This is a genomic window from Prochlorococcus sp. MIT 0701 (genome assembly GCF_000760295.1).
In the GTDB taxonomy this organism is placed as follows: Bacteria; Cyanobacteriota; Cyanobacteriia; order PCC-6307; family Cyanobiaceae; genus Prochlorococcus.
Window position 1 is genome coordinate 1 of record NZ_JNBA01000002.1, and the last position, 57,671, is coordinate 57,671.

Annotated in this window: 51 protein-coding genes, 2 tRNA genes, 1 rRNA gene and 1 pseudogene; 32 read left to right on the plus strand and 23 right to left on the minus strand. The window is 50.8% G+C overall.

Features of this window, described 5'->3' with window-relative positions; genetic code table 11:
* Window positions 1-76: 76 nt before the first annotated feature.
* A 5S ribosomal RNA gene (gene rrf, locus EV12_RS00260) occupies window positions 77-193 on the plus strand.
* 107 nt (window positions 194-300) lie between these two features.
* Here rrf and mtnC read toward each other — a convergent pair.
* From mtnC to EV12_RS00280, 4 genes are read right to left on the minus strand one after another with little or no spacing between them, the layout of a single operon-like run.
* On the minus strand, window positions 301-1,023 hold the full coding sequence (gene mtnC, locus EV12_RS00265) for an acireductone synthase (protein ID WP_241466629.1): 723 nt from the start codon (window positions 1,021-1,023) through the stop codon (window positions 301-303).
* An 11-nt stretch (window positions 1,024-1,034) separates the two neighbouring features.
* Window positions 1,035-1,658 carry a methylthioribulose 1-phosphate dehydratase gene (gene mtnB, locus EV12_RS00270; RefSeq protein ID WP_036910649.1) on the minus strand — a complete coding sequence of 208 codons (624 nt, stop codon included), beginning with the start codon at window positions 1,656-1,658 and terminating at the stop codon, window positions 1,035-1,037.
* 12 nt (window positions 1,659-1,670) lie between these two features.
* Window positions 1,671-2,546, minus strand: a complete 876-nt coding sequence (locus tag EV12_RS00275; RefSeq protein WP_036910651.1) for a DNA-formamidopyrimidine glycosylase — start codon at window positions 2,544-2,546, stop codon at window positions 1,671-1,673.
* Between the two features lie 5 nt (window positions 2,547-2,551).
* Window positions 2,552-2,758, minus strand: a complete 207-nt coding sequence (locus tag EV12_RS00280; RefSeq protein WP_011129566.1) for a photosystem I reaction center subunit IV — start codon at window positions 2,756-2,758, stop codon at window positions 2,552-2,554.
* A 130-nt stretch (window positions 2,759-2,888) separates the two neighbouring features.
* Here EV12_RS00280 and EV12_RS00285 point away from each other — a divergent pair, with 130 nt between their 5' ends.
* Both EV12_RS00285 and EV12_RS00290 read left to right on the plus strand, forming a co-directional pair.
* Window positions 2,889-3,929: a hypothetical protein gene (locus tag EV12_RS00285; protein WP_036910745.1), complete on the plus strand. Its 1,041-nt coding sequence runs from the start codon at window positions 2,889-2,891 to the stop codon at window positions 3,927-3,929.
* 62 nt (window positions 3,930-3,991) lie between these two features.
* Window positions 3,992-5,485, plus strand: a complete 1,494-nt coding sequence (locus EV12_RS00290) for a RecQ family ATP-dependent DNA helicase (RefSeq protein ID WP_052039614.1) — start codon at window positions 3,992-3,994, stop codon at window positions 5,483-5,485.
* 18 nt (window positions 5,486-5,503) lie between these two features.
* Here EV12_RS00290 and EV12_RS00295 read toward each other — a convergent pair whose 3' ends face one another.
* From EV12_RS00295 to EV12_RS13820, 3 genes are all read right to left on the minus strand, one after another.
* Window positions 5,504-6,949 carry a LysM peptidoglycan-binding domain-containing protein gene (locus tag EV12_RS00295; protein ID WP_036910653.1) on the minus strand — a complete coding sequence of 482 codons (1,446 nt, stop codon included), beginning with the start codon at window positions 6,947-6,949 and terminating at the stop codon, window positions 5,504-5,506.
* 100 nt (window positions 6,950-7,049) lie between these two features.
* Window positions 7,050-8,429: an aldehyde dehydrogenase family protein gene (locus EV12_RS00300; protein ID WP_036910655.1), complete on the minus strand. Its 1,380-nt coding sequence runs from the start codon at window positions 8,427-8,429 to the stop codon at window positions 7,050-7,052.
* A gap of 25 nt (window positions 8,430-8,454) precedes the next feature.
* Window positions 8,455-8,595: a hypothetical protein gene (locus EV12_RS13820; RefSeq protein ID WP_193742093.1), complete on the minus strand. Its 141-nt coding sequence runs from the start codon at window positions 8,593-8,595 to the stop codon at window positions 8,455-8,457.
* A gap of 52 nt (window positions 8,596-8,647) precedes the next feature.
* Here EV12_RS13820 and EV12_RS00305 point away from each other — a divergent pair, with 52 nt between their 5' ends.
* Window positions 8,648-10,087: a glycoside hydrolase family 13 protein gene (locus EV12_RS00305; RefSeq protein WP_036910657.1), complete on the plus strand. Its 1,440-nt coding sequence runs from the start codon at window positions 8,648-8,650 to the stop codon at window positions 10,085-10,087.
* A gap of 18 nt (window positions 10,088-10,105) precedes the next feature.
* Here the strand turns inward: EV12_RS00305 and EV12_RS00310 are convergent, their stop codons facing one another.
* A complete protein-coding gene (locus EV12_RS00310) occupies window positions 10,106-11,434 on the minus strand; it encodes an alanine/glycine:cation symporter family protein (RefSeq protein WP_193742090.1) in 1,329 nt (442 codons plus the stop codon).
* 458 nt (window positions 11,435-11,892) lie between these two features.
* Here EV12_RS00310 and EV12_RS13825 point away from each other — a divergent pair, with 458 nt between their 5' ends.
* From EV12_RS13825 to EV12_RS00330, 3 genes are all read left to right on the plus strand, one after another.
* Complete coding sequence (locus EV12_RS13825; RefSeq protein ID WP_193742088.1) at window positions 11,893-12,045, plus strand: hypothetical protein; 153 nt, start codon at window positions 11,893-11,895, stop codon at window positions 12,043-12,045.
* Between the two features lie 977 nt (window positions 12,046-13,022).
* Entirely contained in the window at window positions 13,023-13,202 is a 180-nt protein-coding gene (locus EV12_RS00325; protein WP_036910665.1) for a hypothetical protein, read from the plus strand.
* Between the two features lie 48 nt (window positions 13,203-13,250).
* Window positions 13,251-13,520: a DUF1651 domain-containing protein gene (locus EV12_RS00330; protein ID WP_036910667.1), complete on the plus strand. Its 270-nt coding sequence runs from the start codon at window positions 13,251-13,253 to the stop codon at window positions 13,518-13,520.
* A 189-nt stretch (window positions 13,521-13,709) separates the two neighbouring features.
* On the opposite strand, the gene EV12_RS00335 is transcribed toward EV12_RS00330, so the two are convergent.
* The 3 genes from EV12_RS00335 to EV12_RS14725 form a co-directional block, all read right to left on the minus strand.
* A tRNA-Thr gene (locus EV12_RS00335) sits at window positions 13,710-13,781 on the minus strand.
* Window positions 13,782-13,791: 10 nt separating this feature from the next.
* Window positions 13,792-13,873 (minus strand) — tRNA-Tyr (locus tag EV12_RS00340).
* On the minus strand, window positions 13,836-13,958 hold the full coding sequence (locus EV12_RS14725) for a hypothetical protein (protein WP_255327626.1): 123 nt from the start codon (window positions 13,956-13,958) through the stop codon (window positions 13,836-13,838). Before EV12_RS14725 ends, EV12_RS00340 begins: the two co-directional genes overlap by 38 nt.
* Window positions 13,959-13,982: 24 nt before the next feature.
* Between EV12_RS14725 and aroQ the strand changes: the two genes are divergently transcribed.
* The 4 genes and pseudogenes from aroQ to EV12_RS00355 all read left to right on the plus strand — a co-directional run bounded on the left by aroQ (window position 13,983) and on the right by EV12_RS00355 (window position 17,633).
* Window positions 13,983-14,432, plus strand: coding sequence for a type II 3-dehydroquinate dehydratase (gene aroQ, locus EV12_RS00345; RefSeq protein ID WP_036910749.1), 450 nt, complete (start codon window positions 13,983-13,985; stop codon window positions 14,430-14,432).
* Window positions 14,429-15,043 (plus strand): tRNA-(ms[2]io[6]A)-hydroxylase, encoded by a 615-nt coding sequence (miaE, locus tag EV12_RS00350; RefSeq protein ID WP_036910668.1) that lies wholly within the window; start codon window positions 14,429-14,431, stop codon window positions 15,041-15,043. The genes aroQ and miaE overlap by 4 nt, the downstream gene beginning before the upstream one ends.
* 633 nt (window positions 15,044-15,676) lie before the next feature.
* Window positions 15,677-15,793: pseudogene (locus tag EV12_RS12960) on the plus strand (Nif11-like leader peptide family RiPP precursor); the annotation flags it as partial.
* Window positions 15,794-16,376: 583 nt separating this feature from the next.
* Window positions 16,377-17,633 carry a tryptophan 7-halogenase gene (locus EV12_RS00355; RefSeq protein ID WP_036972440.1) on the plus strand — a complete coding sequence of 419 codons (1,257 nt, stop codon included), beginning with the start codon at window positions 16,377-16,379 and terminating at the stop codon, window positions 17,631-17,633.
* Between the two features lie 1,051 nt (window positions 17,634-18,684).
* Here EV12_RS00355 and EV12_RS00365 read toward each other — a convergent pair.
* Together EV12_RS00365 and EV12_RS00370 are read right to left on the minus strand one after the other, a co-directional pair.
* Window positions 18,685-20,478, minus strand: a complete 1,794-nt coding sequence (locus EV12_RS00365; protein ID WP_036910674.1) for a hypothetical protein — start codon at window positions 20,476-20,478, stop codon at window positions 18,685-18,687.
* A gap of 82 nt (window positions 20,479-20,560) precedes the next feature.
* Complete coding sequence (locus EV12_RS00370; RefSeq protein ID WP_036910676.1) at window positions 20,561-22,312, minus strand: TolC family protein; 1,752 nt, start codon at window positions 22,310-22,312, stop codon at window positions 20,561-20,563.
* A 204-nt stretch (window positions 22,313-22,516) separates the two neighbouring features.
* Between EV12_RS00370 and EV12_RS00375 the strand changes: the two genes are divergently transcribed.
* The 4 genes from EV12_RS00375 to EV12_RS00390 are packed head-to-tail and all read left to right on the plus strand — an operon-like array spanning window position 22,517 to window position 28,597.
* Window positions 22,517-23,686 carry an HlyD family secretion protein gene (locus EV12_RS00375; protein WP_036910678.1) on the plus strand — a complete coding sequence of 390 codons (1,170 nt, stop codon included), beginning with the start codon at window positions 22,517-22,519 and terminating at the stop codon, window positions 23,684-23,686.
* A gap of 36 nt (window positions 23,687-23,722) precedes the next feature.
* Window positions 23,723-25,837: an ABC transporter transmembrane domain-containing protein gene (locus EV12_RS00380; protein ID WP_275040941.1), complete on the plus strand. Its 2,115-nt coding sequence runs from the start codon at window positions 23,723-23,725 to the stop codon at window positions 25,835-25,837.
* Between the two features lie 4 nt (window positions 25,838-25,841).
* Window positions 25,842-27,902 (plus strand): ATP-binding cassette domain-containing protein, encoded by a 2,061-nt coding sequence (locus tag EV12_RS00385; RefSeq protein WP_036910682.1) that lies wholly within the window; start codon window positions 25,842-25,844, stop codon window positions 27,900-27,902.
* A complete protein-coding gene (locus EV12_RS00390; protein ID WP_036910684.1) occupies window positions 27,899-28,597 on the plus strand; it encodes a hypothetical protein in 699 nt (232 codons plus the stop codon). Before EV12_RS00385 ends, EV12_RS00390 begins: the two co-directional genes overlap by 4 nt.
* 1,271 nt (window positions 28,598-29,868) lie before the next feature.
* Here EV12_RS00390 and EV12_RS00400 read toward each other — a convergent pair.
* Window positions 29,869-30,426 carry a 1,2-dihydroxy-3-keto-5-methylthiopentene dioxygenase gene (locus EV12_RS00400; RefSeq protein WP_036910688.1) on the minus strand — a complete coding sequence of 186 codons (558 nt, stop codon included), beginning with the start codon at window positions 30,424-30,426 and terminating at the stop codon, window positions 29,869-29,871.
* A 62-nt stretch (window positions 30,427-30,488) separates the two neighbouring features.
* Between EV12_RS00400 and cobI the strand changes: the two genes are divergently transcribed.
* Both cobI and EV12_RS00410 read left to right on the plus strand, forming a co-directional pair.
* Window positions 30,489-31,253, plus strand: coding sequence for a precorrin-2 C(20)-methyltransferase (gene cobI / locus EV12_RS00405; RefSeq protein ID WP_036910690.1), 765 nt, complete (start codon window positions 30,489-30,491; stop codon window positions 31,251-31,253).
* Window positions 31,253-31,903: a DUF4079 domain-containing protein gene (locus EV12_RS00410; RefSeq protein ID WP_036910692.1), complete on the plus strand. Its 651-nt coding sequence runs from the start codon at window positions 31,253-31,255 to the stop codon at window positions 31,901-31,903. The genes cobI and EV12_RS00410 overlap by 1 nt, the downstream gene beginning before the upstream one ends.
* Window positions 31,904-32,023: 120 nt before the next feature.
* Here the strand turns inward: EV12_RS00410 and dusB are convergent, their stop codons facing one another.
* Window positions 32,024-33,046: a tRNA dihydrouridine synthase DusB gene (dusB, locus tag EV12_RS00415; RefSeq protein ID WP_193742089.1), complete on the minus strand. Its 1,023-nt coding sequence runs from the start codon at window positions 33,044-33,046 to the stop codon at window positions 32,024-32,026.
* Window positions 33,047-33,320: 274 nt separating this feature from the next.
* A complete protein-coding gene (locus EV12_RS00425; RefSeq protein WP_152562313.1) occupies window positions 33,321-33,983 on the minus strand; it encodes a hypothetical protein in 663 nt (220 codons plus the stop codon).
* Window positions 33,984-34,341: 358 nt separating this feature from the next.
* On the opposite strand from EV12_RS00425, the gene EV12_RS00430 reads away from it, so the two are divergent.
* Window positions 34,342-34,746 (plus strand): DUF1824 family protein, encoded by a 405-nt coding sequence (locus tag EV12_RS00430; RefSeq protein ID WP_036910698.1) that lies wholly within the window; start codon window positions 34,342-34,344, stop codon window positions 34,744-34,746.
* Window positions 34,747-35,041: 295 nt separating this feature from the next.
* On the opposite strand, the gene EV12_RS00435 is transcribed toward EV12_RS00430, so the two are convergent.
* Complete coding sequence (locus EV12_RS00435; protein ID WP_036910700.1) at window positions 35,042-35,272, minus strand: Nif11-like leader peptide family natural product precursor; 231 nt, start codon at window positions 35,270-35,272, stop codon at window positions 35,042-35,044.
* A 590-nt stretch (window positions 35,273-35,862) separates the two neighbouring features.
* On the opposite strand from EV12_RS00435, the gene EV12_RS00440 reads away from it, so the two are divergent.
* The 9 genes from EV12_RS00440 (at window position 35,863) to proC (ending at window position 44,156) form a co-directional block, all read left to right on the plus strand.
* Window positions 35,863-36,057 carry a hypothetical protein gene (locus EV12_RS00440; protein WP_036910702.1) on the plus strand — a complete coding sequence of 65 codons (195 nt, stop codon included), beginning with the start codon at window positions 35,863-35,865 and terminating at the stop codon, window positions 36,055-36,057.
* 86 nt (window positions 36,058-36,143) lie between these two features.
* On the plus strand, window positions 36,144-38,711 hold the full coding sequence (locus EV12_RS13830) for a hypothetical protein (protein ID WP_036910704.1): 2,568 nt from the start codon (window positions 36,144-36,146) through the stop codon (window positions 38,709-38,711).
* A 74-nt stretch (window positions 38,712-38,785) separates the two neighbouring features.
* Window positions 38,786-39,277, plus strand: a complete 492-nt coding sequence (locus EV12_RS00450) for a DUF1823 family protein (RefSeq protein WP_241466501.1) — start codon at window positions 38,786-38,788, stop codon at window positions 39,275-39,277.
* 80 nt (window positions 39,278-39,357) lie between these two features.
* Window positions 39,358-40,725 carry a ribosome biogenesis GTPase Der gene (gene der / locus EV12_RS00455; protein WP_036910755.1) on the plus strand — a complete coding sequence of 456 codons (1,368 nt, stop codon included), beginning with the start codon at window positions 39,358-39,360 and terminating at the stop codon, window positions 40,723-40,725.
* A 3-nt stretch (window positions 40,726-40,728) separates the two neighbouring features.
* On the plus strand, window positions 40,729-41,643 hold the full coding sequence (locus tag EV12_RS00460; protein WP_036910706.1) for an energy-coupling factor transporter transmembrane component T family protein: 915 nt from the start codon (window positions 40,729-40,731) through the stop codon (window positions 41,641-41,643).
* A 17-nt stretch (window positions 41,644-41,660) separates the two neighbouring features.
* Complete coding sequence (locus EV12_RS00465) at window positions 41,661-41,927, plus strand: PipX family protein (RefSeq protein WP_036910756.1); 267 nt, start codon at window positions 41,661-41,663, stop codon at window positions 41,925-41,927.
* Window positions 41,928-41,934: 7 nt separating this feature from the next.
* A complete protein-coding gene (locus EV12_RS00470; protein WP_036910758.1) occupies window positions 41,935-42,612 on the plus strand; it encodes a YggS family pyridoxal phosphate-dependent enzyme in 678 nt (225 codons plus the stop codon).
* Between the two features lie 127 nt (window positions 42,613-42,739).
* The gene (locus EV12_RS00475; RefSeq protein ID WP_036910708.1) at window positions 42,740-43,324 is read left to right on the plus strand and encodes a cell division protein SepF; all 585 of its coding nucleotides are present in this window, start codon (window positions 42,740-42,742) and stop codon (window positions 43,322-43,324) included.
* Window positions 43,314-44,156: a pyrroline-5-carboxylate reductase gene (gene proC / locus EV12_RS00480; RefSeq protein ID WP_036910710.1), complete on the plus strand. Its 843-nt coding sequence runs from the start codon at window positions 43,314-43,316 to the stop codon at window positions 44,154-44,156. The genes EV12_RS00475 and proC overlap by 11 nt, the downstream gene beginning before the upstream one ends.
* A 1-nt stretch (window position 44,157) precedes the next feature.
* On the opposite strand, the gene EV12_RS00485 is transcribed toward proC, so the two are convergent.
* From EV12_RS00485 to hpf, 5 genes are read right to left on the minus strand one after another with little or no spacing between them, the layout of a single operon-like run.
* Window positions 44,158-45,336 (minus strand): glycosyltransferase family 4 protein, encoded by a 1,179-nt coding sequence (locus tag EV12_RS00485; protein ID WP_036910760.1) that lies wholly within the window; start codon window positions 45,334-45,336, stop codon window positions 44,158-44,160.
* Between the two features lie 30 nt (window positions 45,337-45,366).
* Window positions 45,367-46,782 (minus strand): MFS transporter, encoded by a 1,416-nt coding sequence (locus EV12_RS00490; protein ID WP_036910712.1) that lies wholly within the window; start codon window positions 46,780-46,782, stop codon window positions 45,367-45,369.
* Window positions 46,769-47,572 (minus strand): DNA repair protein RecO, encoded by an 804-nt coding sequence (gene recO / locus EV12_RS00495; protein ID WP_036910714.1) that lies wholly within the window; start codon window positions 47,570-47,572, stop codon window positions 46,769-46,771. The genes EV12_RS00490 and recO overlap by 14 nt, the downstream gene beginning before the upstream one ends.
* Window positions 47,569-48,252, minus strand: coding sequence for a deoxyribose-phosphate aldolase (gene deoC, locus EV12_RS00500; protein ID WP_036910716.1), 684 nt, complete (start codon window positions 48,250-48,252; stop codon window positions 47,569-47,571). Before deoC ends, recO begins: the two co-directional genes overlap by 4 nt.
* Before the next feature lie 14 nt (window positions 48,253-48,266).
* Window positions 48,267-48,854, minus strand: a complete 588-nt coding sequence (hpf, locus tag EV12_RS00505) for a ribosome hibernation-promoting factor, HPF/YfiA family (RefSeq protein WP_036910718.1) — start codon at window positions 48,852-48,854, stop codon at window positions 48,267-48,269.
* A gap of 12 nt (window positions 48,855-48,866) precedes the next feature.
* On the opposite strand from hpf, the gene lipB reads away from it, so the two are divergent.
* From lipB to EV12_RS00525, 4 genes are all read left to right on the plus strand, one after another.
* The gene (lipB, locus tag EV12_RS00510) at window positions 48,867-49,598 is read left to right on the plus strand and encodes a lipoyl(octanoyl) transferase LipB (protein WP_036910720.1); all 732 of its coding nucleotides are present in this window, start codon (window positions 48,867-48,869) and stop codon (window positions 49,596-49,598) included.
* A gap of 26 nt (window positions 49,599-49,624) precedes the next feature.
* Entirely contained in the window at window positions 49,625-51,619 is a 1,995-nt protein-coding gene (locus EV12_RS00515; RefSeq protein ID WP_052039464.1) for an AMP-binding protein, read from the plus strand.
* 69 nt (window positions 51,620-51,688) lie between these two features.
* Window positions 51,689-52,132: a YlqD family protein gene (locus EV12_RS00520; RefSeq protein WP_036910722.1), complete on the plus strand. Its 444-nt coding sequence runs from the start codon at window positions 51,689-51,691 to the stop codon at window positions 52,130-52,132.
* 89 nt (window positions 52,133-52,221) lie between these two features.
* Window positions 52,222-53,541 (plus strand): dihydrolipoamide acetyltransferase family protein, encoded by a 1,320-nt coding sequence (locus tag EV12_RS00525; RefSeq protein ID WP_036910724.1) that lies wholly within the window; start codon window positions 52,222-52,224, stop codon window positions 53,539-53,541.
* Between the two features lie 69 nt (window positions 53,542-53,610).
* On the opposite strand, the gene EV12_RS00530 is transcribed toward EV12_RS00525, so the two are convergent.
* Window positions 53,611-55,611 carry a Vgb family protein gene (locus EV12_RS00530; RefSeq protein ID WP_036910726.1) on the minus strand — a complete coding sequence of 667 codons (2,001 nt, stop codon included), beginning with the start codon at window positions 55,609-55,611 and terminating at the stop codon, window positions 53,611-53,613.
* A gap of 142 nt (window positions 55,612-55,753) precedes the next feature.
* Here EV12_RS00530 and EV12_RS00535 point away from each other — a divergent pair, with 142 nt between their 5' ends.
* Window positions 55,754-57,601 carry an APC family permease gene (locus EV12_RS00535; RefSeq protein WP_036910728.1) on the plus strand — a complete coding sequence of 616 codons (1,848 nt, stop codon included), beginning with the start codon at window positions 55,754-55,756 and terminating at the stop codon, window positions 57,599-57,601.
* Window positions 57,602-57,671 lie beyond the last annotated feature (70 nt).

The window sequence follows — 57,671 nt, forward strand, 5'->3', positions numbered from 1 at the left end:
ATTCAATTCAGAGCATCATTCGCAAGGATGATGACCTATGCAGTTCTCAAGGTTCACTCCTTGGGAATGATTTTATCCTGGTGTTCATGGCGATGTGGAACCACTCCGATCCATCTCGAACTCGGTTGTGAAACGCATCAGCGGCGACGATATTTTAGGGGTAGCCCTCTGAGAAAATAGCTCAATGCCAGGTAAAACATTTCCGCATGTAGATCATCAATCTCGAGAGAGAGTTGTTGATTCGCCAAGAAAAAGCCACCCCTGCGGGTGGCTTTTTTGATGGGCAAGTCAGTGTGATTTTTAAAGAAGATAATCAAATAGATACCAGAGGTCTTTGATTGCTTTGTGGTCATGTGGGTCTTGTTCTGGATTGCCTTCCCTAAGACTGAATAAAACACTCATGCCTGCTTTTTCTGCGGCATCACATTCTGCGTAGCTATCACTAACAAATATCACCTTTTCTACGGGAATGTTCATGGCTATGCAGATGTCGCTATAGCTTTTGCTCTCTTTTTTGTTGCCAGTACGAGTATCAAACCAGTGGCTAAATAGTGCTGTTTGATCTCCACCAGCCGTGTGTCTGTAGAGGAGCTTTTGAGCTGATATGCTGCCTGATGAATATACAGCAAGTATATACTCTTGTTGTTTTAGTTTGCTTAGCGCCTCGAGAGTTTCTGGGTAGAGCGAAGAGCAGAGATCACCTTTCTCATAACCCTCTCGCCAGATCCTGCCTTGCAGATCTTTTAAAGCACTAGACTTGCGATCAATTGTTATTAGATGGTGAAGGTAACTGCAGATGTTCTCGATTTCGCTGCTGTTCTTCATTAGTGCTTTGCTTAGAAGATCTTTGCTGCTCGGATCCGTATCAGCTTGCCATTCGCCCCAAGCTTCATCTATGAGAGATTGAATCTCATTGTTTTCTTTGTGTTCATTCAGGAATTCTTCTAGATGGGTATAAGCGTAAGGGAAGAGAGTGTCGCTGACAAAACTTGTAGGGCATGTGGTGCCTTCAATATCCAGCAAGATGTGAGTGATCACGATTTTTGTCTTGCTATAAGTTGTTCACGCCAGCACAGCTCTAGTAGGAACTCCAGGATTTCCACATGACGTCTTGCTTCGTTTAGGCTCTCCCCCCAAGCGTATAAGCCGTGCCCTGCGACCAGTAGTCCATAGGGTGCATCATTGACTAGCTCGCCTGCTGCTTGGCTTAATTTGGCTAGGTTTTGGTTGTTCAATAGGATTGGCAGAGTGATTGATGTGGAATGGCTATCAATCCCTTGCAGCCCTTTCAGCATTTCCCAGCCCTCAATTGTTAGTTTCCCAGTATTTTTATAGTAGTTTGATAGCCATGTTGCTGTCATTGAGTGTGTGTGCAGTACTGCCTTGGCGTTGGTCTGCTCGATGATTTTTAAATGCATATCTGTTTCAGCACTAGCTCTACCTTCCCCTTTAATCACCTTACCCGAGCTGTCAACTTCAATGAGTTCGTCTGTCTCGATATTTCTTTTCTCAATGCCGCTAGGTGCCATCAATAATCTCAATGGCGTTTTTTGTAGCACTAGGCTGAAATTACCTCCAGTCCCATCACACCAACCGCGTTGATGGAAATCGCGAATGGTGTCGCTGAGAGCTTGCCGCTGTTGCTGTGAATCGAACATTTTTGCCAGGATTCATCTTTGGCAATTGGGGCACCAGTGGGTGCCACGACCGCATAGGCTTTCACGGCGGATTGGCGTGCTGCATATCCGGCAGGCTTGGCCTCCTCTGCGATACACCCAGGCTTGACCACCGTAGTTGCCGTTAATGCCTTCAAGATCTCTGAAGTCGCTGAAGGTTGTTCCTCCAGCACCGATGCTCACTCTGAGGACCTCCGTGAGGCAGTCGCATAAGCGTTCAAGTTCGACACTCTTTAATTGACCTGATGGAGTGTGGGGACGGATTCTCGCGGCAAAAAGGCTTTCATCGGTATAGATGTTTCCTGCCCCTGCCACGATTGATTGATCCAAAAGTGCTGACTTGATTGGTCGTTTCGAACCCTTCAATCGTTGCCTTAGGTAAGAGGAATTGAAGGCGCTGCTGAATGGCTCTGGCCCAAGTTTTTGCAGCCCTGTGATGATTGTTTCCGGGGCGTTTCCAGGTGGAACCCACCACATTTGTCCGAAGCTGCGGGTGTCAACGAAGCGAAGTTCCTTACCTTTTTTGTTCCAGATGCGTACGCGTGTATGCGGGCAGGGTGAACTGATGGCCTCATGCCATTGAAATTGCCCTGTCATGCGCAGGTGAACGCCCCACCATCCACCATCAGGATCTGGTTCTGAATCAGCTGATAGCTGGGCAAAATCATGATGCAAAGACGCCATCAAGTATTTGCCGCGTCTCAACCATGAACCAACATGCATGCCGCAGAGCATCTTGATGAACTCTCCAGATCCGCCAGGGCTTGCTATCGCTCGTTCTCGGCAAACCTCAACCTGGTCGATCTGAAAATCAACGAGACGGTCTGCCAATCCGCGGCGGACCGTCTCGACTTCAGGTAATTCCGGCAAACGCCTTAGGCGCGGTCGAGTTCTGATTCAGCAAAGCTGTTGGTGAGGTTGCCGTTATCGGTACCTTGCATGCCGAAGTAGTTCGTTTTCTCGAAGCGAACAAGCACCCCATATTTGCCGGTGGTGTCGACAGAGGCCACTGTGCCCACTTCATTGTGCCAGTAACTCTCTTCGCGCCTGATGCGAACTTTGTCGCCCTTTGAGATCGCCATCGCTGCGCAGGTATTGAATTCACCCATAAGAGTATCGCTGTGAGTGTGTGAGCTGACGCATGCGTCACAGAATGTCGCCCCTTGGGGTGTAGGCCATGGCAGCATCCAGCCTTAAGTCAGGTCTGCTTTGGTGAGTTCGTCCGTTGCTCTTGATCCTCCGGCCATTGAGCTGGATCTGCCCGATCCGGAGCAGGACGACATCAGCACCATGGAGTTTCTTGCTCGACTCGAGCAAGCCTGGGCCTTGTGTGATCGCTTTGATTTGCAAACTGAGATTTGGCGGGGGCGAATCCTTAGGGCAGTGCGGGATCGTGAGAAGCGTGGTGGTGAGGGGCGTGGTGCTGGCTTTCTGCAGTGGTTGCGTGAACGGGAGATCAGTAAGACCCGTGCTTATGCCCTGATTCAGCTGGCTGATTCGGCTGAGGACTTGCTGGCAGAAGGAATGCTGGAGGAGAGCAGCGTGAATCAATTCTCCAAACGGGCCTTCATGGAAACGACGCAGGCTGTTCCAGAAGTGCAGATGATGATTTCCGAGGCAGCGAATGAAGGTCAAGAGATCACTCGCAAGCAGGTTCGCCGACTGACGGATGAGTTCACTTCTGCCACCAGCCCCCTGTTGCCGGAGGAGATCCGCCAGCGCACGCAGGAGAATCTTTTGCCTCCCAAGGTTGTGGCTCCTCTGGTAAGGGAGCTGGCCAAGCTGCCGGAGCTCCAGCAGGAGGACCTCAGGCGAGCTTTGCGGGAGGAACCGGAAATCGATCGCATTAAGGATGTGACCAGCACAGCACGCTGGATCAGTAAGACCACAGAGGCCAGCGAGGCGGTGAGGGCTTTCCAGCAAGGTGAACTCAACCTGGAGAAGGCCATGCATGAGGCTCAGCGTCTCGATGCCTTGGGTTTGCTGGCTGATGCTGTTTCTCAGGCTCAGTCTTTAGAATCCTCCGTTCTGAAGCTGCACACGGCCTGGCGAAGATTAGGGGGGTTGCAGGAACGCCTTTGGGTAGAAAGTGGCAGCAGTACCCCTTATCTCCGGGATGTTTTGGGTGCTTTGCAGAGCCTCAGCGGGGCAACCTTGAGAGTGTCGCTTGGGGAGTTGGCTGGAGGGAAACGGGTTCGCTTGCAGCTGGTGGAGGAGGCTCCTGATCAGCTAGAGCCGCCGCCGCTGCCTTGAGCTCGACAGCGTGCCATCAGGCTTGGCGCTCGTTATCTTGAGGGCGCTATTAGTGGTGTGAAGTGGATCCGCTGATCGAGGCCCTGCACCATCACTATGGCTGGGATGGTTTCAGGCCTGGTCAACGTCCTGTAGTGGAAGCGATCCTTGCGGGTCAGGATGTGCTGGCGGTGCTCCCCACCGGTGGTGGTAAATCGCTTTGTTATCAGCTGCCAGCGCTGTTACGTGATGGTCTGGTGGTGGTGATCTCTCCCTTGGTGGCTTTGATGGAGGATCAGGTCATGCAGCTGCAACGGCGGGGGATTGCCGCCGCTTGTTTGCATGCTGGCCTGGATCCGGTGCGCCGTCGGGATGCGCTGGTTCGTCTGCGAGATGAGCGCTTGCGTTTGCTCTATCTAGCTCCCGAGCGCTTGCAGGGGGAGGCCACGCGGCAATTGATCGAGGACACAGCTGCGCAGGGAAAGTTGGTGGCACTAGCTGTTGATGAGGCCCATTGCATCAGTGCTTGGGGCCATGACTTCCGGCCTGATTACCGTCGCCTTGGGCAGGTGCGCCGCCTCTGTCCAGGTGTGCCTGTGGTTGCTCTCAGTGCCACTGCAGCTCCAAGGGTGCGTGCCGACATCATTCGCCTCTTGGATCTTCGTCGGCCGCTGGTGCAGGTTTGTTCGGCTCGGCGCAATAATCTCCACTACGCGATGCGGCGGCGATCGAGAGATCCGCTGCCTGATGTGCTTGAGGCGTTAGGGAAATCAAGAGGGGCGAGTTTGATCTATGCCCGAACACGTCGCTCTGTGGAGCAATGGGCAGAGCGGTTGCAGGCGGCTGATATTGCGGCTACCCCTTATCACGCCGGGCTTGACCCCGAGGTGCGCCAGCAGGCGCTGGCTGATTTCCTAGATCAAGACCAGCCTGTGTTGGTGGCCACAGTGGCCTTTGGCATGGGTGTTGATCGCAGCGATGTGGGATTGGTTCTGCATTTGAATCTGCCTGCAACGCCGGAGGGCTATTTGCAGGAGTCTGGTCGGGCCGGGCGTGATGGTCTGCCGGCCGATTGCTTGGTGTTGTTCTCTCCTGGTGATCGCACCAGCCTTGGTTGGGCGATGCAGGCTTCAGCTCGCCGTTGCGCTGATGAGAAAGCTACGCAGGAGATACAGATGCGGTTGGAGCTGGCGCAGCAACAGTTGCGGCGTATCGAGGCGGTAGCAGAAGGGGAGTTTTGCCTGGAACAAGGGCTCTTGCTTGCCGTTGGTGAATTGGTGCCGCCCTGTGGTCGCTGCGATCGCTGCCAGCAGACTGCCCGCCGCCGTGATTGGTCTGAGCAAGCCTTTGCTGTGCTTGAGGTGCTGGAAGATAGCAAGGGCATGAATCTTCGCAGTCTCAGTGAAAGCCTTTCGTCCACTACAAGCCGCAAGCAAGAACGTTGGGGTTGGTTGGCTCGCAGATTGGTGCAGGAAGAGCTGATTACGGAGAGTAATGATGGTGTCCAGCGGCTCTATTTACGTGAGAGTGGTCGCCGCTTTTTACGCCAACCCTGGCCGCTGCACTATGCGGCCTGAGTGCAGCCCTTGATGCCCTTAGCCGCCTTTGGCTTTGCAGAGATCCTTGACGAGATCATGCTCAAAGCGCTGCTGTGGAGCACCCCAAGTTTTCCAAGATCCATTCGTGCCGGTGGTATTGAGCTTGCGCGCCGGGCAGTTCACAGCCAGATAAAGGGCTTTGCCATCTTTGTTGAGGGTTGGGGCCACGTAGCTTCCTCCCATAAACTTCCAATTGGCCCAGTCCACTTGAAGTGACCCATAAGTGCGCCATTGCGTTTGCGAAGGCTTGACAGCAACTTGCTGGGTGGATTTGGGCTTGGATTGTGGTTTTACAGCAGGCTTGGTGGTGGATTTAACAGTTGGTTTAACGGTGGTTTTTGCAGTCGGTTTGATGGCAACTTGAGTGGTGGATTTGGGCTTGGATTGTGGTTTTACAGCAGGCTTGGTGGTGGATTTAACAGTTGGTTTAACGGTTGGTTTAACGGTGGTTTGTGTAGTCGGTTTGATGGCAACTGCCGTGGTGGATTTTGGCTTGGTTGTTGTTAATGGTTTGACCTGTAGTGCGAGATTGCTGCCGACTAATAACTTGTTGGGATTGTTGATCCCATTGATCTTGATCAGGGTTGCTACAGGGATTTGATATGCCCCAGCGATTTGGTTCAATGTTTGCCCTCGAGCCACGGTGTGGGAGGTGGCATTTGGATTTGCCTTAATGGCTACAGGTTTGCGCTTTGCTGCTGCTTTGGGTTTGGGAACGACAGCCCCCTGGGGCAGTTTCAGGGTTTGGCCACGTTCGACATGGTTGGCATTGGCAAGGCCATTGAGGGCGACGAGATCCTGTTGGCGAACTCGGTAGCGGCTAGCAATGATGCTGAGAGTTTCGCCACTTCGTACCGTGTGGCGATTGGCGCCAGCTCTGACTGTGCCTGATGAGCTGCCTGGCAGTTTGAGGGTCTGGCCGATGAATAAGGTATCGGCATTGGCAAGGCCATTGAGGGCGATGAGATCCTGTTGGCGAACTCGGTAGCGGGTAGCAATGATGCTGAGGGTTTCGCCACTTCGTACCGTGTGACGACTGGCTCCAGCTCTGATTCCCCCGGAAGCACCTCCCGGTAATTTCAACGTTTGGCCGATATATAAATTGTTGGCATTGCTCAGGCCATTGAGGGCGATGAGATCCTGCTGGCGCACTCGGTAGCGAACAGCAATGGTGCTGAGGGTCTCGCCACTTCGTACCGTGTGACGGCTTGCCCCAGCTGTGACTGTGCCTGATGAGCTGCCTGGCAGTTTGAGGGTCTGGCCGATGAAGAGGTTGTCTGCATTGGCTAGGCCGTTCAGCCGCATCAAGGCCCGAAGGGATACTTGATATCGCGTTGCGATCTCCGAAAGGGTGTCACCGGGCCTCACTGTGACGCTGGCACCCCAGGATGGCAGCGGTAGAAGTGTTGTCAGGGCTAGAGCGCTAACAATGATCCGGCGCATCAATCTCTCTCTACAGTTTGGTGAAAGATAAGGTGCCTCCACAGATGCGCTAGCCCTTTTCAAGCATCCCGAAATGATGCCCTTGCAAAAAGCGGCTTGATTATCCCAGCAGCTTTTTGAGCAACGCCAGATTGGCCTTGTAGGGGGGGTAGCGCAATTTGAGATCTAACCAGAAGGGGCGACGCAAGACAGACTTTTGATGGGAGAAGGTTTCGAAACCAGCCAGGCCGTGATAACGCCCCATGCCACTGGCCCCAACTCCACCAAAGGGCAGCTCAGGAATGCCTACATGCATCACCACATCGTTGAAACAAACCCCGCCTGAACTGGTTGTGTTGAGGAGCTGTTGTTGGTCGGCATCTGTTCCGCCAAAGAGATAGAGGGCCAGGGGCTTTGGTTGTTGTCGGACCTCAGCAAGAGCTTGATCAAGGTTGGCTACGCTGATAACAGGCAGCAGTGGGCCGAAGAGCTCTTCCTCCATCAGCGGATCGTCGCGCTTGTCTACGTCAATCAGAGTGGGAGCGATGCGTCTTTGATCGGGGTCAATTTGACCGCCTGAGAGCACCTTGCCGCGCTGCTTTGCTTGATCAAGCAAGTGTTGTAGTCGCTGGAAATGACGATCGTTGATGATTTTTGCGAGGTGGGGTGATCGCAGCGGATCGCCTCCATAGAGCTCAGTAATGGCTCCTTTCATCGCCTGCAGTAGAGGCTGTTTGAGTTGTTCTTGGATAAGTAGATGGTCTGGGGCGATGCAGGTTTGACCAGCATTGAGGCCCTTCCCCCATACCACTCGCCTAGCCGTGACCGAGAGATCGGCGCCATCAATGACGATGGCTGGGCTTTTCCCTCCTAGCTCCAGGGTCACCGGAGTGAGATGTTCGGCGGCAGCAGCCATGACCTTCTGGCCGATGGCGCCGCTGCCGGTAAAGAAGATGTGATCAAAGGGTTGCTTGATCAGTGCCGCTGCAATGGCCCCATCCCCCTCGATCACCTGTACGACCTCGCTGGAGAAATGTTGAGGGATCAAATGGGCGATCAGTCGAGAGGTGGCAGGGGCATGCTCGGAAGGTTTGAGCACTGCTGTATTGCCTGCTGCCAGAGCACTAATCAGTGGTTGGAGGGTTAGAGAGAAGGGGTAATTCCAGGGGCCGATGATCAGAACGCAACCCAGGGGGTCCAGGATCACCTCGGCTTGACCTGGCTGATGGGCTAAAGGCACTTGTACGTGCCTGGGTTGCATCCAGCGGCTGAGCTGCCGTTGAGCCAGTTTGAGCTCTCCACGCAGCGCGATCAGCTCAAACAATGCCTCGGTTGGTGGTTTGCCTAGATCCGTTGCCAGAGCATCAAGCACCTCGTCTTGGTGCTTTTCGATGAGGACCTCAATTTGCTTGAGTTGCTGTCTGCGCCAGGCTTCTGGTCTTGTGAGACCCGAAATGACTGGCTTGCGCAGTTCACTCAGCAGAAAGTTCTCAGGGAGCAAGGTCTGACACCATTGTTACTAGTGTCTAGGTGTCTAGCAGTGGTGCCGGCGCTGTTGGCGGATGGGCACAAGCGTTGGCGATCAGTTGACCTGCGGGGTTGAAGACGGCGGCCCTGGAGCTACTGGTGCCCTGAGCGTGAGCCAGGCTTAGGGGCTGATCATCCATGGCTGTTCTCTTGTTCAAGTGCTAGCGGTGGGATCTTGGTATTCAATGGGGCATGCAGCAGATCGATGGGCTGACCAACACTCCCCGCTGGGTTGCCCAGGCGGTGGTGTATCAGATCTTCCCTGATCGTTTTCGTTGTAGTGGCCGTGTCTTAGCTCATCAGCATGTGGCTTTGCGCTGCTGGGGCAGTGATCCTTCTGAGCAGGGTTTTCAGGGGGGAGATCTCTACGGGGTGATCGAGGCCCTTGATCATCTCCAGGCGCTTGGTATCAGCTGCCTTTACTTGACACCCGTCTTTAGCTCTGCCGCTAACCATCGCTATCACACTTATGACTACTTGCAGGTGGATCCGCTTCTCGGTGGCAATGCAGCGTTAGAGGCTTTGATTGAGGCGGTGCATCGCCGCGGGATGCGCATCATTTTGGATGGCGTGTTTAATCACTGTGGTCGCGGGTTCTGGGCTTTTCATCATCTTTTGGAAAATGGTGAGGCTTCGCCCTATCGCGATTGGTTTGAGGTGCGGCAATGGCCGCTTCATCCCTATCCACGGCGTGGGCAGGATTGTGGTTACAGCTGCTGGTGGAACGATCCAGCCTTGCCAAAGTTCAATCATGCCCATGCCCCTGTGCGTGAGTATTTGATTGCCGTAGCCCGCTATTGGCTCGAGCAGGGAATCGATGGTTGGCGACTTGACGTTGCTGATGAGGTGCCTGCTGAGTTTTGGCTGGAGTTTCGGCAAATGGTTAAGGCAGTGAATCCAGACGCTTGGATCTTGGCTGAGATCTGGGGTGATGCGAGATCGTGGCTACAGGGGCAGCACTTTGATGGGGTGATGAATTATCGGATGGGTTGGAGCAGCCTTTGCTGGGTTGCTGGTAAGCGATTACGCCGTCGGTATCGCAATCCTGCCTATCCCCTTGACCCTCTGAGTGGGGAGGCTTTTGTTGAGCTATTGGCAACAACGCTGGGTTGGTATCGACCTGAGGTGAACCGCAGCCAGTTGAACCTGCTTGATAGCCACGATGTGCCGAGAGCTCTGCACACACTTCAGGGTGATCTTGCGGCGTTGAAGTTGGCCTTGCTGTTGCTGTTTTTGCAACCAGGGGCGCCTTGCCTCTACTACGGCACAGAGGCGGGTTTGCAGGGTGGCCCTGAACCCGGTTGCCGCGAAGGGTTCCCTTGGCATACGCCTTGGCCTGCAGACCTGCGCGATTTCATTCAGTCGTTGAGTGATCTGCGCCAACGTTGCCCAGCGTTGGCTGATGGCGGTTTGCAATGGCAATCGCTTGGAGCTGATGCACTTCATGCTTGGTGGATGCAGCCAGAGCCAACCACAACGCAAAGGGAGACGTCGATTCAGGTGTGGGTCAATCGCAGTCGCAGGTCATGGTTGCCGACGAAAGGCTCATCGACAGATCCTCTATGGCTGGAAGGAGCATTTGAATGCAATGGCCGGGGATTAGGCCCTCAATCAGCAGTGTTGTTTCACTGATCAAGATCACCTCTATGTTTAGCCCTCTTCAAATTGGTAGTTTTTGGAGAGGCGGAAGACAGTGCCTGAGAGCAGAACCAGTGCGATCAAGTTAGGAATCGCCATCAGACCATTAAGTGTGTCAGCGACGTCCCACACTACGCCGCGATTGCCTGCAACAGCGCCAATGACAACCACAGCGACCCACACCAGGCGGAAGGGAAGAATGGCTTGCACCCCAAAGAGATATTCAGTGCAGCGTTCGCTGTAAAAGCCCCAGCCAAGAACTGTTGTCAGGGCAAACACCACGAGGCCAGCAGTCACGACCCAACCTGAGCCTGCAAGGCCACTGTTGAAGGCAGCGATTGACAGATCAGAGCCTGACTCACCACCCAAATAGGCACCGGTGGTGATGATCACCAGAGCCGTCATTGTGCAGATGATCAACGTATCGATGAAGGTTCCAAGCATGGCGATAGTGCCCTGACGGACTGGGTCATTGGTGTTGGCGGCAGCGTGAGCGATAGGCGCACTACCGAGACCAGCCTCATTGGAGAAGATGCCGCGCTTGAAGCCCATCAGGATCACTTGGGTCAACGTGCCGCTGGCAGCGGCTTCTCCTGTGAAGGCATTGGAGAAGATCGTTGAGAACGCTGCTGGCACTTCGCTGATGTTGCTGAGAATGATCACCAGGCAAGCAATCACATAAAACAACGCCATCAAAGGAACGATGGCGGATGCAGCCTGGGCGATGCGTTTGATGCCGCCAATGATGACTCCAAAGACAAGCACTCCAAGCACGACACCCGTTAAAAGCCGAGGGATGCCGATCGTGGCTAAGGCACTGGAGACCTCAAACGATTGCACTCCATTGCCAATGCCAAAGCCCGCGAGCATTCCAAACAGGGCAAAGAATCCGCCCAGCCAGGCCCAGTTTGGACCTAGGCCATTGCGGATGTAGTACATCGGACCACCGACATGATTGCCGAGGGGGTCCACTTCGCGGAAGTGAACTGCAAGTAAGGCTTCGGCGTACTTGGTGGCAATACCAAAAATGGCAATGAGCCACATCCAGAACACCGCCCCAGGGCCGCCCATGGCGATCGCAACAGCGACACCGGCGATGTTGCCCGTGCCGATCGTGGCCGCCATCGAGGTCATCAGTGCCTGGAATGGACTGATTTCGCCCTCGCTAGAGGAGGTTGGATTGCGAAGCAGCATGCGCACGCCATAGGGGATGCGCAGTAAGGGCATAAAGCCCAGCCCAACCATCAGCAAGATGCCGGTGCCTGCAATCAGGATGACTGTGGGCCAACCCCAGGCAAAGCCGTTGATCGGATTATTGATGGCCTCGACTGCGTCTTCCAGTCCGCTTGGGAACTGTCCGAGTTGTAAGGATAAATTCGTCAAGAGCGACGCTGGCAACACATCCATTTTTGCAAAGGCGTTCAAAGATGTTGTCAGAGGCTCTTACTGACGGCAATGTTCGTATCAGGCTGCCTTTGAGGTTGTTACATCAGCAGTAGAAAGCGTTGTTTAAAGGTTGGTCCTTTTCGTCTTGCTTTGGAGGGTTGTGGTGAGCACAGTATTTAGTTGTGGTCCATCCCAGGTTCTTTCTGTTTGTCGCTTCAGCTTTAAGAGCGACTTAGATCCTTTCTCATCCCTATAGAAGGACAGAGCAGTGCTTGACGGTTGATACACACTGTTCCCGCTATCGGTTGCGGCGATGTCGAAGCAGCTTGTGCCGGTAATGGAGTCATAACTGTCGCTGCTGTCTGAATCTTGCTCAAGACTGCTTGCAGCAGAGTTATTTTCAATAGGGTGACTTGTCAGCAGAGCTGGAGCCAGCAAGGCTTAACTCTGTAGAGGTTGCTGCGATAGACGCTGCTGCTGCTGAAGGCGTTGTTGTCGTTGCAGGACTGTCTAGTGGCATTGCAGTAGACGTTATTGCTACTTCAAGCCTTTCTAGATCGGCGTAGTGGTGTGATTGAATTTTCAAAGAAATGATCAATGCCTACATGCTTGGTTGCGATATCTAAATTAATGTCGATGTTTTTTGAGGAGACGGCGATCGAGAAGGGTCTGATCGCTACAGGTGTGAATGCGTCATGGCTGCGCATGAAATGTTGCTTGTCGCTGATGGATTCAATATTTGGCAGATGTGACGTCTTGCGCCAACTTTGCTCTTGAAAGTCAGTTAAGGCTTCGCTAGGTGCGTCCTCTGGCAGCTGTTGTGATCGGGGGCTCCTCTCGTCTTGTTTGCTTCTTCTATGATCGTCCGCTCAGACGAGTTTGAGCAATGGAACAATGGAACAATGGAACAATGGAACAATGGAACAATGGAACACCGTTTACATATTGATCGCGTTCCATAGGGTTGGCAGCGCCTTGAAAAAGACCTCCTCGCTTTCTTAAGCTGGTATTGACTTCCCAGGAGCCAATGAAATGGAGACACTGAAAGGCGTTGTGCTTCCTGTGGTTACGGCAGCTGCTCTGCTAATAGCTGCTTTGTCTCTCGCTTTCATTGCCTTCAGTTTGGCGCCTGTCGCTCACTGGGCAAATAATCAAAACATCTGTGTTGAACAAGAAATCACGAAGTCGAAGGCTCCTATCTCGTGGGGTGTGAGGAAGTGCAATGGCCGCTCAAAGGTTTATCAAGTGCAGCCAACTTGATTTGGCGGGAGCCTGTGGAAAGGCCCCCTGAGCCACAACGGGTCTCCATCGTGCCCGTATCCCATTTGTGCAAGATGAGATCTAGTGGCTTTCCCTAGCAATAAGCCAAGGCTTTTGGGATGTCATTGGGATGAATCAGACAGTGCTTTTACTCGGCTTGGTTGATTGTTAAAAGTCTTTTGAGCGAACTAGCAAGGCTGGGCTCGCCTGTTGATTGCTGGCCTTGAGGTTGCATCGCAAGAGGTATTGGGTAGAAAGCAGATCAGCATGCAGTCCGGCCACCATGTCTTTGATCGAGCGTTGGGATGCGATGAGCGACGAAACAAAGACAATCGTCAAGAAATTCGGTGCGTTCTCTCTGCTTCTCTTTGCTGCTCTCTCGGTTCTTAGAGCCCTTGTGCCTTTGGCGATCATTGCCGCGGGTGGCTATTGGGCTTACAAGGAGCTGGCGAAGAGGACTTGACGCACTCCCCATCACTGAAGTAATACATGCTTACTACTGAGGGGCGTTATGGGTGGCAGTTCAGCATGTGAGCCAGAAGGTTGGTTGATTGACCCAAACAAGCACTGGTCCCTTCGTTTTCATCGAGATCAAAAGTCTTGGAGGAGCGATCTATTTGTGTTTATGGATAAAGGGCGAGCAATGCCTGACGGGTCTCCTGCCTTGCTCAAAAGCAGGAGGCACTTACCGAAGCGTGATGCCGTCGAGATCTGGAACAAGTTGAGGGCAGATGGATGGCACCGTGTGGAGCCGCAATGGGGGGTTGGCTTAGACCCTTGAGACATCAAGAAGAAACTTGAACACCTCGTCGTCAAAACCAGCAAAAAAACAAGCCATCCTTTTGCTTGGGTGAAAGATCTTGACAACAGGAGATGGGTTTTATTTCTCTCCATTGCCTGCCTCGGCACAACAAAAGAAACTTTTGAGGCCTCTGGACTGCCCTTGGATTTCCGTAGGTCCCGGGTTCAATGCCCTCGCCGGGATTTGAACCCGGGACCTCTCCCTTACCAAGGGAGTGCTCTACCACTGAGCTACAAGGGCATGTGGAAGGTGGGCCGGGTTGGATTTGAACCAACGTAGGCAGAGCCAGCGGATTTACAGTCCGCCCCCATTAACCACTCGGGCACCGACCCGAACCACACCTGCAGACATTACCAGCAGATCGCACCTTTGTGGCTGAATGTCTGGGAAGGTCTTGTGGGGATCGATACGATCCATCCAACCCCTTCATGCTTCAGGGCCATGCGACTGCTGCTGCTCAACGGCCCCAATCTCAACCTTCTGGGTCAACGAGAGCCTGGTGTTTATGGAGTCATGACGTTGAAAGCGATTGAGGCAGACCTGCTCGCTCAGGCGGAGGCAGAAGCGGTTCAGCTTGAGTGTTTCCAGAGCAACTTTGAAGGTGCTTTGGTGGATCGCATCCATCAAGCCATCGGCCAGGTGCAAGGAATCCTGATCAATGCTGGGGCCTATACCCATACCTCGATTGCTTTACGGGATGCTCTGCTTGGAGCAGCGATTCCATACGTGGAGTTGCATCTCAGCAATACCCATGCCCGTGAGGGCTTCCGCCATCACTCTTATCTTGCTGATCGCGCTGTGGGTGTGGTGAGCGGTTTTGGTGCATTGAGCTATCGCCTTGCTTTGGAAGGGCTGTTGGCTCATTTGCGTCAGCAGCAGCAGGCCCTATGAGTGCTCTTGCTGTTGCTAAGAAGTCAAACGCCACGATCAAATGGCTGGCGGCTCCCACCAGTGATGCTTGGTTGGAGCAGGCGATTGCTCATCCGCTCGAGCTGCTGATTGATCACGCTCATTGCGAGCGCAAGGCGGCGGGTGCCGTCGTGCAATTGATGTTCCGCTACTTGTGTGAGCCTGGGCTCGGAGAAGTTCTCAGCCCCTTAGCAAGAGAGGAGCTGGAGCATTTTGAGCGTGTGCTCACGTTGCTTAAGGCCAGAGGGCGGTATCTGGAGCCTCTGGCTGCACCTCCTTATGGAGCAGTGTTGGCCAAACAGATCCGTAGGGATGAACCGCAGCGCATGCTCGATAGTTTTCTGGTGGCAGGGCTGATTGAAGCCCGTAGCCATGAACGCATGTCGTTGCTTGCCACCCACCTAGCTGATCTGGAGTTGCGTCAGCTCTATGCAGATCTCCTGGCGAGTGAGGCGCGTCATTTCGGCCTCTATTGGAGGCTCTGTGAGCAGCGTTTTCAGCGTGAGCTGATCATTGCTCGTTTGCAGGAGTTGGCAGCGGTGGAGGCAGGGATCCTCGCCAACTTGCATCCTCAGCCGCGCATGCATAGCTGAATCCTTCCCTTATGCAAGAATGAATCTGGGTGAATAAGTGGTTGGAATGATAGAAGATGTTTATTAGTTCAATAGCTTCTTTCTCCCTATTGAAAGCTGCTGGTTATTTAGCCGTAAGAGAGGTTTTAAAGCGAAACCGATTCATGAGAAAGAAATTCTGAATAGTTTCAGTAGGTCTCGTTGGGATTAATGAAGTGAAGTGATCATTCGATATTGCTGTAAGTCACTAGTAACAGTAGCTTCCTAGTCATTTGTATGTCCTTCGCGCTACGAAAGTGGATGCGCTTTGGCAGTAGATAGCAGCCTCGCCGCCAAGTTGGAATAAATCGTACTAGCTGACCTTGCTCCGCAGCTTCAACAGCAAATAGCCCCCATAAAGCAACATCAAAGTAGCCATACCACCAGTAACTAGAAGCGTAGAAGCATTTAGTTCAATACCCATAGTCATTAAGGTGCTTTTACAGCCAGTATATGAAATTTAGCAAGGGGTGCCTATGGGGGCAGATGAGGTCCTTCTATATACGTTGTATGGCTGCAGATATTTGCGACGTAAAAAACTCTAGGCTATCTCGAATTTGATTTTGTGCTAATTCCTTTAAGGTTAGCTATACTAATAGAAGTTAAATATCATTGATGAGTGAAGAACAACTCAAGGCATTTATCACCAAGGTTCAGGCAGATAGCTCACTAAAGGAACAGCTCAAGGCAGAAGGTACAGACCCTGTTGCTATTGCCAAAGCTGCTGGTTGGATATGAGATTGGCTAAGGCAAGAGCAGCAGCACCAGTCAGCGATAAGGCGAGACGAACGGAACGTTGCACTGGGATTGAACGATTAAAAGATCATCCATTATCTGGTTGATTGCTTTCAGCAGATATCAGACCACATCAACTGCTGTAATTGGTTTGTATTAAGCGGCTAGGCCAAGTGAGATCTTCATTCATCAACTCCTTCCCTAGGCGAAAGAGCTAGTTAAGGAAGTTGTATTAAAGATGGTTGTTCACTCGCTCGCATGGGTCGCCCGTTCACCTCACCATCAGCACTAGAGAACGCAGTCAATGTTATGTCTTTAATTAATGGCTTCTGGGCCTTAAGAGCAGAGTAACCTCTCCAGAGTCAATCGCACTGAAGCTGGCCAACCCTTAAAAATATGCTCTACCCCTTTTGATTCACTCAAGTTTGTCTATAGGCCTGAGAGATAAGCAAGCTGCTCTTTTAGAGTGTTCTTACTTCATCCCTGCCTAACAACTGTTGCTTGTACGCATTAGCCATTTCGCGCTTACACGAAAGAGGCTCACTGAAAACCCCAAGGCACATCGCTAACCTTGAGGAAGGTGATCGGCACCATGAGAATCGCCATCCTTGGACTTGGGACTGCGGGAGCTATTGCAGCACGGATGCTGAAAAGCAAATTCAAACGCTCTGCTATCACGGTGTTTCACACGTCCACCATTCCCACAACCGGCGTGGGAGAAGGAGGAGGGCCATGGTTGAAGCAGTGGCTGGATGAAGAAGGCATCAGTCGGGAGCTGATGCAGAGGGATGTCAAGGCAACAACCAAACAAGGTATTCTTTTTGTAGACTGGGGACAGCAACCAAAACAAATTCTGCATGCATTTACCCCGAAGGGACAAGCACACTCATATCATTTCGACGCCAAAAGGCTGAGCAAGATTCTGCTAGATGGTCTTGAGCTCGACATTAGGAATCAGGTCGTGGAAATAGTGGAGAGCGAGAAAAAAAATAAAGAACTGATCCATACAAAAGAATCAGGGATCGAAGCATTCGATTACATTATCGATTGCAGAGGAATCCCATCAGCACATCACAGTGACCAGGAAGAAAATTGCAGCCCACTGATCGCCAGCGGGGCTCTACTGCAAACTTGTGAGCCTCTGCAAAGCGTGCATGAAGATCTAAACAACTTTCAAACCACTAATGCGATTGCGAGGCCCCACGGCTGGATTTTCTTGATACCACTGCAAAGCCGAACATCAATCGGTTACATCCATGACAGCCACATCACCAATACGGAGGCAGTAAAACAAGACCTAAAAATGTATTTAGCGGCAAGCAATTTGACACCAATAAGCCCAACAAGAAACATTCAATTCAAAACACATATCAGCACACAATTTCTCAAAAATCGTATTTACAAGCTGGGAAACCGTGCTGCATTCATAGAACCACTGGAAGCAACAGCCATTGAATCAACAATCCTTCATTGCAAGCTGATCACAGCACACATTGCAAAAAGGAAGAGAAATCAGCCAACAACAAAGGAAGAGGTAGAAATGGAAAATAACTTCAACAGAGTAATACTCAACAATATGGAACGAATAGCACTATTTGTTAGTTGGCATTATTCGCAAGGCTCAATTTACGACACACCCTACTGGTGTAAAGCAAAGGCGAATCACGAGATCTTGAAAGAGAATAGAGTACACCCGATTATTGCCAGAGATTTCGATAAGTGGATTGAGAAGGGATTACAGAGACAGCCTAGAAAAGTGCCTAGTCAAGGAAGGGACAACATGTTCTTTGCATGGAGCGAACAATCGTTTGCTGCAATCGCCAATATACTTTCATGATTAGGGACGAATGCCGCCAACTTACTCTGCACATCGGGCTTCCAAAGGCAGGCAGCTCAACAATTCAGAAATTCCTCCATACACAAAAACATCAACTAATAAGACAATCTCTGAACGTCCCTAAATGCTTGGGAGCATTCTCACATTTCAAGCTGGCCCTAATGTTCTACAGCAGCACACACAAGCCAGACTTTTTAGCACGCAACAATCAACTAATCTCAGCGGCAGAAAGACTAATATTCAAAGCGAGGCTAGAACAACAATTAGAACAAGAACTTGGCGATTCGAATATTCGCCGTTGGATCATCTCAAGTGAGTTTCTCCAGCACTGTTTGCAGGAGCATCATGAGATTCAATCGTTGTCTCTGCTTCTGGGACAATTTTTCGAGACCATTAACATACTTCTCTATGTACGAAGCCCGCTCGAAGCTGCTACATCCATGATGTCGACGGAGGTAAAAATGGGAAAGACCCACTTCGCACTTGAAAAGCCAGAATACTACAATATTCTTTGCAACCATCAACGTACAATCACAACATGGCAATCAGCATTTAGGCCCAAAAAACTTATTGTACGAGACTTCAATAAGCACAAAAAAGAAAATACATTGATTCGTGATTTTTGCGATCTAATTGAATTGGACTGGCAAGAAGATTACGCATTATCGCCACGGGCTAACGAGAGCCTTACACTTGATGGTCTGAAAATAATCAGCAGCCTAAACAAACACCTAAAGCAAACGAAAACGAGAGTCGCCACAAGACAACGATTCAGGTTTATTGATCATGTAAGCAGAAATTTTCAAAATTCCGAACATTACACGCCATCATTAGAACAAACAGAACAATTTCAAAGCTACTACAAAGCCTCAAATGATTGGCTCAAGCAGCAAAGTGGTATTGACTATACCGACATACAATCAACAAGCCTTTCAAAGCAAAACAAACCAGCAACATATTCACTAGACTGTAATCAAGAGCCTACCATCAGCGAAGAAGAATCACTTCATATATGGGAAACGTGGCGAAAAAACCAGGAGATCAGAACTAATCACCAAGATGTCACATCATCCCAAGCATCAGAGGTCCAATCACTAGCTGAATCCCAGGCATCTGAGGCCCAATCACTTGCAGCATCAGCAGCTTCAGACACAGCAGAACTGATTGACTTGGCAGCTGAATGAATGTCAGCAAAAGCATCATTGACTAGATCTTCAGCATAGGCAGAGACTTCATTCATAACATCACTAACATAGGCACTCACCTCTGTGACAACCCAGGACACAAATTTTGGGCTAGTGAGAAACTCCCCAAGGTTCAAAAGAGAGTTTACGCTATCAACAAAATTAGACCATGAAGGATTCTCAAAGAATTCAACAAACTCTTCACCAACATTTTCAAATATTTCCGTCATAGCCTTCCATGAATCGGGCTTGTCAAAACTGTACTCAAAATTCAGATCGAAAGAAGGTCTCCCAACATCGATTCCATCTTGCAAGGAAAAATCAATCGTCCAACTCAACTCCGGGTCGATAGATGCAGAAAGAAAGGCCCCATTATATTCTGGATTGACAATTAATCCCGCTATCATTTCCAACTGAAGGCCTGAAGAAGAAATGTTATAAGAACTTATACCTTGCTCACCAGGATTCTTCTCCAAGGTCAGCATGATACTTGTACCAAGAGTTGCTGAAAGCTCTAAATCATAGCGAGGAATCTCCTTGGTATAGGTTCCCTCCAAGCCAAGCGTAAGATTAAAATCTAAATCAGAATTTTCCAAAGAAAGACTGTACTCACTTTTGCCATCTCGTTCAATTGAAGGATTGAGTGAACCATCAATACTGAATTTCAGAGTGATATCACCGTATGCCCCATCGTAAAGATCAACTGTTTCACTACTCCAGTTCACAGGAATCGAAGTCTTCTGATCAATCTCCTGACGTAGCCCATTATCTAAACCAGCCCGAATTGGATTGAGGAAACCCAAATTAATATCGCCAGGCGTATGAGAAGATGTTTCCGGAGAGACGACCGAAGCAGCTAGAGACGAGGAAACCTCATGAGATGATGATACGCTCTGTTCGGAGATTTCGGATGTACCGCGATTCAATCCATCCAAATCCCGTTTTTCTGAAGTTAAATCAGACCTTTGAGCAAAACCCTGTGATTCCCATGGCTGGCCGTATTCCAACCGATCTTGGCCACGATCAGGTTGCTGACCATCTCCCAAAAAATCCGACCTTAGTTCCTGAGAACGTTCTGATTCAAAAACATCATCTGAAAGTGCTAGTGGATTAGATAGCTCGGTCTGGGCATCTGGGCCGCCACTCGGGTCAACCAAACCATCGGCATCCACATTCAAGGGATGACTATCATGCTGTTCATTACTCTCCTCAACGGGATCAAATTCCAACTGTCTTGCACGAAATTGAGGGTCTGAAGAGGGGCCGGAAGGCTGAAAGTGACCAGGTCGAGCGGCACCACCTGCAACAGAGCGAAGGGTTCCCTGAACCTCGAGCAATTGCAGACGAATCGAAGCGTGAACATCATCAGCACCTAGCTCGCGAGCACTGGCAATGATCGTTGAAAAGGGGATGACCGTACCATCTCTACGCCGCTCTTCGTCATCAATCCATGAAGAAAATGTATAGGTCTTGCCCTCTACGTCAAAGCTGAGGGTATCCAAAGCAGCCCAAATCTGAAATTTGTCAAAACCCAGTCTTGTCATCAGCTGTCCGCGGGCAGCACGGTTAGGCAGGGCAAAGAAGCGGCGACGCAATGCTCTTCTATGCTGAAGAAGGAGAATAAAAGAGAGAAACTCATCTAGCGCAACCCGGGCAGCCACGAGAATCCAACATTAGTTAATAAATCGTAGCTACAGACCTGAATAGAGACCAAAACGAGTAACAAACTATAGATTCAAGTAATTATTCAGATCCAAGAGTCAAAAAACTGGAATTAAAGTACAGACCAGTAAGAGCAATTAACTGGAAATAAGCAGAAAAAAGACTTTCATAAGTAGAACTATAAGATGAAAGTAACGTGGAGAGCATTTGCTGAGACTGAAAAATCACAGAATAATCATCCAAGCCTGCATGCATTCGTAAAATGTAGGCTTTGTAGGCCTCAACCTCAGCTTGATAGCTGGATTCAATTGCATGAAGAGCAGGCAATGTATAACGAACGATCTCGATGCTAGAGATTGCCTCTGCGAAAAGAGACTGTTGTTGAGCAAGGCTTTGTTGCTGATAAGAGCGAGCTTGCGATTGATAACTACGAGCCTGCTGAGCAGCAGAAAAACCGTCAAAAATATTCCATGTAAAATTCAAACCAATGTAGTTTGACAGTTGCGTTGACCATGCGCCAGAGGGTGGTTCAGGAGGTGAATACTGCTGACTCCCCTGAGTGCCGATATAAGTAAGATAACCGAGTACAGATATCAACGGCCAGTATCCGCTATAGCTTCCTGCAGATAAGTGGGCGTATTGCTTTGCCTGGTGCTGATAAGCAATAATACTGGGGTATTGGGATACCAGGCGCTTAGTTTGTTCTAAACTTACGCTCCACTGCTTAGGAAGAGATAAGATCTGTGGAAATATCAAATTAACAGCAGAATCCTTAATCATTGCCAAAGCTTTAATCTGCTCGAGAGTAGATTGATGGCTGGCAACAGCAGAAAGAAGCTGAGCGCGAGATGATTCAAAGTATGATCGCTGAGAAAGAAAGATTGGGTTTGCGATTCTTCCCTGCTTCAATTGACGATCATAGATTTTCATCAGTTCAAATGAAGAAAGACAGAGAGAGAGAAGCGTTGAAATTTGATATTCAGTCGCCTGAAGTTGGCTATAAAGTTTTGCCGCCGAAAGAACGGTTTGTCTTGCCTGATCAAGTGCCTGAAATTGCGCTGATGTCAATTGATCCTTTGAGGCAGCAATTGATGATGAGCGTGCTAGATTAAATAACTGCCAGTTCAAAGTAAGAACAGGGTAGGCCTGCAAATAGGAAGATGTTTGCGTATAAGGGCTCACAAGCCCTGAATCATTATCTGGAAGAATCGAGGATCGACCCCCACCAATTGCTGTAGATGGCTGAAAGGACGTGCCACTAGCTGAGGGATTCACAGCGAAAGGACTTGAAGACCCATAATTCTGAGTATTGGAAATGTTGACAGATAACAGTGAGCCTGAGGTAATAGCAATTGAAGGATACCAAGAACTGAATGCTTGACGAACCAGCCAACGGTTGGAATCAACACTATCGAGAGATGAAGCAATAGAAGGCGAAAGTAAAACTGAACGCAACAAGAGATTTTTAAATCCAAGCATCGATAGGGGTTGCCCTATCTGAATGGGTCGACAACGCTGATTGATCAGTGAATAATCTGGCTTCTTTGAAAGAGCTGAATCACAAAGGAAGTTATACCCCTCAAACTCAATAGGGTTAAAAGAATTAATGTCATCAATGTTGACAAGCTCAATAGCTGGCTTCAAGGAGGATGGAATACTCCTAATCAGAGAAGAGAGTTGATTGTAGGAGTGAGCTCCTGGAGAAATTTCAACAGCTAAAGGCGATACGTCGATGAGCTGCTTTACTTCGGAAGCATGCAATAAAGCAAAGCATTGCTGGGAAGCAAGCAAAAACAGCAAGCCCAATGCAAATGGTTTACTGCGTCCACTCATCAGCAGCGCGTTACGCCGTTCTAACAGTAGCGACATGTCGAAAGAAGAGCAAGTAAGCCTCGTGGATCATTAATAAACAGCAGCTGAACTCACAGCAACATCCAAATTTTGCAGCTAAGTGATGGCAAGTGTGGCCAAAACAGCTAACTTGCACAAATGAGATTCAATACAAAACGAATCAGAAGGATATACCCCTTCCTTGAGTTGGTTACAAACCAGCCATTTGCTTTGGCTAGCTATGGCCTGGGTGCCTTTGCTGTCTGCTTGCTGATCTGGGCATGCCTATACAAAGTCAATGCCACAGTGAATGGAATCGGTTTCACTCTTAATCAAGGCAGGAATGTGCGTGCTTATACCCGTGTCGCAGGGCGAGTCACCAATGTATATGTCAGTACAGGCCAGCAGGTAGACCGCAATCAAAGACTCGCCAGCATCGACAATCGTGTGCAGGAAATAGAAGCTAACTCATATCAACAAATTAAATCGCTTAGCAATAATCTCACGCCCCAACAGGTTAACGCAAAGGTAGTGGCAACCCGCCAGAGCATTGATGGTATGGCGAGAAGCAAGATTGCCCTTGGAGAACAGTTGAAACTCCATCAAGCACAACTAAGTCGATACCAAAAACTTTTAGATAATAAAGATATCAGTCAGGCTGAGTACCTCAGTCAACTCAATGAAGTTGAATCAATAAAAACTCAGTTGTTACAGCTACAGGGATCAATCGAGGAAAAACAATCAGACCTGCTTCAGCTTGAAATATCGGCGAAATCAAGCCAGATCACAATCAACAGTAATGCAGCTCTGTCCGCGAATCAATCGAGCCTATCTAAGGACATTGTTGCAAATGCCAAAGGAGTCATCAGCGTGATCGATATTAGTGAAGGTGACTACTTACAAGAAGGTGTAACAATTGCCACGATCTCTCTAGAAACAGGGCCTGCTCAGGGAGTCTTTTTAGTGTCAGCGAAAGCTGCTAAGCGAGTCAAACCCAACAATCTCTGTTTTTTGAGTCCAGCAGAAACACCAGCATCGAAGTATGGATATCTACTCTCCAAAGTTAAGTCGATTGGGAAGTTGCCAACCAATCCTCAGGAACTAACAAGAATTCTAGGCCTTGAATATACAGCAAATGCCCTTTTCGATCAATTAACAAACCGTGCTATAGCAGAAGAATTTTCAGCATTTCCATATCTACTGGTGGTCTCATTGAGCCGCACAGAGCAAGGACATCTGAAATGGACCACGACAAATCCACCTGAATGGGGCTTCAGTGCCGGTGGTGCTGCCAGTGTGGATTGCGTATACGACACTTGGTCTCCTATTACATACCTGATTCCACTTATGAGAAGAAATCTAGGATACGGGAGGTAGATCATGAGCCTACAGATATTTGATCAAAATCGTCAAATGAAAACACCCTTAATCTTCCAATCCGACGAGTCGGAATGTGGACTAGTATGTCTAGCGATGTTATCTGCCGTAATAGGTCAACCATACTCCCTGCAAGAAATCCAAGGTGCGTATGGATCATGTCGTGGTGGTGTTAATGCTGATCAATTGATTCTTCTTGCCGAACACTTTTCCATCCGTTTGGTTCCCTATTCAATCAAAAAAGGTATTGACAATTTAGAGAACCTTGAATTTCCGTTCATTGTTTGCTGGCAACGCAATCATTTCATATTAATCGTCGATAGGGAAGGGGATCGATTTATTGCTCATGATCCGGCATCGGGTTTCCTAGAGATTGAAAAGCAGGCACTGGTCAGATCGATTCAAGACTATGTATTAGTGGGGCGAGCTATCACATTAGGAAAAGTGCAAGAAGTTCCAAAAGGGAGGGCAAAAGTTGATCCGATATGGCTGGTCAGCTTGAAACAGAGTTTTCCAGCTTCAGTGCTCACAATGGTGAGCATTTTACTAGTTGTCATTGCAACTTTTGAACTGGCTAATGCACAGATACTGAATATCTTCTTTACCTGGGTTGTTGAACTTGGCCTTCCGCAATGGAGCCGCCCCCTCGCGATCTCTCAATTTATTATCGCAATCGTGAGTGGCCTTGGTACGTTTCTACTGTTTGGATGCGTCTGTCTGAGCATCAGTGAACTAAGTCTTAAACTAAACAAATATTTCTATAGAAAGCTAATTCGATTGCCTGAAAACTATTTCTTAAGTCGTCATACAGGCGATATCAGTGCAAAGTTTGAGAGTCTTGATCGGCTGATTCTAGCCAATCAGTCATCCCTAATTACACTGCTAATTGCATCAGTCAATTTAATTATTCTATTCGCAATCCTTCTTATAACTTCCTTTTGGCTATTTATCTTTATCGCTATTCTGATGACGGCGATTGCAACAACTTCATTGGCAATGATACCCATACAAGTTGATTTGCAGCAGGAAAACCAACAAGCAGCGGCAAAAAATCAAAGCGATCTATATCAAATAATTGGTGCATACGAGCAAATCAAGATGGAGGGCCAGGAATACTTTCGTCTTTCTCGTTATGCAGGAAGTCTCATTGAGGCTCAACAGTCTCAAAACCTTCTTGATATAACGTATTCACAGCAAGGATTATTTCTTGGCTTGATTGATAGCTTGTCAACAGTCGTGCTGCTGTTTGCGGCATCAATGCTCATCCTCAATGGACAAATTACACTAGGACAATATGCGGCACTAGATGCGCTTGTTAGCTTGTCTTTGGCACCAATGTCAAGTCTGGCAAGTATCATTCGTAATCTTCAAGAAACTATGATTGCTTATAGAAGACTTGAAGACCTTACAACAACGCCTCTTGATTCCAGATACAATCCAGACTTCAACAAGAGCTTTTCAACAATTTCAAAGAAATTCAATAAAAACATTACTCTCGAACTACAAGATGTTAGCTTTAAATATTCTTTGTTCGGCCCGAAAATACTGGATCATGCATCGCTAAGAATCGATCGAGAAAACTTCCCGGTCATGATCAAAGCTCATCGGTCATCCGGAAAATCGACCCTGGGAAAATTACTGGTAGGTCGTATCCAAGCAAATACAGGCAGCATTCGGATTTTTGGTCAACAAGTAAATCAGCTTTCAGGTCATAATCTGAACAGATTGATCTTAATAATTAATTCTGAACCCCTTTTATTTCAAAACACAATACTGTTTAACCTTGATCCATTCCATCAAAGCAGCCACAAAGAGCTCATCAACATTATAGAAAAACTTGGCGTCAGCCAATTAAACCTATTCCGAGATCTTAATCGCCAAATTGGTAACTCTGGAAGTCTTAGCGGTGGGGAAAAGGTGATCATTCAGGTAATTCGGGCGATTGTTAGGAATCCTTCCGTTCTCGTGGTGGATAATGTAATGGACAGCTTACCGAACGAACTTCGGAAAAGATTTCTCCTTGGTCTTCTTTCTTATCAAGAACAGACTATCTTTCTTGTAGATCATGATTTAGAGCTTGGTGATGTAATGAAAAAGATTTGGAGCTTTGAGCGCGGAGTATTACGAACAATAGAGGAGTCAGATCAATAACCCCATGAGAAACACCGAGCAATACTGGCTAGACCATTGCGATGCTCTCAACCTGATCACGCAGGATCCGGTTTTATGTATTGGCATGAATACAATGGAAATAGATTTAATCAAGAATCAGATAGACAGATTGCAACAACAAGGTAAAGAGGAGTTGATGCACTTCATGAATCAAAGAATGAAATTGATAGCTTTAAAGTTCGAAGTAACGCCAACCATGAAAGCGCTGGCATCTCTACCGATGAAAGTTCTCATAATTGACAATCAAACTCATAAATGGTGCTATCTGAACTCTTATCAAAGCTACAGAAAATTTATTCAAATTCATACTCATATTCAACCAAACTGTGAATTTTATAGTCTTACCTCTTCATTGCCTAAGCGTGCTCTTACAAAACTTGAACTGTCCTGGTGGCATATCTTCGCACGCTGGCAGGGCTATTCACTCACATTAATTGGATTAGCTATTTTCACACTGCTATCAACATTGCCGGTTCTGGCAATTGGACCGATTTTCGATCAAATCATTCCAACCGGTCAACTCAACCAACTCATACTAATTTGCTGCGGTTTATTTGCAAGTCAGATAATTGCTACATTCTTTAAAACAATATCAAATATCTCGATTGGTATTGCTCAATCTTCTATCGACTTTCATGGATTAATTGGTCTAATGGAACGCTATCTCTCAGTCAGGCCAAGTTCAATCCCACAACTCTCACTAAGCTTATGGGAACAAATTTTTAAAACTGCACTTGCTTTTACCTCAAGTGCAAGAGCACTACTAATTTCATTGCCGATTGCTTTTTTGACGATTGGAATATACATGGTAATTTTTGGATTCTATCTCCTAGAACCGCGACTTGTCCTCTTGATCCTACTATTGAGCTCACTACCAGCTTGGATATCACTCCTTTCAGGTTACATTACAGGGCGCATATCATTTCAACTAATTCGGACACAAGCGGAATGCAATCAGCTGATCGTTGATACAATCCGGTCAATAAGCGAAATACGCTCGCTAAGCTTAGAAACAAGCTATGATCAGACATTAATAAACAGTAAACGAAAGTACTTCAAGACCATTATTTCAATCAATCAGTGGAGCAGTTATGGAATACTCTTTTCAAGGGTTTTTAGCTCATTGCTTGTAGCATTAATCTTATTTAGCTATTCGCAAAATCTAGGCTTATCACAAGGCAAATACTTGGTAATGTTTACGGCTTTTTCGTTTATCTCATCAGGTTTTTCTCAGGTAGCTGAAGCAATTTCTTCATTGATGATTGCATTGCCAACCTACTTCAGCAAGAACAGCTTGAGAGGAATGACGCAGTTTGAACAGCTTCAACAGCCATGGATGCAAACAACCGTTGATACACGCAAGGTCCGTGAGATTGAAACTATTGAATTGAACCAAATCGCCTACAAATATACCAATTCTAGATTCAATATTATCAGTAATTTAAACTTTATATTTGAAAAGGATAAAAACTACGCGATCACTGGCAAGCCAGGATCAGGAAAATCAACTTTGCTGAAACTGATGGGTGGATTACATGAAAGTAGTGAAGGGAATATTATTATAAACAATACCCTTCTTTCTGAAAATCAGGGAATCAAACACTTTACTGATATCATGTTCATACCCCAGATTCCAGTTTTGTTTGGGAGTACGATTCGCGATTTTCTTGACCCATCTGAAAGCTTTGATGATGAGTTGATTTCTAGAGCCTTGAATGATTGTGATTGCTTAAACGTCATTGAATCTCTAGCAATGGGTTTGAACACAAACCTCAGCGAATCCTCTCAAGACTTATCCAATGCAGAGCTTCAATGCCTGCATGTTGCTCGTGTTGTACTCGGCAAGCCCACGATTCTGCTAACCGATGAGCCAACTTCCTATCTAGATGAGATCAGTCATTTGAGTTTGATTGATGCACTTAATAAAGCCAGTTCAATCCACATTACCAGTTTGCACCGACTCTCGGCTCGCAATTGCTTTGATGCAATCATCGACATGAATTTGTATAACCAAAATCCGTACACAATACAAGAGTCGTTATGACCATTTCCACTGCCAAAAAAGAGCCCTATCTTGAGACAATTAGCACCAAAAAATTGAATGCTCTTTTCAACTTGATTAACCATCGAACATTGACTGTTCAGGGTTCCTACGATGCCTATGTGAACATTAGCGATGGTCGAGTTGATCTAAAGGGTTTTCTCAATGAGATGATTAATTTGCCACCACAGTCATCAGATTTTTATGTATCTCACCCCTTTGTTTTTGAGGGCAATGTTCTAAATCATAACATTTACGGTGCTTTCGGTGGCCCTCAAACCATTGACTTAATAGCACAACAAATTCGGATGGCTCGTCTTTTTGCGGGCTGTTCAGGCACAGGCACACACGTTCATCAACATACTCGAGCCTGCTTTGAGTGTCTGATGGGGGAAAAAATATGGTTTTTAGCGCCACCTACTAAACGCAATCATTCTGTTCTGTCCCAATACAATCACGAGCTTTATGGAACCAGATGTCAATCCTTAAATGACTGGTTTCGACTTGAATTGATTGACAATCTCTGGCCGCATTTGGAAGGAGCCAAAATTATGCGTTCTAAAGCCGCTGAATGCCTATACATTCCTGATCGATATTTCCACGCCACCCTTAATCAATCTGCATGTATAGGGATCTCCTACTCTTGGAGAGCCAGCCTTGTGACATTTGATCATGACGCCCTGCTCCAGAACAACTGACTCTAAGTTGCTCCATATCAATTCAAACAATCGTATAAATATATTCTAGGGGTGGCCGCCTAACAACATTAGTGTAAGAAAGATCTAATGATGCTTAGACCTCGAAAAAGCACAAGCAGGATACAAATCAGAGTCAATCTCCGGAAAAAATTCGACAAGACAGCACATGGAAGCATGTGATCACCTCACTTCCTTCGACGAGCTGCGGCTGCAAAATCGACATGACCTATGTCCTGCTGCGATGGCTAGGGAACTGAGCAGCACATGCAAGGGCAGGCGATCACGAACGCCGGCCCCTCAACCCGTGCTAAGCGATCTCTGTCCAGCACTTGCTAACAAAATCTTCTTCAACTAGAGAGCATTACCACAACAGTCTCTAAAATCTTTTGCAGTGCATAGCTTTTCAGGAATAGAGAATTAGACCTATCCCAACAGCTGTACCAAGGTCATCCGCAGACATCAGAAGTAATCCCTATAGGAAAAATCAATGGGGGGATAGGAGATGTTGAATTTCCAGCAGGCTCCGATTCTCTGCATCTTGAGAATGGTCGCACCTTGTTCACCCTAACAGATCACATCTTAAAGCAATAGACGTGAATGGAAGGGTTGCAATAAGGCAAATCATGCCCATCTGCATACGTTATATCTCTTCAGACATTTGTATCGTAAAAGTACTAAGCTATTTATAATTCTATTTTCTGTAGTTTCCCATAAGGCTAGCTACTATCAGTCAATCCAAGATACTAAGATGAAACCTGGTAGTTATTTGAAAAGAGCAGCGATCCTGGTTGGTGGCGCTGGAGCTATTGTTATCATTGAATAGATAACTGTTGACAGCTTACATTTGACTAGAAATAGAGTAGGGAAAACCTGAAATAACTATCTTAGCGATTATAGGCATGCGGCTAATATATGCTGGACTGGTCGGTGCAAAAAGTATGCGGAATACAGAAAAGTAGTGACATATGGATCCAAAGTGAATGGCTATAGAATTGTATTCACAAATAAGGAAGCAGATGGGGCACAGGCTGGCTGACTAGATCAAGCAGTTGAATGCAATTGGTTGAGTTAGGGGGGGGTAAGGTTTCACAGACATATATAGTAAAAAATACTAAGCCATTTAAAAAAATTATGATCTTCTAGAAATATCTTCGAAAGATCGCTACACGAATAAGAATTGAATATCATCAATTTAAGAAGACAGTTCAAGGCATTCATCACCAAGGTTCAAGCAGACACCTCACTGCATGCATAGCTGAATCCGATCAGCCTCATGGCAGCTTGGCGAATCTCTCGGCGATCACATCCCCTGTGAAGCTTGCAATCCAGCCTTCTGGGTTATCGAAGAAGCGCACAGCACAAAACTGTGGCTTGCTGCCCATATCGAACCAATGGCGTGTTTTTGCTGGCACGTTGATGCAGTCGTTTTGTTCGCAGAGCACTTGCAGCACTTCCGCGCCGATGTGTAAGCAGAACAAACCACGGCCTTCTACAAAGAAGCGAACTTCGTCTTCGGCATGGGTGTGTTCGGCTAAGAATTTTTGGCGCAGCGCTTCACGATCGGGGTGGTCTGGCGTGATTCGGATTGCATCCACCGTGGGGTAACGGCCATCAGCCTGCACTCGGGCGATCTCGACGGCGTAGGCCGCAAGGATGTCGGACTCGCTTGGGTTCTGATGGAGCTTGACTTTGGCTGGCCAACGCTGGAATTCAATGCCCCGTTTGGCCAGCTCGGCTTTGATCACTGCAGGATCATCGCTCTCCAATAAGGGTTCCGCCGGGCTTGTGGCGTTGGTTCTGCCTTCGGGGTGGATGCTGAGGCGACTCATTCCCAGAGGTTTAAGGGGTCTTTGCAGCCATCTTGATCGTGGCGTCTTAGAACGACGGCTGAATGTTTCGTTCGGCTTTGTCGAGCCCTGCTGTTTCAACTACAGCTCTCATCCTGGTCGGGGTGGGCCCTGGTGATCCTGCCCTGTTGACACTGGCTGCCATTGAGGCGATTGAAGCGGCCACTGTTGTGGCCTATCCCGTGGCACGGCTAGGGGGTGAAGGGATGGCGGCGAGCATTGCCTCGCGATGGATTCGTGCTGAGCAACGCCAACTGCCATTGCTTTTTCCCATGGTGGCTGCCGCTGAACCGCGCCAGCAGGCTTGGCGAGAGGCCAGTGATCAACTGGCAGCTGCCGTTGCTGAAGGAGAGCGAGTGGTGGTGCTTTGTCAGGGGGATGTGTCTCTGTTTGCCACAAGCTCTTACATCTTGCTGGCTCTCAAGAAGCATCATCCTGACTGCCAGGTTCGGCTGATCCCAGGGGTCACGGCCGTTGCCGCCGCCGCTGCTGCAGGTGCCTGGCCCTTGGCGATGCAGCAGGAACAACTTTTGCTTTTGCCGACCCCAGATCAATCCAGCGAGCTTGAGGCTCTGCTGGAGGATGCGGCTGGTAAGGGGCGTGTGCTGGCGTTGCTCAAGTTGGCGCACCGCTGGGCCTGGGTGCGGCCCATGCTGGAAGAGCGGAATTTATTGCAATCAGCACTGTTTGCCCAGAGATTGGGCTGGCCCGATCAGCAGGTGATGCAGGCCAGCGAGGTGCTCGCAACAGCTAGGCCCTATTTTTCGTTGTTGTTGGTGAGGCAAGGCTGGCCGGAGGTGATGCCCTGATGTCGAGTGCTCTCTCTTTGACCCCCATGCAATGGCTGGGCTTATTGCACCCTGTGTTGATCATTTTGTTTGTCTATCCAGTGGTGGGTGCCACGATTCGGCTTGGCACTTTGGCTCGCGAGCGGCGCTTGCAGATCAATCCGCTGCCTGCCTCGGTGCCTGTTGAACATGCCGAACATGGCCGCTGGGTTGCTGGAGGGGTGTTGGTGGCAGTGTTAATCGCCTTTTTTCATAGCTATTTGGCCGCTTGGTTCGAGGCGTCGCCTGGGGGCTTGGCTGGGGTTGGTCGACTCGCGGTCTTGGCCTTTGCAGAGCTGGGCACTGTATTGATTTACCTCCGTCTTCTCAAGGTGAGGCGCCCTGCTGCGCGTGCGCTGTTGGGCCTCGCTTGCTGGTTGGCATTGCTGCTGTTGGGAGCACAACCGGAGATCAATCGACTCACAGACAACCCTTTCCAAGCAGATTTTTGGCGCTCCCACTACTGGAGCGGTGTTTTGCTGAGCGGGTTGTTAATTGCCTCGGTGGCAGCCAAGCCTGAGATTGCTCGTCATCTCTCGATGCGACGCCTGCATGTTTACGCCAACGTGTTGGTTGCTGTTCTACTTGCAGTTCAGGCGATCACAGGCACACGTAATCTCTTAGCAGCTTGAGCAGGCCATTGATCGCAACTGGATGATGAGCCGTTGAGTTGATGACGGCGATTGATTAGTGATATTGGCTGGGTGATTGGATGTGGCTTGGTAGCGGCTTGATCGCAACTTGAGGCTGGATTAGGCGTTGGTCGCTTCAGGCCATGCCGTTATGAGTTCTGTGCTGGCTTGCTCTAACAGTGATATGGCATCCGTTGGCGTTGGTGCACGCATCAGGGCATGGCGCAGTTTCGGCGCGCCGGGGAAGCCGCTACAAGTCCATCCCATGTGTTTACGGGCAATTAAGAGGCCATGTTCCCCCTTTGCTTGTACCAGCGCTTCCAGTTGTTCACGAGCAATGGTGAGTCGCTCTGACGCTCCAGGCGTTGCAGGCACTGGTAGGCCGGATAGTGCTGCATCGATTTGACCCACAAGCCATGGCGCTCCCATCGAGCCTCTGCCCACCATCACGCCATCGGCTCCAGTGATCGTCAGGCAGCGCTTGGCATCCATGCAGCTCCTGACATCGCCATTGGCAATCACGGGGATTTGCAGTGTTCTTTTGACGGCAGCGATGGCGAGCCAATCAGCTGAGCCTTTGAAGCCTTGTTCTCGAGTGCGAGCATGCAATGTCAACAACTGGGCGCCGGCCTGTTCGAGCCATTGACACCAGCTCACAGGGCTTGCATCGCTGCCACACCAGCCCAGCCTTGTCTTCACGGTGACTGGGATTTTGACCGCTGAGGCAACAGTGCTCACGATTTTTGCCGCCAGTTGTGGGTCACGGATCAGACCAGAGCCACCGCCCTTGCGTGCAATCTTGCGCACAGGACAGCCCATGTTGATGTCGATCAGGAAGGCACCAGCAGCCTCTGCTCGCTGTGCAGCATCGGCCATCGCTTCTGGGCGGTGATCGAACAATTGCACGCCAATGGGCCCGGCTTCATGGGCGAGTTCGTCGAGTTTCTGTAGGCCGTGGCCCAGCTCCAGGCTGGTGGCATTGACCATTTCCGTGAATAACAATGCATCTGGCGCCCAGCGCCGAACCAGGCTTCGGAAGATCTGATCACTCACGCCTGCAAGGGGCGATTGCAGCACTCTGCAGCGCAGCGCCCGTGTTGTTCCCCTACCGGCCAGGCTGAGTTCAGGCACAGCTTGGTTCATCACATTCATTTGATGAACAGCTTAAAGAGCTAGATCTGTTCTTCAGCGCAAGGGCTGGCTGGCCAAAGAAGAAAACATCTTATGGCTCCTTTTATCGCTGATGGTGAGTTGAGGGAGGGAGAAAGGGATTCAGCACAACACCATCATTCATGTATTTCCTTAGAGGAGATCGAGGAGCTGATGCCTATTGCCTTAGCAGTGGCAGGGATAGGATTCAATCCTTTTCCTTTGAGATCTATTGAGAGATCTAATGCATTTTCAATAAAACTATGAGCTACTTTCTAAATCCCTGTGGAGTAACAATAGGGCTTACTTCTCCTAATATTGTTATCGAGCTATATATAACGGGCTTTGTTTCTTGTGATTTTGGATGCTCTACCGACTGCACCTGAAGTTGAGACACAACCCCCATAAGTGGAAAGGATGAGTAGAGATCCCTTACAAGCCCTTCATTGAGTACTTCCCAATATTCATCTTGCGGTTGTGAGGGGCGAACGCGCAGAAACTTTACAGCAGCAGTATGAACTTTTGCCCAGTCCGGGTATTCAGTGGTAGCTAGATCTTGGCGATAGCGATAGCGAAGGAAAAGATTGATTTTTCTTCCCTCTTGTCTTGGTGTTTGGTGATTGATGACTTGAAATTGAAACTCTTGCACGACCGGTGCTTGAACAGGCTTTTCAGTGATCTGGGTGGAACAGCCGCCTACAAGACCTAGCAATAGGACTGCAGCCGTTGGGCGGATAGGCCATCGAGAATGGGCTACATGTATTGATTTGCATGACGTCAACCGATTCATGGGGCAATCCCTTGTTGGTTTATCAAAGCAAGGAAATCCTTCATGGTCAAACTGCCTTTGCAGTGGCACTTTTAATATGCTTGCTTCTATTTCAAGTATATTAATCCTTGTTTCTAAATAGCATTTCTTTGCATGACACATGCTGCACGCTAGCGATTGAATGGTTTTAGTGAATTCGAATAATGCACTCAGCTCTCAATGAATAAAAGAGCAGCTTTAAACCCAGAAGACTTCAATTTTACTTGCTCTTATCCTTGAGTTGCAGATTTAACTCAGGGCTTATTTTTTGATCGGGTGCGAAGATATTGAGATGCCAGCTTATGCTGTTCCCTCAGTAAAATCCTGCAACTTTTGCTAATAATGACCGCAAGCCAGTCTGGCCAATGCTTGTTGAGCTTAAGAACGCACCACTAACTAAGACGAGCTGCTCTCTTGAATTAAATAATCTTGCAGGCATGTCTATGCTATAATTATTACAAGAATATGTAGCCTTTAAGACATGGATGACACGGCGATTAAGTCATTAAAGGATCTCAATAATCTTCGTTCGGCTCCCGATCTTGATGCGACGCAATCTAAGCACTTGCTTGATCAGCTTTGTGCCTTTATGGGCGATGCTGATTGGTTCACGGTGGGGATCATGGCCCCTTCCTCTAGCTTGGCAATTTTTGTTTTAAGAGAGATGGAATCTCGTTTTAATTGGACTGCCATGAATGTAGTCGATAAACCAACTGAGGATGGACCTGTCTTTCTTAAAGCGAATCAAAAGACAGGGGATATCCATGTGCGCATCGAGCATGGCTTAGGCGAAGGCGTCCTACTCAGTTGCCAACATGATAATGAAGAGAAAGAGGCTGACACCCTAGGCCCTTTCCCGTTGGACTTTTTTAAAATCAAGGATTGAACTTGTTCTCATGTTGAATAAAAATCCTTCGATTTTATAATCAGCAGAATGGATACACGATCGGCAAATTACAGGAACTAGGCCTTATAATTTCACTAAACGTTCTTTGTAATGCCTCTTCCATTCTTTTTTGATATCCCTCTTTCTTATCTTTATTATCTATTGGCGGGCACGCTTCTGGGTTTTCTCTTGTTAATTGCTTTTATCTTCTTTAGAATCAATCAAGCTCGCTCCTAAAAGCTTTATTTGTGATCACTGCCCTTTTCTTTGCTGCTGCCAAAACTTAATTTGGCATTCATCCGTTCATTTCTTTTCTATAGCCACTTCTAAAATATCCACGCTCATCATGTGAAAGCTCTGTGCCTGAGTATTCACAGATGCCTTTCTCTAAGTCTTCCATCGTGACCGTATATCCTGCAGCTTTTGCAAGCATCAAAACATCCGTTCCCTCGGCTTTTAGCTTCTGCTCTAAAGACGGGCACGCACGCAGCATGGTCATGAATGCTTTGAGATGTGCTTCAGACATACCGTCTTTGGTAGTTGAGCTGCATTATCTTATCGATAATTGCCAATCAATCAAGTGCCAATAGTGGGGCTTTTGGTTTGTTCGATGTTGGCTGTGGCGTGCGATTGATTTGGTTAATGAGCCCTTATTCCTCGCGTAGCTCTTCCCGATTCTGCCTATGGCGTGCCTCTCAATCTCGATTACTCTTGACAGTAAACCTAGAATAAAATTTATGCTTAGTTCTCTGAACGCTTCTACCCTGCTTGTCGTTGGTGGGATGGCAACCTTGATGCTGTTCTATGGCGGTTTCATTCTGTTTAAGATACGGCAGCGGACTCCTTAGAATGCATCTCTCGCTTTGATTTGAGGCAATAAGGATCTTGGCTGTTTGGCTTCGATTTTGTTAAGGCGATTATGTGACGCAGGGCAGTGGTTGCCCCAGCCCACAATTTTCGATGTTGATATCATTATTGATAGCCTTTGTGTGGTGTTAGTCGTGGCATATCTCGATGAATGGGTAGACGATCAGAGGAGCAACCAAAGGCGCATCAACATCCATTCAGGCAAGAGCGAATCTCAGCGGCTAGAGCTTTTGCCATGCTCACATCAGCATGCGCTTGAAAGCCGGTGTACTAGTTCCAGTTCATGCAGCTAATATCAACACCAGCATGAAATACATCGAAGACCATCACTTCCACTGCAGAGAAGATGAGGTAACAGATCTATCCACTCAAGCCAGGAAAATAAATAAAGCGGTAGAAGATCATCTTGATTGGATTGATGAGATCATTCATTCATCGTATTGATTAACCAACACGTTAAAAGTAATCAAACACTGTATACATATAGTATTCAACTATGCTATCATTCGAACAAGTTTTTGTTGGGTCATATGGGCCAGTATCCAACTCTTAACAACCTATATGGGCCAGTCACGGGCCAGCAGCTCTCTCTAAGTTGGATTAGTCCAAGTAAAGAACTACCAGAAGGTTGGGAGCGCTATACCTACCGTGATGATTATAACAATGAAACGCGTTATGAAATTAACGGCACGTTGTGGCACCTCATTTCCCCGCCATACACCTTGAACAACTACCGCTCGATGGTGATCACACGAAAAGGTACGCTTAACAATGGTGGGAGCCCCAGCGGAACAACTTTCGAAACTTATAACACCACGCTGAACAACGGCGAACCCGGCTGGGACGAGAGCCGTGACGATGGCTTGGACTACCACGAGAAAAGGTACAGTGTGTACCTGAGCATCTTCGGCGGCGGCAGGCTGAACAACGGCGGCACGCTGAACAACTACGCCAGGCTGGGCAGCGCCACAACACGTCGCGGCAGCTCGACAGACATCGGTGAGCTGAACAACAGCGGCACGCTGAACAACATCGGCACGCTGAACAACGGCGGCACGCTGAACAACAGCGGCACGCTGAACAACAGTGGTAAGCTGTTTAACATCAACCCCTCCTTCGCCACGCTGAACAACAGCGGCACGCTGATCTTCCAGGCGGGTTCAACATTCGAAAACAAATTCGGCGGCGGCACGCTTAACAACAGCGGCACGATTGAATCCTACATCGACAATTTTTTTCAAACGTTATTAAGTGACGTGGGTGGAACCGTTGATTTCCAGAGTGGCAGTAAATTTGTGAATCATGCCACGATTACCAATGCGGATGGCCAGACACTGAACAACGATCATGCGCTCACTAATGCCGGCATGCTGACCAACAGCGGCACGCTGAACAACAGTGGCAAGCTGATGAACAACGGCACGCTGAACAACAGCGGCACGCTGATCTTCCAGACGGATTCAACATTCGATAATACCGATGGCACGTTCACTAACAGCGGCACGATTGAATCCTACATCGACAATTATTTTCAAACGTTATTAAGTGACGTGGGTGGAACCGTTGAATTCGAGAGTGGCAGCAAATTTGTGAATCATGCCACGATTACCAATGCGGATGGCCAGACACTGAACAACGCTCATGCGCTCACTAATGCCGGCATGCTGAACAACAGCGGCACGCTGAACAACAGTGGCACGCTGATCTTCCAGGCGGGCTCAACATTCGATAATACCGATGGCACGTTCACTAACAGCGGCACGATTGAATCCTACATCGACAATTATTTTCAAACGTTATTAAGCGGTGCGGCTGGAACCGTTGATTTCCAGAATGGCAGTAAATTTGTGAATCATGCCACGATTAAAAATGAAAATGACCAGACACTAAACAACGCTCACGAGCTCACCAATGCCGGCAAACTGTACAACCACGCCGACAGCACGCTTAACAACAACAGCACGCTTAACAACAACGGCAAGCTGACAAACTTCCTCGAGAGCACGCTGAACAACAGCGGCATGTTCAACAACAACGACGGCGCCAATCTGTACAACGACGATAGCAGCACGCTGAACAACAGCGGCACGCTGAAGAACGGCGGCACGATCAAGAGCAGCGGCACGCTGAACAACAACGACGGCGCCAGGCTGATCAACAGCGGCAGTCTGGCTAGCGACGGGACTATTGACAATTCGAACAATCAATTAGGCGCCAATGGTTTTTTAAATTGGGGAACCTACACGGGTACTGGTAAAATTAAAGGTGATTTTACAGACGGTGGAACTGTTAAGCCTGGCAATTCCGCAGGTGGAATGTTGGTTGATGGTGACTACTACAAGGAAGGTGGCTTTACGGAAATAGAACTAGGTGGTGTAGACGATGGCGATGGCGATCGCACCGCTACAAAACACGATTGGATTGAGATTACTGGCAACCTAGAACTAGCAGGAAAACTCGATGTTTCACTCATTGATGGTTTTAAGCTTTCTGTAGGTGATTCCTTTGTGATTACCAAAGTTGATGGAGAGCTCACTGGTCAATATGAGGGCCTTGATGAAGGCGATTCAGTAGGCGAATTTGCAAGTGATGGTGGAGGTACCCTAGAGCTCTTCATTACATACGATCGTGGTGGTGATGGTAATGATATTGAGCTGTATACGAAATCAGTCTCTGGTGCTCTTCCTGAGAGCTTGAGTGAACCAAGAATGATTGGTTCTGATGCTTATGATTCCTTAACTGGAACATCTGCAGATGAAGTGATCTTTGGCGGTAGTGGTGATGATGTTTTGTTAGGGGGCAGTGGAGATGATCAAGTTACTGGTGGCAATGGTGATGATTGGATTGATGGTGGCTTAGGAGATGACACCCTTAAAGGTGATCGTGGAGCTGATGATTACATCCTCAGTAGCGGGGAGGATGTCTATGAGTCTTTCTCAATCGATGAGAATGATCAGCTTGTCGTTGGAGAAGGTGTTGACTTATCGTTTAAGCAAGTTGGTGATAATCTATTGATTAAAGGAATTGCTATTCACACCACATTGCTTGATGTCGATAAAGATGAGTTCCTGGCTGCTAATTGTATTGATTACATCTGATAGAAGAAACCTTGGCCTGGTTCCACATATAATGATTGTAAGCGGTGAAATTGGCTTTGCTTCTCGTTTAAGTCTTGAATTGTTCTGAAATTTCTTTGCAGTATCCGTCTCTAACTTGGCCTCTTAGCCGCGCCTTATTAATTCAGATTCTTGAAGACCGTCTTAGCGATACCTTTGTCGTTGAGCTGATTTGGGAGCGGCTTGGGTATCAGCCCAGTGCTGATTCAACGTCTGCTTGGTCTGCCGGGCCCCAAACCCCTAAGACATGGCGTGATGCCTTTCCCAGTGCCCCACCTGTGATTGCGCAGCGGCCGGCAGCTGTACAGCTCACCCGTTCGATTGCAAAAGAAGATAAGCAGCTGTTAAAGCAGCAGCTTGGTTTCGCTGGCTATCGCATTGATCAGCTCTACCCTCGTCGCACCCGTCGTGCCACGGCTGTGAATTGGTTGTTGGCTTGGTTGGCGCAACGGGGAGACGCTTTGCCTGCTGAGGGGCCCTTGCCGCAACTTCTCGAGCCTCCCCTCAACCCCGTTAAAGGACATCCAGGTGACCCGATTGTTGAGTGAATCCTGATTGCAGAGCTGCATCACCCCGTCTCGGTTTGATTCCTCTGTAGGGTCGAGATTGATTGCAAGGGTTCAGCCAAGTGGCGCGTCCGATTGTCGCCATCATCGGTCGCCCCAACGTCGGCAAGTCCACGCTGGTGAATCGACTTTGTCGCAGTCGCGAGGCGATCGTTCATGACAAGCCTGGCGTGACCCGCGATCGCACCTATCAGGATGGTTTTTGGGGGGATCGTGAGTTCAAGGTGGTCGACACCGGTGGGCTGGTCTTCGATGACGACAGTGAGTTTTTGCCCGAGATTCGTGAACAGGCCAACTTGGCCCTGGCGGAAGCCTCTGTTGCACTCGTGATTGTTGATGGTCAGCAGGGTGTTACGGCTGCAGATGAGTCGATCGCTGAATGGTTACGCGCGCAACCATGTCCCACCCTGGTGGCGGTGAATAAGTGCGAATCGCCAGATCAGGGTTTGGCGATGGCGGCCGAGTTTTGGCGTCTTGGGCTGGGAGAGCCTTTCCCGATTTCTGCAATCCATGGAGCTGGCACAGGTGATCTGCTCGATCGTGTGCTCTCTCTTCTGCCGCCAAAGCATGAGGAGGCAGAAGAGGATGAACCGATTCAGATGGCGATTATTGGCAGGCCCAATGTGGGTAAATCAAGCCTGCTAAATGCCATTTGTGGCGAGCCACGCGCGATTGTTAGCCCGATTCGTGGCACCACCCGCGACACCATCGATACACGTCTTGAACGTGAAGGCCATCCTTGGAGACTGATCGATACAGCTGGCATCAGGCGTCGGCGCAGTGTGAATTACGGTCCTGAGTTTTTTGGCATCAACCGTAGTTTTAAGGCGATTGAACGCAGCGATGTGTGTGTGTTGGTGATCGATGCCCTTGATGGGGTCACAGAGCAGGATCAGCGCCTGGCCGGCAGGATTGAAGACGATGGCCGCGCTTGCGTGCTGGTGGTGAACAAATGGGATGCGGTCGAGAAAGATAGTCACACCATGCCGATGGTTGAAAAAGAGCTACGCGCCAAGCTTTACTTTCTCGATTGGGCCACAATGTTGTTCACCTCTGCACTCACTGGGCAGCGGGTGGAAAGTATCTTTGCTTTGGCCTCCTTGGCGGTTGAGCAGCACCGTCGTCGGGTGAGCACCTCGGTGGTGAATGAGGTGTTGAAGGAAGCATTGAGTTGGCGCAGTCCACCCACGTCCCGTGGGGGTCGCCAGGGACGTCTTTATTACGGAACTCAAGTAGCCAGCAGGCCGCCTAGTTTCACGTTGTTTGTCAATGACCCGAAGTTGTTTGGCGATACGTACCGCCGCTATGTGGAACGGCAGTTACGAGAAGGGCTTGGTTTTGATGGCACTCCCTTGAAGCTTTTTTGGCGTGGCAAGCAGCAACGTGACGCCGAACGCGACCTGGCACGTCAGCAGAACCGTTCGGGATAAGTCATGGACTGGTTGCGTCAGCTTCCGATCGGGCAGTACGTAGCTGGCAGCTCCGGTTGGTTGCGTCGTCTCGATCCCCGTTTGAAGCTGGCCTGGGTGTTGATGTTCCTGCTGACGCCAGTACTGGCTGGCTCGTTGTGGCGTATTGGTTTGGTTGTTGCGCTTGTGTTGATCACCTTGGCCAGTGGTCTGCCGGTGCGGATCTGGTGGCGATCGTTGCTGCTGTTGCTGCTTCTGGGCGCTCTTGTGGGGCTGTTCGCCATGATGTTGCCTACGGGGGAAACCGCTGCCACCCTTGCTGTGCGCTCGCCGCAGGAAGTGCCGGGGGCGAGTGTGACCAGTCTTTCTTGGGAGTTGCTGCGGCTTGGTCCCCTGCGCCTTGGCCCTTTGGCATTGGGGCCCTTTGTGGTTAATCGTCGCTCTGCTGAGTTGGGATTGAACACAGCCACTCTCATCTTCACTGTGGTGCATAGCGTCAACTTGATGTTGCTCACCACCCAACCGGAAGATTTGGTTTGGGCTCTGAGCTGGTGCCTGGCGCCGTTGGCCTTGATTGGGGTGCCTGTCGATCGGCTTAGCTTTCAGTTACTACTTGCCTTGCGCTTTCTGCCCCTGGTGCAGGAGGAGTTGCAGAACCTCTTACGGGCACTGGCCAGCAGGGCCGTGAACTTGCGGCAGTTGGGTTTCAAGGCCTCCTTTGCTTTGATCCTTTCAGTGGGCGAACGCCTCTTAGCAAACATCCTCTTGCGAGCTGAGCAAGGAGCAGAAGCTTTGCTTGCTCGTGGAGGTCTTTGGTTGCCGCCTGATCAGTTCCGCCCTCAGGTGTTACTGACTGGAGCGTCTCTTTGGCTCAACATCGCTTCGGCAATGTTGCTGCTGTTTGTGCTTGGCTTGCGTGGGAAGTACGGTGCTTTGTAGATGATGAACTGTTGCAGTTGAGCGCCGAGCGCTATCTCAATCACCCCACGTTCGGAATGCTCTATCTCGTGGCTCCCGCCAGTGATGGGCGAGACGTTTACGCCACGCTCTATGCACAGAGGATGTTTTTTCTCGTCACGCTGCAACCTCGTGGGGCACAGTTTGAGGTGATTCCCTATCAGGACGCGCGCCACTACGCCGAACTCCATCTGTCTCATTGTCGGCGTGATCGCTCCCCCGAGTACGAGAGTTGGCAGCAGTTGTTTGCTCAGACCTTTATCTGAGGTTGATGTGACGTTGTCTGCTCGTTGGCACGACCTGGTCGATCGGCTTGCTGATGGAGTGCATCTTGTGGCTGTGAGCAAGGGGCATTCCTCAACCTTGATCCGTCAACTTGCCGAGCTTGGTCAGCAGGATTTCGCAGAGAGTCGCTTGCAGGAGGCGTTGCCTAAGTTGGAGGCCTTGGCTGATCTCAAAGGTCTGCGTTGGCATTTCATTGGACGCCTACAGGCGAACAAGGTGCGTGGAGTGGTGAGATCCTTTGCCGTAATCCATTCCGTGGATTCTCAGGCTCTGGCAGAACGCATTTCACGAATTGCTGCTGAAGAGCAGTGCTGCCCGCAGGTGATGTTGCAGGTCAAACTTCGCGATGATCCCTCTAAGGGTGGTTTCTCTCAAGAGCAACTCAAGCAGGCCTGGCCCCATCTGATCCAGTTGCCTCATTTGCAGTTGATTGGTCTGATGACGATGGCTCCTATAGAGCTTTCACTCGAGCAACGCCAGGAGCTTTTTCGGCAGTGTCGTGAACTTGCCGATCAGCTTGGTTTACCGGATTGCTCGATGGGAATGAGCGGTGATTGGCTTGAAGCTATGCATGCTGGGGCTACCTGGTTACGGCTGGGGTCAATTCTCTTTGGCGCGCGTTCAATGGCTAAGCCTTCTTCCATAGATGACATTAATGCTGTCTAAACCCTTGCCCCGGCCTGCTTAGAGCGCTATTTAGGTGTCAGGTTAAGCAGTCTTCCCCTAAGGGGTACTTACCTTCAGTCGGTTTTAAGCCGATTGATGTTCACTTCATCGCGAGAGGATCCCAACGGTGTCGCTTATTTCCCGTCTTCGTGCTGTCGTCGCAGGTGATGACTATCTCGACAGCGAGTACGACGACCTCGATTACGACACCGATGACCACATGGATGCTGATCACAGAAGTGATCATGCCAGTGGCGGTGCTTTGGCGACGCCATCAGACTCCAGCCCTTTTGATCTAGGTGGGGGTTTTTCCGGTTCCAATGTGATTGGTATGCCAGGGGTTGGTTCGGCTTCTGCTGAGGTGAACCTGATGGAACCAAGGAGTTTTGATGAAATGCCTCGTGCAATTCAGGCCCTGCGAGAACGCAAGACTGTGATCCTCAATCTCACGATGATGGAACCTGATCAGGCGCAGCGTGCAGTGGATTTCGTTGCTGGTGGCACCTTTGCCATTGATGGTCACCAGGAGCGGGTAGGAGAGAGCATTTTTCTCTTTGCTCCTAGTTGTGTCACGGTTTCCAATACCAGTTATGACGAGGCTTCTGCACCATCGATGGTGAGTCAGGATCACGATTCAGTACCGTCATCGTCTCAACAAACTGGTTCGGCGCCTGTTCCGGCCTGGGAGGTCACCAGCGCTGGTGGCCTCTAATCACTCCATGCCCTGCTCTTTGGGGGTAATCGGCCTGGGTCGAATGGCTCAGGCTCTTGTTTTGCCGCTGTTTAAGCAGGGAGAGCTTTCTCCGCAGCAGGTTGTTGCTGTAGTGGGCCGTGGCGCAAGTGTCGAACGTCTCGCAGATCAGCTGCCAATAGGTCTGCGTTTGAAAGCTGCAGATGATCCCACTGCGGCAGAGGCATGGATGGCGCCCATTCAATTGCTAGCGGTGAAACCACAGCAGTTTGATCAGATAGCGGCTTCAGCAGCTCGTCTTAAGCAAACTGCAGACAGGCCACAGCTGTTGATTTCTGTGCTTGCTGGCGTGACCTTGGCTCGTTTGCAGCAGGCTTTCCCCGCTCATGCCTGTGTGCGTGCCGTTCCAAATACCCCTGCCTTGGTAGGCGCTGGGCTCACTGGATTGTCTTGGGGAGAGGGAGTCACGGCAGAGCAACGCCTATCGGTTGAGCGATTGTTTTTGCCGGTGAGCGAGGTGCTGGAATTGCCGGAGTCGCAGCTGGATGCTTTTTTGGCGTTGACGTCATCCGGGCCTGCCTATGTGGCACTGGTGGCTGAGGCGATGGCTGATGGTGCGGTAGCGGCAGGCCTGCCGAGGGCTTTGGCCCATCATCTTGCCCATCGCACCCTTGCCGGTACAGCAGCCTTGCTTAAGGAGCAGAAACTGCATCCTGCTGAGCTTAAGGACATGGTGACCTCTCCGGGTGGCACCACGATTGCCGCACTGCGCAAGCTTGAGCGGGCCGGGGTTCGTTCTGCTTTGATTGAGGCGGTTGTTGCAGCTGCTCAACGTAGTCGTGAGCTGGCTTGAGTTAGGCCGCCATCTTTGTCGCCCCTAATAAGCCGCGGTAGAGCGTTTCCAGGTCATCGATGTTGCGGGTGATGGTGTATCGCTCCAGCACGCGCATACGGGCGCGGCGACCCAGTTCGGCTGTTAGTACGGGCTGATCGCGTAGCACCGGCAGCAGGGTGCGTAATTGGGTGGTGACACCCTGTGTGCTTAATACGATGCCCGCACCGCCATCCAACACTTCCCCATCAGCCCCGGCGTCAGTGGCCACGCAGGCTGTCCCTGTTGCCATGGCCTCTAGCAGTGCCAGAGACAGACCTTCTACCAGGCTTGGTAGTAGGAAGACTTCAGCGCATTGCAGTAGGGCCACCTTGGTATTGAGATCTGACTCATAGCCCCACCAGAGCACGTCGTTTTCTTTTGTTGGGGTTGAGTTGTTTTGCAGGGTCGAACGCAGAGGACCATCGCCAACGATGACCAGTCGGCAGCCCTTGGTGTCCACAAGCCGCCAAGCGCGCAGAAGTGCCTCCACATTTTTTTCTGCTGCGATGCGTCCCATGTAGAGGAAAATTCGTTCATTCCCCAGACGTTCAAGCACCTCCTGCTGCATTGGGTTGGTGCATTGTGGACTTGTTGGTGCCCAACATTCAGGATCCACTCCGTTGGGGATCACGGCGAGTCGTTGTTCCTGTACTCCAAGTTTGGTAAGAACTTCAGCTTGCAGCTCGGAGAAGACGATCACCTTGTCATAGCGAGCCAGGGCAGGGGCGTAGAGCTGATACGTGAGCTGTTGTGTGCCAGCCGTGAGGTGGCGCATGCCGCTATCAAATGGTGGGTGGAAGGTTGCCACCAATGGCACACCGATTTGCTCGCAGAGCTCTGGCAGCCGGAAGTCGAGGGGGGAAAGAGTGAGGCTGGCGTGAACGAGATCGGGTTGCAGTCTTTCTAATGATTCCCTGAGTTCTCGCTGCGCTCCTGGGAAGGGAATGGTGTAAACCTGTGACTTCACCAGGTAAGGCAGGCTCACTTCTGGGTCATTGGCCAACAGATCGCTCTCGCCGTTGCTAAGGCCGCCTGGATTGTCGAAGTGAATGAAACTGGTCTGATGGCCGCGTTGCCTTAGGGCCTCAGTCGTGTTGAGACCGTAGGTGACGTTGCCGCAAAACGGTGTTTTTTTGCCTAGCCAGGCAATGTGAGCCACCTGCTGCAATCCTCCTGCCGAATGTGAAAGCTAGCAGCGCTGCCAAGGGCGTTCTAATAAAGCTGCTAATAGGGCAAGTGCAGCAAGCAACCACAGCACTGGTACTAGCCCATAGCTGCTGACCAGAGCGCCAGCCAGCACAAGAGGCAGACTCAACGTGATGTTGATGAGGTTGTTTTGTAGACCAAACACCTTGCCGCGCTGTGCTTCTGGCGTGTCTTCTTGAATGGTGGTCTGGGCTGGAATCGCTACAAGGGCTGCTCCCACGCCCAGCAAGCCGCATAGCAACAGAGTCGGTCCAAGAGAACCAAGGACCCCCCCCAGTAGCACAAGGGTGCAGGCGATTGTGCCCAGGCCGGTTGCGCACAAGTTGCGGCGGTTGAAGCGGTGGCCGGCCTGGGCCATCACCACAGCCCCCAGTGCCATCCCGATTCCACTCATCGCCAAGATCATGCCGAAACCAGTTGGCCCCAAACCTTTGATCGAACCTGCCAAGGTGATGGCCAGCACGTACATGGCGGCTAGCAGGCTATAGATCACAACAAGGTGGAGCATTGCCCCTCGAACAGCAGGCTGTTGACGAAGCACCTGCAGACCATCGCCGATTTCCTTCCAGACGCTTTCTGTGGAGTTGTCGCGGGGCTGCTCCTGCATGTGGATTGTGCTCAGGCTGATCGCTGCCATGCCGTAGCAGAAAGGTAGTAGCAAGAATTCCCCTCCATTCAGTCCTAGGGAGAGGAAGGCTTGTTTGAGTAGACGCAGAATCGGATCACCCAGGGCAAAACCCACAATCGTGGCGCCCATGCTGGTTGCTTGATACAGGGAATTGGCAGCCAGGAGATGTTCCTTGGGCACCAGTTGAGGGATGGTTGCTTGCTCGGCTGGCGCGAAGAATTGAGTGAGAACTGACTCGAGAAAGGTCATCACTAGCAGTGCCCAGTAGCCCCAGCTGAGACCCAGCCAATGGGGACCAGGCAGGAGACAAACTGGGGCCAAGAGCACAAGCAGAGCACGCAACGCGTTGGAGGCCACCATCACGCGACGTTTTGGCCAGCGATCAGCCCATACACCCGCAACGGTTCCCAGCAGCATGGCTGGGATGGTGTTGGCTACATAAATTCCTGTTGCTAGCAGGGTGATTCTTTGGGCGCGGGTTTCGAAATCCATCCGAATCGCCGCCGCTACCTCGGCAAGGGCTTCGTTGCTTTGCCCATTACTGCTTACCCAGTACTGGGCAATCAGGTACACCATCAAAACGATGTAGAACTTGTCCGCCAGTTGGGAGAAGATCTGACCGATCCACAGCCGGCGAAATCCATCCAGCTTGATCACCGCTTGAAGCCCGCGGCGTCCTTCTGGATTAGAGCCGGTCGGTAGGGCCGGTTCGGGGCTGTTTAGAGTTGGACCGCTCAAGATGCTTGTGGTGCCGCGGTTATGATCGCCCATCGTCTGAGCTGATGATTGCCTCGCGCAACATCCCTAGAGCGCGCATGTGGTGTGGCAGATGGGTGCGGATCCAGCACTCGACCACCGCGAGCAACCGCAGCCATACCTCTATAGGACCCATCAACTCGCCATCGCGTCGCATGGGCAGGGCAGGGCGAAGCAGCCGCTGCAATAGGGCTAGCTCTGAGGGATTCAGTTGAATTGCTGCGCCTGGTAGGGCGCCGATTGCAAAACCCTCTTCAGGCATCAAACTGCAGCGCCATTCCCATTGGCCCAGCGGTGGCTCCAGCGCTGTGCCGTTGCGACAGCATTCCTGTACTGGCAGGCCATAGCCGCCTAGAGCAAGCAAATGCACGCAAGCTTGAACGCTGCAGGCCAGGGTGGTGTTTGGCTGCGCTGGATGGGCTTGGCTGAGGGCCTCGAGTCGTTCGAGATGCATCAGCAGTGTGTTGAGCAGGCCAGGGAGAGGATCGTTTCCGCCTACCAACATCAGGCTGAGTTCTGCAAGAGCCTGGGCAGCCGCCAGTGTTTCTAGCTGCTTCCCCACACTGTTAAAGCTGCGCAATACCTTGAGTTGCCGCACCCTTGATAGCCCCCTGCGTCCTCCGACTTGCAGCTCGAGCAAGCTGAGTGGCACTGCTGCCGCAAGGCTGCTGCGTGGTCGTCGCGCCCCAGGTACGGCAAGGCGGGTCACTCCTTCTTGATCGCTGAGCAGAGTGAGAAGTCGATCATGTTCACCCAGCGGTCCCACCTTCAAAGAGAGGCCGTTGAGGCGTCGTTCTCCACTCACGTTTGGCCGCGGCGTAGTGCCTGCATAAGCGCTGGGCCTTGGCTGGTGCCAAGACGGGTTGCGCCAGCTTCCACCATGTCGAGGGCTTGCTCGAGAGTGTGTAACCCTCCGGCAGCTTTGATTCCGCAACGACCTCGAGCCAGGTTTGAAAGCAGACGAACATCAGCTGCCGTTACTGCTGGGCCGAACCCATTACCACTTTGAAGCCCGCTGACGTCAGCATCGATTGCTGCGTCGACTGCCAGGCTGAGGATATCCGCCGGTAGGCGGGCCATGTTGAGGATGACGTGTACAGGCAGCCCTAGTGCACAGATCTCAGCGAGTTCTTCGGCAAAGAGTTCTGCTCGGCCGTGGCTGAGGGCCCAGAAATCTGGAACCACATCGAGCTCTTCAGCTCCATGATCGGCGGCCCATTCCGCTTCGGCTTGTTTGAGCGTGCTTGGTATGGCACCGAAGGGAAAAGCGATCACGGCAATCAGCCGCGTTGGACTTGGAGGACCGAGTCGTTCGCGAGCCGCCTGCAGGCGATTGAGGTTGGTGCATAAACCTGAAAAGCCGAAGTGGCGTGCTGCATCACAGGCCTGCTGCAGGACCTCTTGATCAATGTGGGGATCGAGCAGTGCCTGATTGATCAGTGGTGCTAGATCCGGTAATTCACGCTGCTGGGAGGGTCCAGGCATCAAGATTGCCAGGCTTAATCTCGAGCCTGTATGACCCCGTAGCCGCCATGGTTACGTCGGTAGATCACCTGCAATTGGCCGCTTTCTTGTTCGCGGAACAGGTAGAAGTCGTGGTCGATCAGGTCTAATTGATGCCTGGCTTGTTCGACGGTCATTGGCGGCATGGCGAAGTATTTGCGCCTAACGCCTGGGCTGGGGAGGTGGGCCTCCTTGCCGTCGAGTAGTGAACCGTCGATAGGTGCTTCATCGATCACCGCTTCGGTGGTTGGCGTTGAAGAGGCTCGATGCCCGGGGCTGTGATGGTGATCGCTGTGGCGTTCCTTGTAGCGGCGTAGCTGACGGCAGAGCTTGCTGGCTACCAGATCAATGCTGGCGTAAAGGTTTTCACTGCGTTCTTGAGCGCGGATCACGGTGCCGTTAGCAAAAACGGTGACCTCGGCAGTCTGTTGAGGCACGCTCGGGTTCCGGGCGACTGAAAGGTGCACATCAGCTTCCTTCACCATGTCTTCAAAGTGTTGAATCGCCCGCTCCAGTTTTGATTGTGTGTATTCGCGTAGGGCAGGTGTTAGTTCAAGATTGCGTCCATGGATCAGCAGCTTCATGGCATCCCTCCGGTGCCGATTGATATCGGCAAGTTAGGTACTACCTCTACATCGGCACCATCCCGATCTGCTTTTCTTTTTGAGTGCACTGAGCCAGTGCCCTTCGAGATAGCTTGGATTTGGCAGCAGCATTGGCAGCAACACTTGTTTGCTAAACCCGTTGCCCCGCAGGCGGTTTGGCTGTTGCAGCATCAGTCTTGCTACACCCTCGGTCGCGGTGCAAGCGAGGCCAATCTGCTCTTTGATACCAACAATCCGCCGGCTGCGTTGCATCGCATTGATCGTGGTGGTGAGGTGACTCACCATTTACCTGGGCAGTTGGTGGCCTATCCGGTGTTGGATCTTCGGCGCCATCAAACTGATCTGCATTGGTATTTGCGTCAGCTTGAGCAGGTATTGATTGATGTTTTGGCTGTTTTGGGATTGGCCGGTGAGCGCTTGCACGGGCTCACCGGGCTATGGCTGGAAGGTCGCAAGGTGGCTGCGATTGGTGTGGGGTGTCGTCGCTGGATTACTCAACATGGATTGGCTCTCAACGTGGATTGTGATCTTGAGGGTTTTTCCGCTGTTGTCCCCTGCGGCCTGGTGGGTCATCCGGTGGGTCGGCTGAATCAATGGATCCCAGGGCTCACGGTGGCAGAGGTGCAGCCTCTGATGCGTCAGAGCCTGAGTGACCGTTTTGGGTTGGTTTGGCAGATCCCAGAATCTCTGGCCAAGCCAGGGGCATCTGCGTCCGATGATTAGCGTTGTTATCCCTGCTCGCATTGAAGATGACAGATGTGGTAGCAGCAGGCAGCAGGGTGAAAGACGACAACAATGAGGGTTCTCTAGCTAAGGCGATTTGGCGCCCTTCTCGACAGGAAGAAGATGCATTGGCGCATCAGGGTCATGTTGCCAAGATGGGCCGCGTTGATCAGATCTGGCCTTGGTTGGCGCAGAAGCATGGCCAGATCCTGGCAGTTGATGCTCCTCACGCGACTCATCCTGAACGCTTTCGCTATAGCGAGCTTGCTGAGCAGATCGCCTTAGCCGCGGCTGCGTTCAGCCATCTCGGCATCGGCGCTGGAGATGTGGTGGCGTTTTTTGCTGAAAACAGCCCCCGCTGGTTGATTGCGGATCAGGGTTTGATGCGCACTGGTGCTGCTAATGCGGTGCGAGGAGCGACTGCTCCACTGGAAGAGTTGCGTTACATCCTCGCGGATTCAAGTGCTATTGCCCTGGTGGTACAGAGCGCCGAGTTGTGGCACAAGCTTGCTCTTACCGATGAGCAACGTAGGCGCTTGCGCTTGGTTTTACAGCTTGAAGGTGAGCCGGCCGATGGCGTGCTGGGGTGGCAGGCACTGCTTGCGGCAGGAGCGGGGCAGCCTGCACCGGATCCGTTGAAGGATCGCGATTCCGGCTCAGCGGCAACTGTGACGGCCACGATTCTCTACACCTCTGGAACAACAGGGCAGCCAAAGGGTGTGCCCCTTAGCCACGCCAACCTTCTCCATCAGATGAGGTGTTTGGCTTGTGTGGCTTTCCCCTCACCGGGTGCACCGGTGTTGAGTGTGTTGCCGATTTGGCATGCCTACGAACGCAGCGCGGAGTATTACTTCTTTTCGTGTGCATGTACTCAGAGCTACACCACGATCAAGCAATTGAAGCGGGATCTGCCGCGGGTCAGACCGATCGTGATGGCGACGGTGCCGCGGCTTTGGGAGGCGATTCAGGCGGGCTTTGATGAAGCGGTGAAGGGTATGCCAACTGGTCGGCAACGCTTGCTGCGGGTGGCCCTCGCCAACAGTGGTTCGCAACGAAAGGCTTGGCGTAGGTCTCGTAACCTGCTTCTTGAGCCGGTGCCGTTGACCAGCCGCACGCTGGCTTTGTTGGAGGCAACGCTGCGTTGGCCTTTGCATGGTCTGGCGGCCGCTTTGCTCTGGCCAAAGGTGTTGAATCAGCTCTGTGGGGGGCAGCTACGTTTCCCCATTAATGGTGGTGGAGCGATTGCACCACATGTGGATGCCTTCTTTGAGGCGGTCGGGGTGGAGCTGCTGGTGGGCTACGGCCTCACTGAGACAAGCCCAGTCGTCAGTTGCCGAAGGCCTTGGCGCAACATTCGTGGCAGTTCTGGGCCACCTCTGCCTGATACTGAGTTTCGGATCGTTGACCCTGAAAGCGGCGCGGCCTTGATGTTCCGTCAACGTGGCCGTGTGTTGGTGCGGGGTCCTCAAGTGATGGCTGGTTACTTGAGGAAACCAGAGGCGACAGCCAAGGTGCTTGATGGGCAGGGGTGGTTCGATACCGGTGATCTGGGAATGCTGTTGCCCGATGGCTCCTTGGTTCTGACTGGTCGCGCTAAAGACACGATCGTGCTCAGCAGTGGCGAGAACATCGAGCCTGGTCCGCTGGAGGCGGCATTGGTTGCGAGTCCACTGTTGGAACAGGTGATGCTTGTGGGCCAGGACGAGCGGCAGCTTGCTGCACTGGTGGTGCCTAGGGAGGAGGAAATGCTGGCTTGGGCAGAGGATCAGGGATTATCTATGCAGACCGGCTTGAGTGGATCTCCTGGGGATGAGGGGTTGCGGCGCTTGCTGCGCGGCGAACTCAATCGATTGCTGGCTCAGCGCTCAGGGTCTCGGATGGATGAACGGTTGGCGGGTGTCGCCCTGGTCGAGGCGTTCACGATCGAGAACGGTTTGCTGACTCAGACTCTCAAGCAGCGGCGCGATCGGATCACGCTCCGAGATGGGGCATTGATTGCGGCCCTTTATGGTCGCTGTTGATTTCGTTTTCAGCCGGCAGTTGACCTCATGGTCACAGGCTGAGACCCTTAGCCATTACTCATCACTTTCATGTCCGAAGGCACGACCCTGTCGATTAAGCGCTCGATTACTGTGCGCGCGGTGGTTACACCAGACTGGAAGGAGGAGGCTGAGCGTGAGCTCAGCAACGCCATTGCAACCACCGATCAACAGTTGGCCCAGTTGGAGCAGGAAGGTCAGCAGGTGGTTGATGAGGTCCGTCGCCAGAGTGCCAATCCCCTCGACCCTCGTGTGCAGGAGCAGGTTGCACAAGTGCAGCAACAGGTGGCTGGCAAGCGCAGTGAACTGGAAGAACAGAAGCGAAACTTGCTTCAGCAGCAGGCGCAGGTGCGCGAACTAGAGATGGAGCAGATTGTTGAGCAGGGCCAGATTGAAAGCTTTTGTGACCTGAGTGTGGGCGACAACCTCGTGAAGAAGATGCAGGTGTCTGTGGTTGTACGCGATGGTGTCGTGCAAGCGATCGAGGAGGTTTGATCTTGTAGGCCTTCTGATCGATTAAATGGTCTTTTAAATTTCCTTAGTCAGCCCATCTGGAGTCGGTTTTGGCGACACACGACATTTTTATGCCTGCTCTGAGCTCCACGATGACGGAGGGCAAGATCATTGAGTGGCTTAAGCAACCTGGCGACAAGGTTGGACGTGGTGAGTCGGTGCTTGTGGTGGAGTCAGATAAGGCGGATATGGATGTGGAGTCATTTCAGGATGGCTACTTGGCTGCGGTATTGATGCCTGCTGGTCGTTCGGCTCCAGTTGGCGAAACGATTGGTTTAATTGTTGAAACTGAGGCCGAAATCGCGGCTGTTCAGGCCAAGGCTCCTGCAGCGCCAGCGTCTGTTTCTGCGGCGTCAGCAGTTGCGGATGATCCGGCGCCAGTCCCAGCCCCAGTAGTGCCACCAGCGCCAGTCGCGGCGAAGGCTGCTGCTGCTGTCCCGTCGCCGACTGCCCGCGTGGCTGCGGAGAGCAATGGGCGCATTGTTGCTTCACCGCGAGCGAAAAAACTTGCTGCGCAGATGGGTGTGGATCTGGCCAAGTTGAGGGGCAGTGGCCCCCATGGCCGTATCCAGGCTGAAGACGTGCAGCTGGCTGCAGGTCAGCCGATCAGTGTTCCACAGGTTGCTGAAGGAAACGCTTCTTTCGCAACGGCGCATGCAACTTCTGCAGGCGTTGCTCATGCAGTGTCATCTCCTGCAGGTCAGAGCTTTGGGGCCCCGGGAGAAACCGCAGCCTTCAACAACCTTCAACAGGCAGTTAACCGCAATATGGAGGCCAGTTTGGCCTTTCCCTGCTTCAGGGTTGGCTACACGATCACGACTGATCAGTTGGATGCTTTTTACAAGCAGGTGAAGCCTAAGGGCGTCACGATGACAGCCCTTCTGGCCAAAGCCGTGGCCTTGACTTTGGCGCGTCATCCACAGGTGAATGCTGCCTACAGCACCGCTGGGATGGTGTATCCAGAGCAGGTGAATGTTGCTGTTGCAGTGGCGATGGACGACGGCGGTCTGATTACACCGGTTTTGCAGAATGCTGATCGCACTGATCTTTATGAGATGTCGCGGCAGTGGGCCGATCTTGTGAAACGTTCACGCAGCAAGCAGCTGCAACCCGAGGAATACAGCACTGGTACTTTCACACTCTCCAATCTGGGTATGTTTGGTGTGGATCGCTTTGATGCAATCTTGCCCCCTGGCACTGGCGCAATTTTGGCGGTAGCTGCATCGCGGCCTTCTGTGGTAGCAGGAAAGGATGGCTCGATTGCGGTCAAGCGCCAGATGCAGGTCAACCTCACTGCCGACCATCGCGTGATCTATGGTGCCCATGGGGCCGCCTTCCTCAAGGATCTGGCAGAGCTGATTGAGACGCGGGTAGAGAGTTTGGCGCTCTGAAGAGGATTCAGATCCAGGTTTGACAATCTTTTGCCGCTCGCCAAAAAGTGATGGCGAGCGGCCTTGATTTTATTCAGGACGCCTAACCACACCAAGTAGAGGGTTCTTGACCGGGCCGGCGACCCCGTAGGTCACCACGAATCCTTGACCACCAGCAAAAGTCGATATTCGACCCAAAGAACTTTTGTTGATGGCGGCATTTTCGTCGTACCAGTTGTTCGCACTCCAGATATTGCCGGCATCATCGACAATCACATCGGTGGTCATCTGAATAACACCACTCTGATAATCATGAATCACATCACCTGTCGTTTTCCCGTCTGGACAATTTGATGTATTGGTTCCGCAGATATGTATTAAACTGCTGCCAAAAAGATTTGCAACCCATACATTGTCATTGCCATCGATGCTTACCCCCCAGGGAACATAGACATCTCCTTTCGCAATGTCTGATTTAATCATCTTTAAGTCAGGGGAGATCAGCGCAACCATTCCAGAGCTAGTTTGCTGCGGATTTGCTTTCGCATATTCAAGACCTTGCATGAATTCCTGCATGATTGTTGTTGGGCGTGGAGGCGCCTTGCTGACCCCAGGTGGTAAAACTAGGTTTGCTGAATCAGTTTGCTGGGCGACCCAAGCATTGCCTTTGGAATCGATTGCTACACCTCTTGCTCCTAAGGCTATATCAATTGTTTTCACTGCCTGAGGGTTTTCTGCAGGGAAGATGGTGAGTTTATTGTTGTAACTGCTTGTTACCCAGACCCTATTCTGTTGGTCCACGGCAACACCGAAAGGAGCTTGTAATCCTTTAATTGTTAGTCGCTCGCCATTCTTATAGTCACCATCGGGGAAGCGAATTATGTGATCCTTGGTGTTATCTGCAATCCATACATCTCCATTCGCTGCGGTTGTTACTGCCTGCAGTTCGCCGATCTCGCCATTAACAGTTGCGGGGCCAAGTGGTTTGCCGTCTTCAAGATCAAAGACCCCAATCTTGTTGTTAAAGGTGCCTACCCAGGCATAATTTTTCGAGATCCCTGTTCCCCAGCCCACACCATTCAGGCCCTGTCCGTTATACCCCTGGGGAGAGGGAGATAAGGCTTCTCCGCTGGCGTTGAACTTGGTGAGACCTCCTCCGATGGAGTTGATGACACCAGACTGGGAACCAGGCATCCAGTTGGCACCACTCCACATATTGGCTTTGTCGTCAAACATCATTTTTCCGAGTGCCATGGTGCCGCCACCCTCTAGACGGATAGAGAGTGAAAAGCTCTCTGGTTCAAATAAGAGGTAGGGAAGGGTTGCGCTTTCTCGAAGTTGTTGTGCTTTGTTGAGTGGATATTGCTGAGTGAACAGTTTGTAGAGCTCACTGGCTTTTGCCCACGGTGCTTTGGCGATAGAAATCAGTGCGTTGAGGCTGTTATCTGAATTGGTTAGATTTAGGAACTGACTACAGCCATCGGCTGTATTGCTATTGCCACAAAGGGCCAATAGGTTGGAAAGAACGTTGAGACGAACCATCGTCTCGGAATTGGGTAAGTTTAAGCCGCTCAGAAGTGTTTTGCCATATTTGCCGGTGTTTGTATTGACTAGGTGACTCACATGTCCAGAACCAATGGCTAAAGCTGTTTTGCTACCTCTGATCTTATTTCCGTTGATCAGTTGAGCATTGGGCCACACTGATCCCACGGATGTCAGTTCGTTGATGACGACAGACTTGTTGGAATTGGAGTCAAGAACACTGAGCATTTTCAAGTTGCCAGCGTCTTGCCCATCGATACTTCCTCCTTCGGAAATTAAATAAGTGACCTTATCCTTATTGCGGGGTATGGCCAATTTGAACGCCCCATCCTTAGAGGTTTTGGTCTCAACGATCTTCTTTGCTCCATCCTTGGCGGAAGACTGCCAGAGCAAAACCTTGGCTTCACTGACGGGCTTCCCTAATACGGAAACCCTCCCGGAGAAACTTGATGCATTACCCGTGATTCCGGAGACATCACATGAAGCCAGCAAGACCGACAGCGAGCCCAGCAATGCACCTCCAAGGATGGGAAAGGAAAGGGGTTTCATCGCTTCAGACCGTTCTGTTGGTTCTTCTAGTTGTAGTACGCCAGCCGTGCAAGCTCTTTAGTTCTCGGTGTTACGTCATAGACCTGTGAAAGTGCCGTTTGCTTCCTTGTGTGCATCCTGAAGAAAACGATTCCAAGACGACTTGAGCTTTTTCCAGAAACTTCTGGGGCATCCACTCCTCCGCAATAAGGCTGACGATGAGCGTCTGCCCAGTGTTCAGGCTCTGCCGATCCTCTCGTCGGACGCTTTGTCGTCAGTGGCTTATGCCACTGAAGCCGCACTTGGTGTTCTGATTCTTGGCGGCAGCGGTGCCCTTCGCCTTTCTGTGCCGATCACCCTGGCGATTATTGCTCTGGTTGCCATCGTTGTGCTCTCCTACCGCCAGGCGATTGAGGCTTATCCGAAAGGGGGCGGCTCCTACGTCGTGGCACGCGACAACCTTGGCCGCAACGTTGGTTTGATCGCAGCTGCGGCATTGCTAATCGATTACACCCTTACCGCGGGGGTGAGCCTGATGGCAGGCACTCAGGCCCTCTCATCCCTGGTGCCATCGATGCTCGATCACGAGGTTTCGCTTGCCTTGCTTTTGTTGGCGTTGATCGGCTGGGCCAATCTGCGGGGCCTCAAGGAGACTGGACGGCTTTTCTCTTTGCCTACCTATGCCTTTGTGGTGATGGTGGCTCTGTTGATCCTTGCAGGCTTGAAGGATCTGATTTTTGAGCATGGCTTCGTGCCGGATATGCCCTCAGCTGTTCAAGCCGTTCAGCCGCTGGGGTGGTTTTTGATCCTGCGGGCCTTCAGTTCAGGTTGTTCAGCGATGACTGGTATTGAGTCCATTGCCAATGGCGTGAAGGTTTTTCAAGAACCTGCGGTGGTCAATGCCCGTCGCACGTTGTTGGTGATGGGTGTGTTGCTAGCCGCCATGTTTATGGCGGTTAGTGGGCTGGGGTATATGTATGGCATCGCTCCGAATGATCGGGTCACTGTGTTGGCTCAGATCGGCTCGCGGGCTTTTGGTTCGGGCAGTGTTCTGCTTTGGGCCCTGCAGCTTTCCACTCTCTTGATCCTTGTGTTGGCGGCCAACACCGCCTTTGCGGGTTTTCCTCGTTTAGCGGCGATGTTGGCAGAAGATCATTGCCTGCCACGGCAGTTGAGCTGGATTGGTGATCGCTTGGTTTATCAGAACGGTATTGGCGTTCTTTTGGTGGTCACGGCGCTGATCATCGTGATCTGCCACGGCGATACCACTGTTGCCGTGAACCTTTATGCCCTGGGTGTCTTCACTGCCTTCACCCTTTCTCAGTTGGGATTGGTCCGTCGTTGGTGGCGGTTGCGGGGGAATGGTTGGCAGGGCCGACTGTTGATGAATGCTCTTGGTGCAGGCACCACTTTTGTGGTGCTTGTAGTGATTGTGGTGAGCAAATTCCAGGAGGGTGCCTGGACTGTGGTGATTGCCATCCCTGCATTGGTATGGGGTCTGGCGCAGATTCGACGCCGCTATCGCAAGGCGTATGCAGCCCTTGCTTTGGAGCCTGACTTCGGCCCATTGCAGGTGGAGCCTCGCAAACCTCCTTTGGGTAACCACTGCATCGTTTGGATCCCTGGTTTGTGGCGTGCCTCCATGGAAGCGTTGCGTTATGGATGTTCCATTGCTGATTCCGTGACGGCTGTCTTTGTGCTCGGCGACGATGATGATCCAGACGCAATCCGTACCGCTTGGGAAAGACTTGTTGGCGATCATCCCGGTGAACTCGAACTTCGCCTTTTGGAGAGTCCCTTTAGTTCGGTGATTGATCCTTTTTGTGATTATGTCGTGGAGCAGGAAGAGCTTCATCCGGAGCGCACCACCACTGTGGTGATGGCGCTGGTGATCACTCGCGATTGGCTCGATCAGACGCTTCTCAATCAGCGGGCGGTCTATTTGTTTAAGGCCCTGTCTGGCGACTACAGCCGAGTCTTTTGCGTGGTGCGTTATTACCTGGCGGGGTAGTTGATCAGCAATGTCGTTTGGGTTGACAACCTTTCTCCACGCCCTGGTGTTTCAGCTTGAGAGAGGGCGT

What these genes read in the sequence shown, in the direction of transcription:
- EV12_RS00295 (WP_036910653.1), bottom strand. Translation starts at nt 6,949, where the DNA reads ATGCGCCGGATCATTGTTAGCGCTCTAGCCCTGACAACACTTCTACCG.
- EV12_RS00305 (WP_036910657.1), top strand. Translation starts at nt 8,648, where the DNA reads ATGCAGCAGATCGATGGGCTGACCAACACTCCCCGCTGGGTTGCCCAG.
- EV12_RS00435 (WP_036910700.1), bottom strand. Translation starts at nt 35,272, where the DNA reads ATGTCTGAAGCACATCTCAAAGCATTCATGACCATGCTGCGTGCGTGC.
- EV12_RS00380 (WP_275040941.1), top strand. Translation starts at nt 23,723, where the DNA reads ATGAAAACACCCTTAATCTTCCAATCCGACGAGTCGGAATGTGGACTA.
- EV12_RS00280 (WP_011129566.1), bottom strand. Translation starts at nt 2,758, where the DNA reads ATGGCGATCTCAAAGGGCGACAAAGTTCGCATCAGGCGCGAAGAGAGT.
- EV12_RS13820 (WP_193742093.1), bottom strand. Translation starts at nt 8,595, where the DNA reads ATGGATGATCAGCCCCTAAGCCTGGCTCACGCTCAGGGCACCAGTAGC.
- EV12_RS00525 (WP_036910724.1), top strand. Translation starts at nt 52,222, where the DNA reads ATGCCTGCTCTGAGCTCCACGATGACGGAGGGCAAGATCATTGAGTGG.
- EV12_RS00325 (WP_036910665.1), top strand. Translation starts at nt 13,023, where the DNA reads ATGTCTTTGATCGAGCGTTGGGATGCGATGAGCGACGAAACAAAGACA.
- EV12_RS00385 (WP_036910682.1), top strand. Translation starts at nt 25,842, where the DNA reads ATGAGAAACACCGAGCAATACTGGCTAGACCATTGCGATGCTCTCAAC.
- EV12_RS00400 (WP_036910688.1), bottom strand. Translation starts at nt 30,426, where the DNA reads ATGAGTCGCCTCAGCATCCACCCCGAAGGCAGAACCAACGCCACAAGC.
- EV12_RS00515 (WP_052039464.1), top strand. Translation starts at nt 49,625, where the DNA reads ATGACAGATGTGGTAGCAGCAGGCAGCAGGGTGAAAGACGACAACAAT.
- EV12_RS00390 (WP_036910684.1), top strand. Translation starts at nt 27,899, where the DNA reads ATGACCATTTCCACTGCCAAAAAAGAGCCCTATCTTGAGACAATTAGC.
- EV12_RS00520 (WP_036910722.1), top strand. Translation starts at nt 51,689, where the DNA reads ATGTCCGAAGGCACGACCCTGTCGATTAAGCGCTCGATTACTGTGCGC.
- EV12_RS00370 (WP_036910676.1), bottom strand. Translation starts at nt 22,312, where the DNA reads ATGAGTGGACGCAGTAAACCATTTGCATTGGGCTTGCTGTTTTTGCTT.
- EV12_RS13830 (WP_036910704.1), top strand. Translation starts at nt 36,144, where the DNA reads ATGGGCCAGTATCCAACTCTTAACAACCTATATGGGCCAGTCACGGGC.
- deoC (WP_036910716.1), bottom strand. Translation starts at nt 48,252, where the DNA reads ATGCCTGGACCCTCCCAGCAGCGTGAATTACCGGATCTAGCACCACTG.
- EV12_RS00410 (WP_036910692.1), top strand. Translation starts at nt 31,253, where the DNA reads ATGTCGAGTGCTCTCTCTTTGACCCCCATGCAATGGCTGGGCTTATTG.
- EV12_RS00490 (WP_036910712.1), bottom strand. Translation starts at nt 46,782, where the DNA reads ATGGGCGATCATAACCGCGGCACCACAAGCATCTTGAGCGGTCCAACT.
- EV12_RS00460 (WP_036910706.1), top strand. Translation starts at nt 40,729, where the DNA reads ATGGACTGGTTGCGTCAGCTTCCGATCGGGCAGTACGTAGCTGGCAGC.
- EV12_RS14725 (WP_255327626.1), bottom strand. Translation starts at nt 13,958, where the DNA reads ATGGATCGTATCGATCCCCACAAGACCTTCCCAGACATTCAGCCACAA.
- EV12_RS00425 (WP_152562313.1), bottom strand. Translation starts at nt 33,983, where the DNA reads ATGTGTCATGCAAAGAAATGCTATTTAGAAACAAGGATTAATATACTT.
- cobI (WP_036910690.1), top strand. Translation starts at nt 30,489, where the DNA reads ATGTTTCGTTCGGCTTTGTCGAGCCCTGCTGTTTCAACTACAGCTCTC.
- hpf (WP_036910718.1), bottom strand. Translation starts at nt 48,854, where the DNA reads ATGAAGCTGCTGATCCATGGACGCAATCTTGAACTAACACCTGCCCTA.
- dusB (WP_193742089.1), bottom strand. Translation starts at nt 33,046, where the DNA reads ATGAACCAAGCTGTGCCTGAACTCAGCCTGGCCGGTAGGGGAACAACA.
- EV12_RS00440 (WP_036910702.1), top strand. Translation starts at nt 35,863, where the DNA reads ATGCGCTTGAAAGCCGGTGTACTAGTTCCAGTTCATGCAGCTAATATC.
- EV12_RS00430 (WP_036910698.1), top strand. Translation starts at nt 34,342, where the DNA reads ATGGATGACACGGCGATTAAGTCATTAAAGGATCTCAATAATCTTCGT.
- miaE (WP_036910668.1), top strand. Translation starts at nt 14,429, where the DNA reads ATGAGTGCTCTTGCTGTTGCTAAGAAGTCAAACGCCACGATCAAATGG.
- mtnB (WP_036910649.1), bottom strand. Translation starts at nt 1,658, where the DNA reads ATGTTCGATTCACAGCAACAGCGGCAAGCTCTCAGCGACACCATTCGC.
- EV12_RS00530 (WP_036910726.1), bottom strand. Translation starts at nt 55,611, where the DNA reads ATGAAACCCCTTTCCTTTCCCATCCTTGGAGGTGCATTGCTGGGCTCG.
- aroQ (WP_036910749.1), top strand. Translation starts at nt 13,983, where the DNA reads ATGCGACTGCTGCTGCTCAACGGCCCCAATCTCAACCTTCTGGGTCAA.
- EV12_RS00330 (WP_036910667.1), top strand. Translation starts at nt 13,251, where the DNA reads ATGGGTGGCAGTTCAGCATGTGAGCCAGAAGGTTGGTTGATTGACCCA.